Genomic DNA, 56,519 nt, shown 5'->3' with positions numbered 1-56,519 from the left:
CAAGACCGATGCCGTCGAGCCGAGACACTCGCGGTCGAAGAGACCACGGAGAATCATCTGCTCATCAAGCCCAGTTCTCCGCGCAATCCTGATCGCGATTTTTGATAAGGTGCAGCCGCACTGTTTGGCCAGCGCAGAAATTCACCGTCGGTTAAGTGGGTCCTGGCTGTCCCGGACGCGGACAGCCGAGCGTCCGTGCGAAGCGTCGCGAGATTTTTGAACAAAAGCGCGAGCTCTCTACCTTACCGAGGGCTTCAGGCGGAAAGCGTTCAAGAGGGCCGTAGCGGCCAAGCAGCCGGGCAGCCGAGACCAGGCCGATGCCTTCGAGACCCGGATAGCCATCGGCGGCATCACCGACGAGCGCGAGGAAATCTGGAATGAGGGCCGGCTCAACTCCGAACTTCTCGCGTACACCCGCGCCATCGCGAATTTTCTGGGTCCTGCGGTCTACCTGGACCACGTGGTCACCGCGGACACACTGCGCGAGATCCTTGTCCGGCGTCCAGATGCACGCCTTCTGCACGCGCTCATCGGCAGCCGCGCTGTGCGCCGCGGAGGCCAGCGCGTCGTCGGCTTCGAGCTCCATCATCGGCCAGACCGCCACTCCCATCGCCGCCAAGGCTTCCTCGAGGGGGTGAAACTGCGCGAGCAACGCCGGCTCGATGCCATCCCCGGTCTTGTAGCCGGGCCAGAGCTGATTTCTAAAGATTCGACTACATGATCGGTAGCCACCCCAACGTGTGTGGCGCCATTCTCGATCATCTCCAGCACTGTGTTCAGCACGCCGACGACGGCGCCAAACGGCTTGTCATGGCCGTTGTTGAACCGGCGTTGGCCGTAGAAGTGGCGAAACAGTTCGTATGTGCCGTCCACTAAATGTACGATCATTGCAATCCTCGAGGAAAAGCATCCGGCCCGGTCTGCAAAGCTAGACGACAGTTGGCCTTCTCCAAACCTTCAAGTAGGTGCGCTCCGCGAAGAACGAGAAGATCAGCTACCTGCCGCGCAAGCTCAGCGAAGAGGGCAGCGGCCCGTTCGGGACCTCTGCTACTATGCACCTTGGGGCAAACTTGCGATCTTCTACGCCGGCTACCACTGGTCCAGGGATTGATTAGGCTCGGTCGCATCGACGGCGGCTTCGATCCTCTGCTGGTGGGAGGCGAATTCCGCTCCGCATCGAACTCCTCTCCTGATCCCATACTGACGACAGGACAACAACAATGCTTGGAAGCTTGGAACAGTTCTTTATGGTCCTGGCGACATCCGCTGCGATGAAGTCGCCGACCCGAAGGTTCTTCATCCGACTGACCCATCATCCAGCTCTCGGCGACCTGCATTTGCGGCTCGGACCTGTGGCCGTATAGGGGGATCCAGAATGTCGAAGCCCCATGCACATGGGTCAAGAATACTGCGGCATCGTCATGGAGGTCGGCAGCGAAATCAGGACGGTTCGTCCCGGCCAGTTCGCTGGCGGAGAGTTGGCTTTCGAGTTTGCTGAGGCCGAGTGAGACGGCGCAAGCCACCTTGATGTTCTGAGTTCGCTCTGCACTGGGGTCATACACCTTGATATGGTCTTATGTCCTAGGACAGAGGACACACCGCATGAATGGGATGAAAAGTCAGGATATCGTGATGCTTCTGAAGCTCGTGAGCTTGCAGGAGCAGGAGGGGCAAGTTGGCTCCGGGGAGCTTCATTGGAGCTTCTCGGGCGAGGCCCCGTACTCAGTTCGCGGCCTGGAATCGCTACCCGGGATCAGCAAAACGAGATCGACGCTTCGATCAAGCGAACCCTCTCGTCGGGACTCGCCATCAAAGATCGAGATACGGGCCGAGCCAATCCCCCTCGCCGCAATCTACACAATTTTCTCGTCCACGGACTGAAATTTGTGTTCCCCGCAAGGCGGGCGGCATCACGCGCGGCATGCCGACGGCCTTTGCCGCGCCAATGCTAAAAGGACTGCTGATGAGCGGCGGTGAGTACATCCACATCTGGCCGTTTGCGGAAGGCCGGGATATGGGCCAATCGATCGAGCCCTTGTTCAAGAGCGTGCCTGAAGCTGTTCCGAAAGATGAGCGGCTGGACGAATATCTTGCGCTTGTCGATGCGATCCGGCTCGGAAACCAGCGGGAGGTGGGCCTTGCCGGTGAGCGGCTTTCTGAAAGGCTTCTGAAGAAATGACTACCATCAGAGGCGAGCTGCTCCACATGCTACAGATAGTAGCCGAGGCGCTGGGAAGCGACTTTCGGGAGCGTCTGATATTTGTGGGCGGATGCACGACCGCTCTTTTCATTACCGACGAAGTCACGCTTGGGGATGTCAGGGCGACGGACGATGTCGATCTCATTGTCGATCTACTCCGCAAAGCGCGGTGTTGGTCGGAGATAATAGAACCTTATACCGCAATCCAACTTAGCTAGTTGTAATGTCCCCTCCTCTTTTGCCGCAGCCAGGAATGCCCTGCAGGCCTCCTCCGGCTCCATCTGACGCTGCCCCCAGTTTCTATCCATTTTTGAGTTCCTCAGCCCTCCAGGAACGCCAGAAGCGCCGCATTCACCGCGTTGCTCTCTTCGCGTTGAACCCAATGCGTCCCCTCCTCGAAAGTCTGCAGGCGGCCATCGTCGCAAAGGGCGAGACTGCGCTTGGCCAGCCCGGATTCCAGAGCCTGGTCCTGCATCCCCCACATAACAAGAGTGGGCGTCGTGATCCGCTCCTTCAGGCTCGGGCGAAAGCGCAAGGCGCGATACCAGTTGAGCATGCTGGTCAGCGCCCCCGGCCGCTCCCAAGCCTGCCGATATTCTGCAATCTCCTCTTCTTCGAAGGCGCCTTCCCGGCTGGATGTCCTGAGTGCTCGTGCGAGCAAGGCGGAGCGCCGCGCACCCAAAACGGCTTCGGGCAGCAATGGGATCTGGAAGAAAACCACGTAACTGCTCCGCAGAAACTGCGTCGGAGATCGCAGGGCATGGGTAAACACCACGTCGGGATGGGGCGCATTCAGGATGACGAGCTTGTCCAGGCGATGAGGCAACTTTGCCCCGGCGGCCCAAGCGACGATGCCGCCCCAGTCATGGCCGGCGAGGTGAAACCTTCCGATGCCGAGCGCGTCGGCCAAGGCGAAGACATCGCCGAGGAGCTTGGGGAGCGTGTACTCGCGGATGCCCCCTGGCTTGTCGCTGGTGTTGTAGCCCCTCTGGTCGGGAACGATGACCCGATATCCGGCGGAAGCGAGCGTACCGATCTGCCGTCTCCAGCCGATCCAGAAGTCCGGGAAGCCGTGCAGGAGCATGACCGGCTTACCCCCGGCAGGCCCGGCCTGAACGACATGAAACCGAATGCTTCCGGCGTTGACGAACTGATGTTCAGGCGCGAGCGAGATCATGGCTGGTAACGCGAGTGTCCTAAAACTGATCCAGCGCAATGAGGATTATCAGGCTGTCGTCCCGACAACATGCACGCTCAGCCGTCGCATCCCAGCAGATGGGCATGGGAGCCGAAGGTCCAAGTGGGGATGCCGCGAGTGTTTCTGCAGCCGGGGTGTTATTTGCAAGCGCAGGTCTGCACCTGCATCCTTTGGCGCTACTATACGTTTCCCTGCGACGAAGGTGCTCCGGACCGGCGGCCATGTCGAAGAAAACAACCGAGGACGCTTACGAAGGTAAAGTGCAACTTGAGCGGCCGCCCGACCCGGAGGGCCGGGGACGCAATGCCGAATGGCCGTCAGAGATTCCTGGCCGCGGCTGGAAGGACGTGCTGTGGCGGGTGTTCGCTGAGCTCACCGAGGACCGTGTTATGCTTATCGCGGCCGGGGCCGCATTCTATCTGCTTCTTGCCTTCTTTCCAGCGCTTGCCGCCTTCGTGTCCATCTACGGTCTCGTCGCCGATCCTCAGACCATCGCTGAGCACGTTGCGTTCCTTGGCGGCGTACTGCCCTCGGGAGGTCTGGATATTATCAGATCTCAGCTTGCGTCCTTAGCCGCTCAGAAGACTGGCGCGCTCAGCTTCGGCTTCATCTTCGGCCTTGCCGTCACACTGTGGAGCGCCAGTAACGGCATAAAGACGCTATTCGAAGCCATGAACATCGCCTACGAGGAGAGTGAAAAGCGCGGCTTCATCCACCTGAATCTCCTGGCCTTGGGCTTCACACTTGGCGCCATCCTCATTGGCATCGGCTTTATCGTCGCGGTGGGGATTGTGCCGGCCGTGCTTGCACTGCTGAACCTCGGCGGCTGGATCGAAGCCCTTGTGCGGATCCTTCGATGGCCGATGATGCTCATCATGGCTGGCGTTGGGACCACGCTGATTTACCGCTACGGGCCCAGCCGTGAAAGGGCAAAGTGGAAATGGGCGACATGGGGCGCCTTCCTCGCGGCTGTGGTCTGGATCGCAGTCTCGATAGGATTCTCCTACTATCTTGAAAACTTCGCCAACTACAACGCGACGTATGGAGCCCTTGGGGCAGTGATCGGCTTGATGATGTGGACTTGGATTTCTGTGATTATCCTGGTTGTAGGTGCGGAGCTGAATTCCGAGATGGAGCATCAGACAGCGATGGACACCACCACAGGTGCGCAGCAGCCGATGGGTTCGCGAGGTGCCACGGTCGCCGACACGCTGGGCGGATCGGCCGATGACGCCGACCAGCAGTCGCGTTTTGACGAGCGCAATGCGTAGCGCGCAGCTCACTTTGCATGCCATGGTCAAGCGGCTGTAACCACGCCGCGGAGCGTGGCCCAGAACGGCTCAAGCCGCGGGCCCGGCTTGCCGAGGTGACAGGCGATCTCACCATCCAGAAGCAACGCAAAAGCGCCGTCGCCGATGCCGAACCCCTCGCCAGCCTCGACGAGGTCGTTGTTCTGCTGAAGCGTCAGAGCCACCGACTTGAAGGCGAGATCGCCTCGCTACGCGACGACGACCCGCTGTGGGCCTGTCTCGATTAGATCTTCCGTCCGGTCAACGGTGTCGCCCGCGTACTCCTGATGGCCGAGTTGTCCGAGATTGGCACCCTTTCCAATAAAGCCATCGCCAAACTCGTAGGCTTGGCGCCGATCGCCAGTGACAGCGGGAGGCGCAGCGGTCGAAGACCGGTGCGCGGCGGCCGTGAAGGTCCGCGCAGCCTCTCCTCGTCGCGCTCACCGTCGCCAGATATGGTCCCCACCTCGGCGCCTTCCATCAGAGTTGAAGCAGGCAGGGAAGGGACAGATGGGTGATTCGCATTGCGCTCGCCCGCAAGCAACTCGTCATTCCCAATGCAAACGCACCCGATCCGCGCACCGAGTTCGAAAATGCAACTTGGACACCCTAGCCAGTCGCTCATTGGGAACCAACGGGCCTTACCTCCGTTTGCTCCTCGAATGGAGGAAACCATGAACAACCGGAATTCTGAACGGCGTCCCCCAACTGCGGTAAGGACTGGTGACGGTACCTCGGAAGACATAGGAGCAACCGTAAGGGGCGTCTTATCCAAAGCGTCGGACATAGCACAAGGGGCAGCGGGAACCGCCAAACGGGCGGCCGCTGGTGGCGCGTCCACCGTGACCAATCAGGTGAAGGAGATGTTGGACCGTCAGGTCGGCAGCGGCGCCGAGGTGATGGGCCAACTGGCGAGTTCGACCAAACGTGCGGCCGAGGACCTCGACACAAATGCACCGATCGTCGCTGGGGTCGTGCGCACCTTCGCCAATAGGCTTGATGGATACGCAGACGACCTGCGAGACAGATCCGTCGATCAACTGGTTCTTGCAGCGTCCGATTTGGCCAGGCGCAAGCCGGGTTTGGTGTTTGGGCTGGCCGCCGTAGCGGGTTTTTTGACATTCCGCACGCTGAAGAGCGCGCCTCCCGCTTCAGAATCCATCAAGGAAAGGCGGCCGGGAGCGAACTGATCTGATGGCACAGGAACAACTGAAGAATTCGCCTCTCCCTCAAGCACTGTCGGCAGTGTTGGCGGACGCCGCGGACCTCTTTCAAAAAGAGTTGCGCCTGGCGCATGCGGAGCTGTCCGCCAACGTCTCAACGAAGCTCCAAGCAGGTGTGTGGATGTCTGCTGCTGGCGCGCTGGGAGTGGTCGCCGCTCTGCTTCTAATGCAAGCCCTCGTACTTGGAATCTCGAGCTTAGGGATAGCCCTGCACTGGTCGTGTCTCATAGTCGCGACCGCAACGGCGGCTGCCGCTGTTTTCGCCTACTATAGGGGCCGCGCTGATGCGCAAAAAGAACTTCTGCCGACACACTCTATAAGCCAAATAAAGCAGGATATTGCGACAACCAAGGAGCAATTAACATGAGCCGCAATTCACAGGTCCAGGATTTTGGAACGAAAGAATGGCTTCTCAGCTCCGCTAGGAACAATCCCGAAGGCCTTCTGCTCGTCGCAGCAGGGTGCGCGCTGCTAATGCGCAGCCGCGGTTCAAGTGCCGGGCATCGCGAGCAATCCCGTGGAACCAACGGGCGCCAAAATGCTCCGCACGCACGCACCGCCAGCGGCGGGGCGTCAAAAGCGCAGGAACAGGCTAGCGAGACAGCTGAGGCCATGCGCGACAATTTAGCCGGCATTGGGGAGAAGGTGAGTGAAACCGCAAGTCACTACGCATCATCCGCCGCGTCATACGCAGAACAGGCCGGTCGCTCCGTATCCGAGAAGTCAGGGCGCGTGGTGCAGCAAGCCCAATCAACGTTGCAAGACACGATTGGCCGCATGGTGGAAGAACAGCCATTGGCTTTTGTTCTGGCCGGCTTCGCAGCCGGTGCCGCCATAGCTGCTGCTTTGCCGGCCAGCGATGTCGAGAGGCGCACGCTCGGCCCAGCAGGAGAGCGATTGACGGATGCTGCTGAAAAAGCTGGGGAACGCTTGAAGTCCTCGACATCAAAGGCGGGCGAACGGCTCAAAAGCGCCGCCGAGGAACATGGGCTGAATTCGGACGGCCTGAAGGAGGTCGCAAGGGACGTTGCGGGCGCCTTTGGAAGCGCCTTGTCAGAAGAGCAATCAAGTGAACCCGTGCAGCCGCCTTCGCCAAGCCCAAGTGGATCGAGCGGTTCATCCACTCCGGCCGCCAAGCTGCAACCGGGCAGCGCCACCCCTTCGGAAGGAATAACGGCCAAATCGCAGCGGTCGGGCAACGCTCGGTCGAGCAAACCTGCCCGCCCCGGTGGCAAGAGAGATTTATGATGGCCGATCCGCAACTTGAGCATCTTGAATACGAAGTTGAGGCTGCCCGGGCTAAGCTCGCCGAGGACTTGTCGACACTTCGGTCGCCAAACACGCTCTCCGAATTTACCGATGATTTGAAACACGAAGCGCTTGAGGCAAAGGATGCCCTGGTGGAGAAAGCAAGAGCCTCAATGCAATCGGTGGCGCAGGCGATTATTGACGATCTCAAGGCCAAGGCGGCTGCCAATCCGAGCGCTGCTTTGGCGATTGGGGCCGGTTTGGGGTGGCGTTTCCTCCGCCGTCCGCCGATCGCAACCGCACTTGTCGGAGCGGGATTGTTCAGCTTATTGCGGACCAATTCGGCCCGGCCACCCGGCGAGCAGCAGGTGGATCACCTATCGTACGCCAAGGAGCGCCTGAAGGAGCAATCTAGTGATTTGGCGGAAAGCGTCAGTGATTTCGCTCTTGAAACGGCTGGTAAAATAAAACGCCAAGCTGCCGAGTTGACCGGCGTGGCCAAGGAAACTGTAAAAGAGAAGACAGAACGTCTAGCTGCGGGTATCCGCCATAGCGGCGTTGGGCCGCACGAGGGCGAGACTGCCGCGAGAGCATCCGCACCCTTCGATGAAGCTTCGTTAGCTGTTCAAGACGCATCGGGCAATGAGCATACCGAGGACAAACTCCTTCTGGCGGCGGCAGGTTTGGCAGTCGCCGCGGCTGTCGGCTTTGCCTATCAACGACGTGTGAATGAGCAGATGGACACCGACCGAACTGGAAGAGCGTAGACAGAGGTCATTGCAGAGAAACAGTCGTCCTGAAGGCAAAGTATGATGCCGCGCTGACATTTATCGAGTCCCGACGAGTTCAGCCATCGGATTGCATATTCTGGAACCACGGACGGCGCGATGACGATGCGCACGGCGGAGAAGATCGGACACAGCGGTCAACCCCTTCGAGCATGATGATCGTCGGCCGGTCGGTCACGGCCTTCAGCGAAACCGCCAGCGACCGGCTGAAGCGGAATTCACCCCGAAAACCGTGCAAGTGCTGCCGACCCCATAACGTGAGCGCAACGGCGCGCTCTGTCCGCTGTCAGGACGAACTTTCTCCGATCCGGCTTGGCGCTGCCGGTGCCCGCGCACGCAACTGCTCAGTCATCTAGAGCGTTCTCGGGCATTCCGCTATCGCGACCTCGTTTGGAACGTTTTAACACGCCCACTCGAGCTTTATTTCGCCGAGCGCTGCGCTAGCCCTTCCGATCTGGCTATTGCCAATGCGTATTTGACCAGGCTTGCGCAGGCGAACGCTTCGACTCTCTAAGTGACGACGCCGCAATATTAGCATCGCTCGTCGTTGCAATTTCTCGAAATGCGCAGCTCGACGACCGCCTGCTAGGCGTGTTCGTTGCCCAGCGTTCACGAAGGGGGACGCGCTAGCGGACGAATCCCGATCACCCAGTTTACGGATACTACGTTCCTACCCGATCACCGCTTGGCGCTGTCGCTGTCCGCTTCGGCCCGCGCAAGGAACTGCTCGGTCGTGGAGGGAAGACGGGATTTCAGCCAATCCGCCATCGCGACTTCCTCTCGCAGATTCTCTTCGCAAGCCCGAAGTACCTCGCTTTCGCCGAGCGATCGAGCAGCGGCAATCAGGATCGTGTAGGAGGCGATTTCCATGTGCTCGAACGTGTAGCTCGCGAGCGATCCTTTCATCACCTCGTCTCCAGCGAAGACGCCGCTCAGCGATTGCGCCATCGCCGTCAGCTTACCGCCAGCATCCTTCATCGTGGATGAACCCTCGTCCATCTGATCGAGACAAGTCTTGAGCCGGGCAGCCTGTTGCTTGGTCTCGTCGAGGTGCTGTCGGATTCGGTCGCTCAGTTCGGGATAATTCTCGATACGACTCAACTGCCCGTTCAACATCGTTTCGGCCTGCTCTTCCATGGCATGGGCATCTCTAAGCCATTGGACAAACCATTCGCGGCTTTCTGACATCTCGAATCTCCTTTGCGATCTAAGGAAACTTTCAGAAGAGGACATTGTTCCGGAGTAGAGCCCGCCGAACGGGCCTTGACCGTCGCAGAGATCAGCGCCGTGGCGGGTCTCAATTCACCTCGCGAAAAATCCTGCAGCGATGCGTGGAAAAGGCGAAGATCGGGAAGATCGGCGCAAGGAAAACGGCCCGTGGACGCTCGCCGCTGCGCCGCTCCATCACAAAGTCCAACTGGCACTGGCCGCTTCCTGGCCATCCGACGCGGCGACATATTGAAGGTCCCGCATGGCATACTGCGACCGCTGCATGTCGTTCCTGGCAAGTAAGAACGGCAAGCAGATGAAGCTACCAGCGCTCGGCGAAGCTGAAGTGGATTCTCGACGAGGCGCTGATCGCGGCCGCTGGCGCTCCGCATTGAGCCTTGTGCCTCACCGCGCCACCGCAGTCACAAGGAACGCGACGGCCTCTCCGCTCGTTGATTGCTTTTCGACTCGAGCCGCCGTCATGAGGTTCTAATATACGCCGGCCATCCTAAGGCTGACCTACGACCAGAGTTACAAAAGTTGAACTTCATCGGGGAACACTCCTTCTGTCTGCCTGTTCAATTTGCCAGGCGCATCCCGCGCATTCAGACAGGAGAAAGAAGATGAAACGCATCCTTTTGGCTTCGGCCGTGCTGGCGGTGTCGGCCGGGCTTTCCTTTGCCCAGACGACCAGCGGAATTTCGAGCGGAACCTCGACGAGCGGAACCTCGACCACGACGACCATGCCCAGCACGACGGATCAGGGCACCGGCACGACGAGCAGCGGGACCAACATGTCCGGCGATCAAGGCACCGACACGACCACCACCAGCGGCACCACAAATCCGAACTCGGCCAGAGACTGCGCGCCCGGCCAGCAGACTGGCAGCGCTCAGCAGGCGGCGCCAGGTCAGCAGGACACGGCAGCCAACACCGCCGCGCCAGGCCAGGTCAAAAAGACCGACGAAGGTTGCTGATTGGCACATCGGCTCAGGTTGGAATCACCAGCGTGTGGCTGGCTGATCTCCCCCGACCACCGCCTGAACTCAACTCGGCTGGCGAGCAAGTTGCCGCCAGCCGAGCGTCAGTTGAGGAACCTTGTGCTTGCTTGTGCTTTCAGTGGGCAGGCCTGGCTTCTGTTTGCTTTCGGTCAGATACATATCCGCCTGCTCGCGCATCATGCCTGAAGGGAGCTGCGGTCGCGCTCAGAGGAGAGCCGCGCTGTATTGCCGATAGCGCTAGAGCGAAGAAGCCCTACGGCAACCGGCAGTTGGACTGACACCAAGTTGGCTCCGAGAGCGTTGGGAACAGCCTGGCACGGCACGTTGCTCAGTTTGGACCTTCGCAAAGGATGCATGGATGGCGAAAGACGTTTCTCGCGAGGAAGAGCAACGCGGCACCGGAAAGGTCCTCATCTGGGGCGCCGCGATCGCCCTTGTTCTCTTTGTTGCCCTGTTGGCCATATTCGTTCTGGGGTAGTCCTGACTGCTGCAGCAGGATCTAACTTGGGTGCACGACGTTCTGAGCCTAGAGAGCTGCAGAGCCTACTTGGATCTTGAGCACCGTGGGGTTGAATGCAAGTCCGTGTGGTGCAAGTGACTGCTAGGCTTTCACGGTTTTGGTGTCCTCTTCGGTTTAGATGCCGCGGGCCGACGTCACAGCAAGTGCGGCCTTCAGGCGCTGCTCCCGAAGCCGCGGTCTTTGCGTCTCGTGCCGCACGCTCAATGTCGGTCAATCCTCGTGCAGCATCCGAGGCGCGCTCGTCTCTGGCTTGTCTTTCTTTCTCGGTAGGCAAATTCCTACACTCCGATGTGCCAGCACAGTCGGCTGTCGCACCCAACCACGGTCGCCATATCGTATTCCAACAGAAAAAACCCGCCTCGACTGCCGCTGAGCGCGCGCATCCCCGCCTCTGGAACGCTTCAAATACTTTGCCGTTGTTAAAGGCACCTGCAGGAGCCAGGCATGAGAGTATTCCAACGAATTTTGCCGCTCGCCGTGTTCGCCTTACAGCTTTTTGCCGTGCAGTCATTTGCTCAGACCGAGCAGCAAGATCTGCCGGGGCAAGGCGCATCATCGACAACCGAAGATGCCCAGGATGTCGGCGTCGACGTTTCGCTTGGCAGGCACGAAGTGAAACAGCAGATCGCAAGGGAGCTTGGAATCTCCGAGGTGGAAGTGCCTCTGGCAGTTCATGTGCCTATCGAGCTCGCCAAGCGGGTCTGCGAGAAAGAGGTATTCGACGCACGCGCCAATGTGAACCGAAGCTGCACCGCGACGAAATACATCCCGGAAATTGCCGAAGCAGCACGAAATCGTCCGCAAACCTCTGCCGTTCCGGAGCAATAGGCGAAGACGAATACTATGGGATACAGAAGGGGTGCTTGGCTACTCTGGTCGATCGACAAAGCGCCCCCCGAAAGTGTGGAGCTTGCGCGTAAGTTTTCCGGCAGCGTCGATACCGCTTGGCTTCCCCAGAGGATGAATCAGTTTGGGGCCGTATGCTTCGACAAAAGGCGCACACCAGATTGCGAAGGCAACCTTCGACCAGTAGAGGCGGACACTGCTTGTTAGCAGCATCTTGATGATCGCCAGACTGACGAGCTTCTCTGGTCAGCCTAGTAGCTTTTGAGACTCCCCGCCCTTTTAGGTATACTTTCCCCTGACTGTCGACAATTGTTAGGGCGTCCTCAGCTGTGAGCGACCATCGCCCTTCCGCCCCGATCGGGAGACAGCGCAGATGGAAACCTCGTTCAAGAACGAACTGTTGCGGCGCCTGAGCGCACCGGATCTGACGTTGCTGCAGCCTCACCTCGAAGCCCGTCACTTGGGACTGAGGACGCACCTGGAGCAGACCTCGGTCCCGATTGACACCGTCGATTTCTTCGAGAGCGGTCTCGGGTTAATGGTGGCGAAGCTTCGGGCTGAGGTCGAGGCCGAGGTTGGCCTTATTGGCTTTGACGGTATGACCGGGGCAGCCCTGGTCATGGGTGAGGACCGGTCCCCACACGATTGCTTTGTTCAATTGAAGGCTGAAGCTATTGCTATAGACGCGCGTTGGCGGATCGTTCTTATGGGCAGCCCGAGGCGGAATACATCCTACTGATCGGGACGCCCCCGTTGCTCATGATGTCACCCGTGCTGCCCTCTCTCCCGTCGCTGACCACATTCGGGAGGTGGCGATTGGCACCTGTCAGGACGTTCTGGCAAGGGTTGTCCAACGGTATGAAACCGCAGTGTCGATCCAGGACAGGATCGTTGAACATTGCAAGGAGGTCGGATTAACACCGCAAGCAGATGAAGCTTTTTTGCAGGCCTTGTGGTTGTCGCTGGCGAAGGCCAGGACGGCCTTGGAGCGTGAGGTCCCCCCGGCACCGCTGCACCTGGCCGGCCGCTCTAGTCCTGGACAATTGCCGACCTCGTCGCTGGTCAGCATGCCAGAATGTCGATGGCGGAAGCCATGAGGACCCCGATTGAATGTTCTCATTCGTTTGTGATCGGGGGTGCAAGTCAATCCGGCTCCAGCGCATGTTGGCCTCAGGAACAAACCGCCGTCGCATCCGTTCAGCATCGCGAAGGACGACACGGCTGTCCACGGCCTTTCCGGTACTGCAAAGGAGACATGACATGCTCGGTCCGCAGAGGGGTTTTCGAAGACCATCTGAGGCTTCGCGCCGCTGGCGACATCGAGGAGGATCTTAGGTGCAACTATGCTGTGGACGTGGTCCTCTTGACCTCGAATTCGAATTTAGAGGCCATGATGCCGTCCGCCTGTCGTCCAAACGCCTGCGCGAGCAGCTGCCTCAAGGTGAGTTCAACTACATCGGAAAACAGGTCCGCGGCCCCTATACACTGCTGATCTGGTCGGCAACTTCGTCCAGGTTCGACGCCATTGGGGGCCCGAGAAGAGATCGGGAACCTTGATCAGGTGCGGGCAAAGGTCCGTTGCGAAAAATGCGGCCGCAAGGACTCGATGACAGCGGAAACCCTTCAGGCAGACGATCCTCATTCCGGAACTTCCGCAATGGAGCGCAGCCGAGATGCTCAAGCCGCTGCTGGCGCGGCGGACTGAAATCAGCGGTCAACCCGACCGTCGCTCGCTGTTGGCTGCCGGTGTGCCGTCGCCGAAGGAACAACAAGAGACTGGTCCAGTTAGAGCCATGCATGCGTCGATAGAAATGAAAGAGGAGATGACAATGGCGACGAAAAAAAGCTCTCAGGGCAGCTCCAAGGGCTTGGAAGACCTTTTCTATGATGGTCTGAAAGACATCTACTACGCCGAACGCAAGATTCTGACGGCGCTCCGGAAAATGGCAAAGGGCGCGGAGTCCGAAGAGTTGAAGGCGGCGTTCGAAAAACATCGTGACGAGACGGAAGGTCAGATCGAGCGTCTGCAGCAAGTTTTCGACGCCTTTGGCAAGAGAGCCCAAGGGAAAACGTGCCCGGCGATCGACGGCATCATCGAAGAAGGACAGGAGATTTTGGAGGAATTCGAGGAGGCTCCGGCATTGGACGCGGGTCTCGTGGCTGCAGCCCAGTCCGTCGAACATTATGAAATAGCGCGCTACGGGACTCTTGTCACATGGGCCGGGTTACTTGGCTTGAAAGACGCCGTCCCGCTACTCGAACAGACGCTCAAGGAAGAAAAAGCAACCGATGAGGCGCTCACCCGACTAGGCGAAACAGGCGTCAACGAACGGGCGATGCAACAGGCCGCATAACTTCGGATCGAATCGACGCGACCGCGGCCCCCGGCAGACGGGATTGGAGCTTGGTTGTATTCGCCAATCCAGGCACACGTGTACACCGCAGCCGCCGAGCCGTCGACGTGGTGGTGGCCGACCGGTTTCGACTAGGCCACCGGAACTGACAATGGGGGACTGCGAATGCGATTACTTGCCCACGCCTTGGGCGACAGGATGTTGGTATGAACGAGGATACCGCCCGTCGGCCCACGGCAGGCTCTTCCGGGTTCGACAGCTTTTTCATGGCTGGTTTCGAGTGTTCCTCCCACAGGCGCGCCGACGGGGCCCGTCTTGATCTGATCCGCGCGACCTCACATGACATCCATGCACATGCCGACTATCGCCGTTGTGCCGAGCTTGGGCTTCGCACGATCCGCGACGGCTTGCGCTGGCACCTGATTGAAACAGCGCCCGGAGTTTTCGACTGGTCGAGTTGGACGTCGGCGATCGAAGCAGCCCAGGCGGCCGGGGTGCAGATTATCTGGGATATCTTCCACTATGGCTCGCCAGACCATATCGACCAAGGTGGCCCGGGGTTTATCAAGGCCTACGTCCGTTTCGCCGCGGAAGCTGTTCGGGTTCATCGCTCCGTTACCGGGCTGGCTCCCCTGGTGTGCCCGATCAACGAGATTTCGTTTTTTGCATGGGCTGTGGAGGTCGGCTATTTCCCCCGCGTCGGGCCGAACAAGCGTGGATGGTTCAAACGACACCTTGTCAGGGCAGCGGTCGCCGGCGTGAGGGCCATGCGGGAGGCCGAACCCGGCTGCAGGTTCATCTGGGCCGAACCGCTGATCCATATTGCTCCTCGTGACCGTACTCACCCCGAGCGGCGGCGCGCCGAAAATGCTCGCCAGGGCCAATTCGAGGCGTATGACATGCTGATCGGGCGCGTGGAACCGGAGTTGGGCGGCAGCGAGGACGTTGTGGACGTCATCGGCCTCAACTTCTATCCGCACAACCAATGGTACTTGAATGGCCCAACGATACCGATGGGGCATCACGAATACCGTGCACTTTCGGAATTGCTGGTCGAGGTCGCCGAACGATACAAGAAGCCGATGTTCATCGCCGAGACCGGCGCCGAAGGTTCAGGCCGGCCAGCCTGGCTTCACTACGTTTGCGACGAAGTGCGCGATGCGACGAGCCTCGGTGCACCTGTTCAGGGTATATGCCTGTACCCGGTGACGGCCTACCCAGGTTGGGACAATTCGCGCCACGCCGAAGTCGGCTTGTTCTCCACCATTCATGCGGACGGCTCGCGCACTGTTCGCAAGCCACTTGCGGACGAGTTGGAGCGCCAGCGCCAATCGTTCTTGGCGTTTGAGGAACAACAAGCAAGCGCGCTATAGCCTCGCTGATACGAACAGTGCGCGCTTTTCAGCTGCATCAACAGCACAGCATATCTAGAGCTGTTCGCCGAGAAGCAACATCGTTGGTCTCTTTGGCCGTGGGTCGCCCGACGCCGGTCAGGCCGGCGCATCATTCACTCGGCCGCCTCGCGCTGCGTCGGCGTGACGAGCATCCCGTTTGCTGGCAGGCGTGTCTGAATGCGCCCGAACGTAGCCAATGCCTGGCCGACCACCTGATCCATATTGTAATAGCGATATGTTGCAAGACGTCCGACGAACCAGACCTCCGGGCACGCCGCGGCCAAAGCTTCGTATCGTTTGTACAAAGCCTCGTTTTCGGCCCGCGGCACCGGGTAATAAGGATCTCCGACGTCGGTGGGGTATTCGTAGGTGAGGCTGGTCTTCGGACTCTGCTGACCGGTCAGATGCTTGTACTCGGTGATCCGTGTGTATTTTTCCGTCTGCGGATAGTTGACGACGGCGACCGGTTGAAACTGCTCGCAATCAAGTGTCGTGTGCTCAAAGCGCAGCGAACGGTAGGGCAAGCGACCAAGCTTCCAGTCGAAATACTCGTCGATCGGACCGGTGTAGATCATCTGCTGGAAGGGGATCTTGTCGCGAATTTCGCGGTAGTCGGTCTGCAGCATGATCTTGATCTTGGGACTATCCAGCAGGCGCTGAAACATGCGCGTATACCCGCCTGCCGGCATGTTCTGGAAGCTGTCGCCAAAATACCGATCGTCGCGATCGGTCCGGGTCGGGACTCGCGCCGTCACTGACTTGCTCAACTGGGAAGGGTCGACACCCCACTGCTTCCTGGTGTAGCCGCGGAAGAATTTCTCGTAGAGCTCTCTGCCTACTGTGCTCACCACGACGTCCTCGGCGGTGCGGACTTCTTTGACCGTTTCGCGTCGGAAAGCGAAGAAGTCCTGCAGCTGCTCGGACGTCAATTCAAGGCCGTAGAGGCGGTTTATGGTGTCGAGATTAATCGGTATCGGCAGCAGCTTTCCATCGACAAGCGACAGCACGCGATGTTCGTAAGGCCGCCATTGCGTGAATTGCGACAGATAGTCGACGATCGATTGGGCGTTGGTGTGAAAGATGTGAGGCCCGTAACGGTGAATTAGTATTCCCGCCTCGTCGTAGCAGTCATAGGCATTGCCGCCGACGTGATTTCGTCGGTCTATGATCAGGACGCTTTCCTGCCGTTGCGATGCGATACGCTCGGCCAGCACACTGCCGGCGAAACCGGCCCCTACGATCAACCAGTCGAACACGCTCACGCCCTCCTCAGGAATGGGACGACGCTCTTCATCGCATGGGCGCGCTCGATGTGGGCAGCCATCGCGCTCCAGGTCTTCTCCCAGGACATGTCGGCGAGGTAGGCGTCGGCCTTCTTCACCAGGAAATCGCGGGGGTGGGCCAGGATCGAGCGAAGCTTGGCCTCGATGTCCTCCGCCTCGACAATCTCGACAAGGCCTTCGACGCCGTAGGTACGCACAACGTCGACGATCGCCGTGGACAACACCGGCAGTCCTGCCGCAAGAAACTCGGGAGTCTTGGTCGGGCTGATGTAGCGGGTCGCTTCGTTGAGCGCGAACGGCATCCAGCCGGCACTCCAATGCCTGAGATAGTTCGGCAGGTCTGCATAGGACTTGCCGCCCAGCCAATGCAGGTTGCCTGCCGTGGGAAGGCTCGCCCGATCGATCTTGACGACAGGGCCGAGCATGACAAAATGCACGTCTGGCATTGCCGCAGCCGCATGCGCGATAAGTTCAAGGTCGAGCCGTTCGTCGATGACCCCGAAGTACCCCACCCTCGGGTGAGGTATGTCGGCCTGATCGAATGGGTCTTCACCTGGCGCCCTAGCCTGATGGAAATGGGTAACGTCGATGCTGCTCGGGAAGGGAAAGATCGCCCGATGCAAGCTGCGCTTGGCCTCGTAGAGGCTCTGCCCGCCCGTGAAGACGACATCGGCACGTTGCAACAGCGCCTTTTCCAACTGCGTCAACTCTGCGGGAGCGTCTTTGAACGCGGAGAGTTCATCCATGCAGTCGTAGACGCAGACGTCACAGGCGAGATGATCGCTGAAGCGTAGCGCCATGGGCGTGTAATACCAGGTCGTCAATCGGTCATGCGGCGTGGAGGCGAGGATCTGATCGACGAACCTGCGCTGGATTGCGTCCGCCCTGGTCGCGGAAGTACCAACTGGGATCAGCGGGGTCACTATTCTGATCTTGGGGGTAATATTGTGCACCCGCATCGAAGGGTGGCGCCTCTCATCGAAGATCGGCTCTTCGAAGTAAATTAGCTGTTGCTGCTTTGACGCCAGGGTCAGAATGTGTTGTGGTCTCTGATATACGAAGTTCCATCGGAGGTGTGAAAAGCAAATTAAAATAGACGGTTGTACAGGGTTTTTTGGTGTTTTGGCCCGGCCCGCCGCCATTTCCATGTAGATTATCCTTCGATATAGTTACAAAATGCCTCGACTAACAAAAGTCAATCGAGGCAGCTTTGACATGAAGTTCGCAGCCTTCTATATAACTTCCATCCCGATAAGTTGTTCCATAGCTCCAAACTGTCTCGGGCGAGACCAGCCGTCCGCTCCACTTGCGACGGCTCGACAGAGAAGGGGCGAGCCGGCCGCCCCCATTCGATCCACATGATGAAGCCCCTCGCGTCAGGTCGGGCTCCCCAAATGTGGCCCTTTGCCACAGAGCGGTTCAAATCCTTCAATCGTTCAACAACCGTTCATCAGCGGAGCTATAAATACGCTTGGAATCGATTCATCTGAGTCGCGCCGGTGGTTCATTTGAATGGAGCCCGAGACGAATCGAGGGATGGCTGGCGAATGAAGATCGACTTTGAAACCAACGTCTTTCCATTGTTTCACCCGCAGGTTGTGGATGATCTGAAGGACCCTTGTCCGGTGTTCGATGGCACGCTCTGGCACGTCTTCGGCTCCAGCGGCACCGTCACAACCGAGAGCTGGAAAATCCTCCACGCCACAGCGCCGGATCTTTATGGACCCTGGACAGAGCACGAGGCGATCGTTTTGCCGGTAACCGGATCGGGCATTGCGGCGCCCGGCGTCATTCATGAGTGCGGCGTCTTCCACATGTTTATCCAGACCGAATTCATGAAGTCCGGCGGACGTTGCGAGCACGCGGTCTCCAATGACGGCTTTCATTGGGTGGTGCTCAATCCGGCGATATTGTCGCTGCCCGACACCGATGAGGACGGCATCTACGATCCCCACCCCGCAATCGTCGGAGGCAAGCGCTATATCGTCTATTCAGGCATGCCCAAATTCACCAGGGTGCCCCAGCCTGATGTCTATCTGGCGCGCAGCCAATCCGATTCCTGGTTCGGGCCATGGAAACGTCTCGGCAAGATACTCGATCATCTCGACGTGCCGCATCACAATGCGCGCGAACACCCGGATTACGAATGGGGGATCGAAGGCGCGCAGCTCGTCGAGCTGCCGGACGGTCGTGTGCTTCTTAACGCCACCTGCTTCCTCCCCGAAGGTCCGCGCGGCAGCCGGCAGCGCGTCTTCTTCGCCATCGCCAATGACGTCAAGGGTCCCTACGTTTCCGTTGGCCCCGTTCTCGACCCTGGTGAGCCCGGCGAGAATGGCCATTCGACCGTAATGATCGAAGGCCGGCAATTGACTTTGTTCTACCAGAGCAGGCGTGAGGCTACGAACCATCGCTGGCGGTTCGGGTTGGCTAAGTGTGACCTGGATCGGCATATACTTTCGAGAGTTGCCTAGATGGTAAGTTCCGGCATTTGCCGGAACGGAGGATAATCTGGCTGTTGGTTGGTGGGACGGATCCCTTTGTACTGGTGATTGAGGGTAGCAGGGGATTCGCAGCCAGTGGGCAAAGCTTGCGACGAGGGATCTATACACGTCAGGCAAGCCGGTCGCCTCATGGACGGCGGTGCCAGCTGCAAGCCTAGCCTAGCAATGAACTGTAACTGAGCGCAGCAACGCGGCCAGTCGATTCACGCGGTTTTGATCCTGAGCACAATGTCCTGATCGTAATTTCCAAAGCCCTTGCCGAAAATATTGATCCCGCCGGGGCGCTTGGCATCGTCCTTGACGCCGATACGGACGCGGATTGAATGATGGCTCTTCAGATCGAGTGCGGCGAGGCCGGTTTCGGAAATCCTGAGGCCGTCGACATAGGTGCCGTCATTGGCAATTCGCCAGTTCTTCAGCTTACCGTATTGCGAGCCCTTGAGCTTCCACCAGGAGGGCGTGAAGACGCCGCGCTTGTCGCCGAAATCCCCCGGCGACGTCCAGGTGCCGACATCGACGCCATTGATCGTCAGCGTGATGTCCGAGGGCCAATCGGCGCTGGTGCCCGGCACTTCCGAAGACAGTTCTATCGCAACTTCGAGTCCGGTGATCTCGGCATTGGCGAGCTTGGCATTGTTGGGGAACTGGTATTCGACAAAACCGCGCGTGAACCATAGCAGACCGGCTTTCATGCGGTCCGGATCGAGGAAAGTGTTCGGCACATCGAGCAGACCGATGATGCCGTCCGGCGAACAAAGGCCGCAGGGCGCGGTAACCTCGAAGCCGGTATAAAGCCCGATCGGCATCGACACTTCGATCGCGTCGTTCTTGACCGCACGATATTCGCTCTTGAACACGACGAGCACTTTTTCGGCGGTCGGATAGCAGATTTTCCGGTTGCCTTTCTTCGCTCTCTCGGTGCGGATCAGCCCCGCATCCTCCAGCACCTGGATGTTGGTCGAGACGGTCGACTGCGGAAGCGACAGCACGGCGGCGATTTCGTTGACATTCATCGGCCCCTTCTCATGCAGCAGTTTCAGCATCGAGATCCGCGCCGAGGAGGCAAGCCCCTTGAGCACGGCAATGCCTTCCTCAGGTTCGATCACCAGAAAATTGCGATTCATGAAATCGGCAGTCTATGCTCGTGACAGAGGTTATGGCTTCGCTCATTGCAACGGCGCTGACCGAAACGCCGAGCCGTTGATTTGGTTACATTAAGCCCTCGACCGTCAGTATGCATCGCAAGCCGTACCCGCAAGGATGGTGCGACATGTCTACATTTGTTCTCCGACCGCCAGCTCCTTGTACTGCGGGGGTGCTTGTCAGTCCGTGGCCTCGATTTGCAGACGACTAGGTAGATGCTGGCAGCCACAAAGAGAGGCAGAAGCCGAACACGGAATTGGGGCCGTTCCCCTGGCCAAATCCCCAAGATACGGGACCTCGACGTCGATGTTAGCCGAACCGGCGCGGATGGATGCACAGGATGCGGTTCGCTGAAGTGCGTGCCGCCGTGAAGTAAATCATCGGATTCGCCACCCGATAGAGTCGGGACGGCGTTCTACCTATTGCTTTTGAGCATGATCTTTTCCGAAAATCACGATTCCACTTCTTCGGGATCCCGCCAGTGCCGGCCTACTTCATGCTGGCCGCGGCAGCGACCCTGTCCACCATGGCGAGAACAGCTAGCGGTGCGGTGTGGTGGACCATGTGGCCGGCCTGCGGGATGATATCGACAAAGGAACCAGGAATCTCCGATTGTAGTCTAAGAGCCTCGGCTTTCGCATCGAACAACCGGTCGCCGGCCCCGGCAATAATGCCGGCAGGCTCAACAGGGTGAAGCGGCCGCCGGCCAGCGCGTCGGCCAGCATCAATCCCGATTCGGCCGCGATCGACCGCAGCTGTGAGGCCGCTGGCGATGTCCTTTGCCGACGAAGCAAACCCTGCAGAGACGATGCCGGGGCGAACTACTTGCCCATGGCGAGCGGCCAGGTGAGCAGCACAAGCAGCGGCAGCAAAATGTGGGGGAAAACACCACCGGCGACAGGCAAGGCCGGCAGCCCGCCAGTGCAAGGCCCAGGCGCGGCGGCAAGAACGGACCGATGAAGACTCCCGATCGAATCGTCGTCCGATCGAGCTCATCGACTCGCCCGCCTGCCATCGAACCCAAATCTCAGGCGCTGAGCGGCCGAGTAGTAGATGCGACTTCGCTGCTTCATGGCTCACACTCCATCTTTCAGAAGAGCGTGTGTTGCTGCGATCAGTTGAATCCGCCACCCAAACCGAACGCGGCTGCTAGGCAGGCCGAAGCTTGTGCAAGTACAGCTGTGCGTCACAAGGCAAGTGAACTAAGAAGCTGCACGAACCGCGGGTGATCGCGAATGGCGTCGAAATGACTTCGTGACGGATTCGTTCCAATACGTTCTGACTCACGCTTCCTCCGACGGCTCTTTCCAGGTACCGCACCGCTTCCTCCACTTCCCCGAGCACGGAATGCATGCAAGCGGCGTTGTACTGCGTCACGAAGTCGTCCGGATCGATCGCCAGCGCTCTGGCCAGCCAGGAACGCGCCTTCTTCCGCTCACCGATATACGCGAGCGAGGGCGCCGCGATGCAGCGGTGCCGCATTTTCAGGATGGCGGCCAGTTGAGCGTTCGGCGCGCTCGAAACAGACCCTTGGTTCGCGAGCGGATGAAGGCGATCGCGCAGGAGCGTCCCCGCGTGTAGAGTTGCCACCCTGGATCTCGCCTTGGCCGGCTGCATTCCTGGCTGTGTCCCCTAGGATACATTGTCGAGCAGGGTCGACTTATCCAAGCCATGTGTCGGCTCAGGCGGCCATTCACCATTCGGCGTCATCTCGTTGACTGTCTCGGGTAGATCCCGCGCAATCCTTCTGATTAGCTCCTCGCGCGAAAGACCCGTCTGCATCGAAATGGACGTGAGTGTACCTTCGTCCATTGCCGCTTGGACGTCCCTTGGCTCAATCGGTTGGTTTGGCCCGCTGCCAACCCACGAGTCGACCTTCGATCCTGCCCCCACCTCCCTGAACCGGTCGAGGATCTCACCAAGGTCAGCCCTCGACACGCCATTCGTTATCTGAGCCAGAATTCTGCGTTGCGGGTCGTTTGGGTTAAGATACCCCGCTCCCGGAATCAATTCACAGAGCTTGTCGCGATTTTGGTATGCCAGAACGCCAAGCATCGCGATCGCCAATCTTCCCAGATTTGCCATTTGATCTCCTCCACGGTTTTGGCCGATGAGCGAATCGAAGCCAAGTCTTGGCGGATGACGACCCGTGTGGGCTCGAACAACTTCTTGCCGGTCGGCTCGCCGGCGGAGAGCACGCGTCCTTCGGGTTCTCGTTTTCATCTGACGTCTTCTCCTGACGCAGAATTTCGGGGCGCTTGGCCCGCAGTCGCCCTACGCCGATCGAACGCCCTAACCCGGCGCCTTCCGGGTTTGTTCCGCTTGTCAGAGTTTGTCGGCGACGATGGAGAGCGCGACCCGACGGGTAACTCTACGGGCTCGAGATAGAGTCTGCCCAACTTGACCATACTTCAGAACGACGGCGGCTCGGTTAGCCTCAGCTACCTTGGACTGCCGCCGGCTCGCGCACGAATTTCAATTTCGGCGGGACGGCGAACACCCTGAACCGCTCAGCCAGGCTGTCAAGAGCTTGACGCATGCCCACTCCCGCGGCAGCCGCACCGTGTCCACTGATGACCATGTGCGGGTTCAGGGCAGCCAAGTGCTTCACGGATCTTTCCGCCGCATCCCAGTCCGGCGTGAAGTAGCGCGGCGGACCGTGCATCTCAAGATCCTGAACGGCGACCTCATAGACTGACTCCTGACCGGTGGTGATGAAAGCGTCCCCTACGATCAGCGAGCGGTCCTCCTCGCGCCAGAGCGAGATATGCCCAGGAGCGTGCCCGGGTGTGTGTAGCCATCGCCATCCGGGCATTCCGGGGATCGATCCGTCGGCAGGTAGGAGTTCCAAACGGTTGCCAAGATCAATTGGCCCCCGTGGAAAAAGCGGCGAAAGCAGCGCCATCAGTCCACCCCCGACCCAGGGATCCGGTGGCGGATAGGATGCGGTTCCGTCCAAATAGGGGCGCTCGAGTGGATGCGCGAAGACAGGCACGTCCCACCTATTCGCGAGGTCTAGAACCGTTCCCACATGGTCGAAATGGCCGTGGGTCAGGATGATCGCGGCCGGCCGTGCGTTCGTGCCAAACCGCTTTTCCGCGACCGCAAGAATGCTGCCGCGGGACGTCGGCAACCCGGTATCGATCAGCATCCAGTTCCGATCTCCGCTGCCCGGTGCGCCGAAGAACACGACATTGACGATTGCTAGGCGCAAATAGCCCAAGTCCGGTGCGATGCTCCAAGCGCCGTCGCCACGATCCTCGCGCCTGGCGTGGTCGATCTCGGAAAGTCGAATCTGAACGGTCATGTGATCCCGTGCCTCTCTTGTTGCTGAGCAGCCGCTCGAGTCGATCGGCGGCGGTGGTATATCGCCCCGAACTTGGCACGGCCCTCCTTGTTCCTCCTTCGCCACCCAGCTCCGGACAGTCCACCACAGGAACAAAGGCTCGACCAAATCGGTTCGGCATTACCCGGTCACGCCAGGACGAGCTGGACTGAGCAACGAAGATGGCGCGCGCCCCATTGGATGCGGTATTTCGCCAACGCGGTTCCCGGTCCTAACAAGGCGGCCGAGTTCGAAGCCGACTGCTGAAAGAAGACTTCGAATGAGCGAAGTGGGGCGTATGGACGAGCACCAGGTGGAGGCTCCGGTTCCGCAAGCTTCGCCTATGACTGGTCAAGTTGGGCGCCAATGGTCGAGGCGGCCCGATCGGCAGGTGTCCAGGTTATCTGGGACATCTTCCATTACGGATCTCCAGACCATGTCGATCAGGGATCGCTGCATTTCATCGATGCCTATGCCTCGTTCGCGGCAGAAGCCGTGAGGGTACAGCGTTCGATCGCGGGAACACCGCCTCTGTGTGTCCCATCAACTAGATCTCCTTTTTCGCATGGGCTGTTGAGGTCGGCTATTTCCCGCGTGGGGCCGAACAAACGTGCTGGTTCAAGCGGCATCTCGTGAAGGCTGCCATCGCGGGTGTTCGTGCAATGCGGGAGATCGACCCCGCCTGCAGATTTGTCTGGGCCGAGCCCCTTATCCAAATCGCTCCTCGTGACCGGACCCGCAGCGAACGGGGTCGGGCCGAAAACGCCCGTCAGGGGCAGTTCGAAGCTTACGACATGTTGCTGGGCCGCGTCGAACCTGAGTTGGGCGGGAGCGAAGATGTTGTCGATTGTCGTGGGCCTGAATTTCTAGCCGCACAATCAATGGGAAATAAACGGGCCGACGATATCGATGGGACACCATGAGTACCGCGCTTTGTCGGAAATGTTGCTCGAGGTTGCTCATCGGTACGGTAAGCCGATGTTCATTGCCGAGACCGGCTCAGAGGGATCCGGCGGGCCGGCTTGGCTCCACTATGTATGCCGCGACGAGGTGCGTGCCGCTATGGGTGTCGGAGCATCGATTCGAGGGTATTTGCCTGTACCCGATAACGGCCTACCCGGGCTGGGACAATTCGCGTCATGCAGAGGTGGGGTTATTTTCGGCCATCCACCCGAATGGCACACGCCGCCTCCGTCAGCCCGTCGCGGACGAACTGGTGCATCAGCAAGATCTGTTCACGGCAAACCGGACGCGCTGATTGTGTTGCGACACACCGCAAGGGCGAGCACCGAAGACCAGGGCAAATTACGGTGTATTCCTCAGCCAAAATCGGCGCCACGCGATGCCAAGTGGCATGGGTGCGAGGAAGTGCAGCATCAGGAAGCGGTGGCCCCTTCCACCAACCCGCACTCTGAGCGTCGCTTCCGGAAGTTTGAACTGCTCCAGCGAGAAACCTTCAAACATGCAACTCCCTCCATTCGCAACATTTGCCAAACGTGTAAACGGAGAGGCAGTTCAATGTCGGCTTCCGCGGGATCTGAACTTGCCTTGTATTCCGCGAAGAGGTCGTGAGCCGAACGGCGGCTTTAACTGGTCTCTCGGCAATAACCGGACGGACAGCAAACGGCCCCCAAAAAGCCGCCAGGCGGCAACGCGCCTGATATCGCACCTTGTGATCAACTCTGCCGCTTCCTGTTAGCCGAAGTTGCAAGCGGCCCCGCTAACAATCGTGGTTGCGCTTTCAGGGCATCGTGGTTCAGACCGCTGGCGGATTAGAACTCATGTTGGCTTTGCGATCGGCTCATCGCTTGCCGACAATCGGTGACCTATATAAAGGGGCATGTCCACGCGCCGAAAAATCAATGCAACAGCGAAGCTGATTGGAGAGTGGCCTTTAACCCCGGCTGCAACGTTTGGATCGTCGGTCAGAGCGAGGGGTATTTTTCTCGAAATACGCGCCCGCCTTCCAACGGAGTTCAGGAAATTGCTCAATATCGAGTCCCGCGTGCTTACCCTGCGCCTGTCTGAGGGCGCCGAGAACGATGTGCAGGTGGTATTCGGGATCGTATCAAAAGCACTGCAGAATATCGAAGACTTGCCCGTAATCCCTCGTGAAATCGAGGACATTCTGACGATCTCGACGGCCGAACGGCACCGCTGGTTGAAAGATGGTCGCTTGCAGAGCGCCGGGACGAAAACGGTGAAACTCCGCGGGCGGGAAAGGAACATCACCTTTCACGTGTACGACCCGCAGCACGTGGAGGATGTTCTTGACCGCGACCTGGTTACGGTCTGGCGCGAACAGGACGCAGCGACAGCTGCAGACAATAGGCGGCGAGCCGCGGGCAAGGCCGCTATGAAACGTGCTCAAAGAAGCGGCCGCGGAACTGCAGCTTCAGCTGGCCATGGCCCCGATGAGAACTCGCACTCCAGTTTGCGCGGCTGGGGAGATTTTGAGAATGACGGACTCCTGCGCGGATAGGCCGGGCGCACAGGCAGGTTAACACGTTTGCCTGCGCCGTGCGAGATGCGCAAGGAGGGCCGTCAAACGCATCGCGTTCAGGACCCGCTTCGCAGGGACACCGCCCTTGCGCGCCATCTCGACACCCCAATGCATGTGATCGAGCTCGCGGATCGAATGAGCGTCCGGATTGATGCTGAATATGCAGCCCTGATCGAGTGCCTTTTGATGCCAGCGCCAGTCGAGGTCGAGTCGCCACGGATGTGCGTTGATTTCGACAGCGACGCCGTGTTTCGCACACGCTTTGAGGACTTTGTCGACGTCGAGATCATAACCGGGCCGGCGCAACAGCTGGCGACCGGTCATGTGCCCGATGATTGTCGTCCGAGGATTTCCGATCGCCTCAATGATACGCTCCGTCTGTTCCTTCTTGGGCAACTTGAAGCGGCTGTGCACGCTCGCGACGACGAAATCGAACTGCTCCAAGATATGATTCGGGTAATCGAGCGAGCCATCTGCCAGGATGTCCGCCTCGATGCCCTTCAGTATGCGAAATTTTCCATTGTATGCCTTGTTCAGCCGGTCAGCTTCGCGGTGCTGTTCAGCAATCTCCTGCAACGAAAGGCCGCCTGCGTAATGAGCGGACTGCGAATGATCGGCGACACCATAGTATTCGAAACCGCGCTTGCGCGTGGCTTCAGCCATTGCCTCAAGCGTTTCGGTGCCATCGGATGCGGTCGTGTGAGAATGCAGGATGCCATGCAGATCTTCATCCCGAATGAGGGCGGGTAGCTTGTGCTTTGCCGCTCGCTCAATCTCGTCCCTGCCTTCGCGCAATTCAGGCTCGATAAACTGCAAGTCTAGAGCTTGGTAGATTTCTTCTTCTGTCGCTGACGCGATCAGCTTTCTCCCGCGATGAAGCCCGTCGGCGTTTAGGGTGAATCCCTTGTCGGCCGCGAACCTCTTCAGTTGCTCAAGGTGGTCTGCCGAACCGGTTGCTTCGAGCAAGCTCGCGCCAAAGTTGCTGTCCGTGACAACAAGCCTGAGGGTCGTATCCTCGATACCAGTCGACTTTAAGCCCTGCGCTACCAGAACGAAGTCGGAAACGAGCTCGCAACCGCGCCGGAAGTCGCCTGCAATTTCGACGCGCGAAAACTCTGGATGCTCTTGCTTCACCGATATGACCGCATGTTCCAGAAGAGCGGCGGCCTTGTGCAGGTGAAGTTGCGTTTCGCCGCTTCGCACGATGGCCAGGTTCTGTAGGAGCTTTGTCTGGAGCGCGGCGCCGAGGCCTTTGACTGGGCGTATGCGGTCTTCTCGTGCTGCGGCCTCGAGCTCCGCCAGCGAGTTCACGCCGAGCGCCTGATGAAGCTTCAGTATCTTATCAGGACGAAGCCCGGGTATGGCAAACAGCTCCATCACGCCCGCTGGAACATCCTCGCGCAGCTTTTCAAGGCTTGGGTGCGTGCCGGTTTGGTAAAGCTTGGTCACGATGTCTGCGATCGCGTCACCGATCCCCGGGATCTTGGTGAGGGCGCCGGCGGCGATGATCCGATCAAGCGGCTGCGACAGCGCCATCAGACTGTCTGCCGCGCGCAAGTATGCCTTTGTGCGATAGGGATTGTCGCCGCGCATAGACGCCCGTTGCGCGTATTCCCTCAAAAGACTGGCGACGGTCCTCGGATCGCTTTTTGCCATGGCTTCAGCCAAACGAGACCGATCTCCGCAGGTTCCAATGAGGCAAGGCCGTGAGCGCCGCGTTGCCGTTTGAATCCCGGCTTTACTGCCTCTTCCCGCGTCGGACGCTACAGATTGGGCAAGGATTGGTCAGCGCGACCCCATCCCGCCAGAGTTTTGGAGGCTGCGCGTTTCTTTAATTCAAGAGCATCGCCCACGTGGAAATGAGAGGGCGCGTCTATTGTCTTCATCTCCGCCCACGTGATCGGTGCCGCGACAGGAGCGCCCGGACGTGATCTCGCGCTGTAAGGCATGATCGCGGTCGCCCCGCGCTGATTGCGTAGATAGTCCACAAAGATGCGACCCTTGCGGCGCGCCTTTGACAACACGGCCGTGAAATGGGCCGGATCGCTCCGGGCGACCGCCTGCGCCAGGCGAGACGCGAAGTCCTTAACCTGTGGCCACTCGGCGCCAGGGGTGAGCGGCGCGATGACGTGCACTCCTTTGCCTCCCGTCAGCATCGGGAAAGTCGTAAGTCCCAGCGATTTAAGGATAGCGCGGAACTGAAAGGCAGCGGCGCGGACGGCCTCAAAATCGAGGCCTTCATCGGGGTCGAGGTCGAACACGAGGCGGTCGGCCTTTTCGACATCCTCGATCCGAGCCCCCCATCCGTGCAGCTCGATCGTTCCCATCTGGACGCAAGTCATCAGTCCGTCGGCATCGTCGACATAGAGATATGGTTCCTCGTGCCCGTCTTTCTCTGTGATGCCGACGTGGTGGACTTTGTCGCCAAAGCTGCCGGCGTCGTGTTTCTGGAAGAAGCACTTCTTCGCGCGGCCCTGTGGGCATCGAACCAGACTGATCGGCCGGCTGCCAACCCAAGGAAGCATGATCGCCGCGACCGCTGCGTAATGGTCGGCGAGCTGTCCCTTGGTGATGTTGGATTCCGGATAGATGACGCGGTCACGGTTACTTATCGCGATGGTGGTTGTCGCAGACGCGGCGAGATCGGCTGCATGACGTTCCGTCTCGAGCACGACCGCCTCCGGCTTCTTGTCTTCGCGGAGACCAAGATAGCTCGGATGTCGTAATGTCCCTTCATTTGTCATTTCGGTGAAGGCAATCTCAGCGACCAGTTTCGGACGGAGCCAGTGTGCGCCGCGCACTTCGGCGCGTGGTGCGTCGACGGTGGCGGCCTTCTGCTCGAGCGGCGCCATGATCTTCAAGAGACGAAGAAGTTCAGCGGTATCGAAGCCGGTGCCGACTTTCCCGGCGTAACGCAGCTTGCCGCCGTCATGAACGCCAAGGATCAAGGACCGAAACGCGCGGACCTTGTCGGACGGCGTCCAGCCGACAATCACAAATTCTTGCCGCCTGATGCATTTGATCTTCAGCCAGCTTGCGCCGCGGGCCGCCACATAACTCGAATCCGCGAGCTTTGAGATGACGCCCTCAAGGCCGGCTGCGCAGAAGCGATCGAGCAGCTCTTCTCCGCGGCCGAGGATATGGTCGGAGTAACGAAGGACCGGATTTTTCGCAGGCAAGATCGCCTCCAGCTTCGCCTTGCGCTCAACAAGAGGAAGCCTTGTCAGATCTTCGCTGTCGAGCTGCAGCAGATCGAACGCATAAAAGTCAATAGTCGCCGGGGCACCCTTCAATGCATTCTGAAGCGCCTGGAAGTTAGATCTTCCTTCGACATCGACAACCACGGCTTCGCCGTCAATCAGGGCGGAGCGCACCTTGAGCTTGCGAGCCTCGGAGAGGATCGAGGGAAAACGGCTAGACCAGTCCAGACCAGATCGTGTGTAGGCTCGCGCCTCGCCACCGCCGACGGCAACGAGAATACGATAGCCGTCGTATTTCATCTCATGGATCCAACGAACGCCGGCAGGGACCGTGTCCACGAGCGTTGCGAGTTGGACCGGCCGGAAAGCGGGCGGCGCTAAAGTGACCTCGTCAGGAGCGGGCGACTTCGCTTGACTAGCGCTCGACGCATTGATTGCCTTACGCGACGTTGGCTTGACCACTCTGACCTAAACCATATTCAGAGACGAAATAGCGTTATTCGCGTCCAACGCGCGACTCCTTCTTTAGTTTCGCTGCAGGTCGTATTGAGCTTTTCGCGATCATTGCCGACCCGCTTGATTAGCGCCTCGGCCTGAGGCCGTACTTCCTGCCTCCGGCCCTTCCATCCTCCGATTTGCGCGCACAGCTCACTGGCAATAATCAAGAGCAGGAACGTGCTCTCAAATGCCGCCCCAGCAATATCCGCTTTCTGCCATCGGCTTTAGAAACCCGACATTCCGGTTCCGGTCCCCTGTGGGTACGGTTTGATCTTCTCGTCGAACCCCATGTTACGATTGATGATTACTCGACGGGCCCCATTGACGCCAAGTACCTCGCCCAGAGCAGCTCCGATGCCAGTTTCAAGAAGTGCAAAATGGCCCATAAATGCGCCGACCAGAGTGAATGCTCTCGTATCCGGGTCTATTTCGAGCAGCGCGGACTTGGTCAGCATTAGACAGCCTAACGGGTCCTTCCCAACATAGCCATGGGCACCGGCCTGCTACTCACGCAGCCCCCTCTCCTCCTTGGCAGCAGCCTCGAAAGCCTGACGGACCTCTTCCGGAGTCACACGGTCCTGAAAGGGGTCGGCGCACAGTTGCACAGCCTTCCTCCACTTAGGTCCCATCTTGGTCCACTTCATGAGTTCCTCGGCGGCACCCTCGACGTTGTTGCACCCGTAGGTGACCCCAGGTCGGTCGGTCTTGACGTACACCGGAGGGGAGAACCAATGGGTTGCCACGACAACTCCTACTCAGGGGAGAGATACATCTTGGCCTCCTTAGCGGCAGCCTCAAAGGCCTTTCGTATTATGTGGGGGTCAATCGAATCGCCCTCCAAGGCTGACAGGCAGAGGGTCACCGCCTTATGCCAGCGAGGCCCTCGCCGGGTCCACATCTTGAGCTGCTCAAGGGCTTCCTTCGCATTGTTGCAGCCATGCCTGACACCGGTTTCAGTCTTCACGAACACCGGAGGGACGAACCAGATGGGCGCCATGATACCTCCTACTCAGGGGAGAGATACACGTTGGCCTCCTTGGCAGCCGCCTCAAAGGCTTCACGGACCTCATGGGGGGAGGCTCTGCCCTCGAACGCATCGACGCAGGATTGGACCGCCTTGGTCCACTTGGGGCCGTTTGTGTCCCACGCCATGAGTTCCTCGGCGGCTCCCTCGACGTGGCTGACCCCATTGCGAATGCCCGGACGTTTCGTCTTCACGTAGACCGGTGGAGAGAACCAGAGAGGACCCATAAGGGGGAACTTAGAGCGGCAAGAGCCCGCCGACCAACCCCGCTTTAGCCGCAGCTAAGGAACGATGTAGGCCCTCGCGGGTTTAGAGGTGGCAGCGGGATTCTTCGTGGATGTGCAGCCGCTGTGGGGGGTCCGTCGCCTCTCCCTCACCGGCGGCGGGCTCCTTTCGCGAAGGCGGTGTTGGTAATAGACACCTAGAACCTTATACCGCATCCAATTTAGCTAGTTCTCATTGGGGGAGTAATGTCCCCTCCTCTTTTGCAGCAGCCAGGAATGCCTTGCGGGCCTCCTCAGCTTCCATCTCGTCGAAAATCACGGCCATGCAAACGCGCACCGCGAGGTCCCACCAAGGGCCACGCTTGGTCCACTTCATCAACTCCTCGCCGGCTGCCTCGGCGTTGTTGACATTGTGGATGATCCCGGGACGCTCGGTCTTGACGGGGATCGGAGGGTTGAACCAGTGGAGAGCCATGAATGGACCCCAGGCGGCTAGCGGGTTACGGCTCAGCGATGAGGACGATTACCGTTTGTTAGGCATGTCTGAGTCCGTGACGGGATGTTTCCAAAGGTTCATCGACGGTTATCTAAGCGGTCGGTACGAAGCCGGTATGCATCATCTTCCGGTGGGTGTCGCCCTGGTCATTTCGCTTGTTGTCGGTCTACTCGTTGCGACGATCGCGTAAAAGGACCAGTCGGAAATCTGCGGCATCCGATGGTTATTTGTCCTCGGCGAGAGCGTTAATGTGAGGACTGTCACGCCAAGGCCGGAATATTGAGAATGAATGACAGCATACGGGCGCGCGCCCATTGCGAGGTCACCGAAGTCGGCCGACAGCTACTCCCGGGCGTCGAAAGCCACGCAGAGGCCCATGGCAGTTGCTGCCTCGACGATTGCCTCGGTTAGTTCTTCGTCGGAGGCCACCAAATAAGGCGCAGTCTCCCGAGCTTCGCGTAATGCCGCTTTGATCGAGACCGTGTCGCGACGGTCCGCCCTGTTGAGGAGGCGGTTATTCGCGAAGATCGAACCCGACGAACAGGCCAAAGGCTGGGGCAACATTGACAATAAGCTCCACCATCTCGCAGTCAGTTTCCGCCAGATGTGGCCGGTCTCGGCGCACCGCTGCAATAGTCTCTTTGACGGAGATGATTTGGCCGCGACGGGCTTGTAGGATCAGCTCGTGAACAAGGTGTTTGGCAGTCACTTTGTCGGGTCGGCAGTTCGTCCAAACGTTCATACAAGGCCTCCCACCTCAGCGAGAACCCAAGAGAACATTCATGATCCTCTGTCGAGAAAAATCAAGAAGAATGTTTGATAACTTCTGCGTGGGAATCAGGGGGACAAGCCACGAAGCGAGCCTCTATACTCTTTGAGCTGACGCTCAGCCAGCCGGCTAGGGAGCTTCTTCCGTCGGGCCCTGTTTGGCCCGATCAATAGCCGCAAGTAATGACTGTAGGGTTGGCGGCAGTTCTGGTTCGACCTCCAGATTTAAGAACGTTTGTACGTGATGACGATAGCCTTCGGAACGGATCAGTTTCCGAAACGCTTCGGAGACAGACTGATGGTCTGCTTTGTTGCTCGTTGTCATGTTCGGGAAGTCCGTCCCAATCAGCCGCAACTCGCCCGCAACGAATGGGTTCCATCAGGAGGTCGGAATATTTGGTAGAAATTTCTGAGCGGGAGATCGGATAACTGGCTCGCGCGAAGACCCCCCGTGCCCCCTTCGTTTGCCGCAGCATTAACCTCGCTCTTTGAACTGAAATTCGTGTCTATCTAGCGTCGGCGTTGCACATCGTGAACGTTGGAATGCTTCTGTCCAATGTTTGCTCACGCTGTGATGCCAACGGGCAGGCTCTTGCGGCAGGGTGCCGCAAGGCGAATGAAACGCCGGCCCAGTTCAACCCGCGCGACGTCCTTCAAAGCTGGGGGGATCGATCTTCACCAAGCGGTCTGCGGCCTCGACCGCAGTTCGTATCCTGCTGCACAGCGCGAGATTTTCCGCCAGCATTTCTTCAGTGCGTTGAAGCGCGAGCTCGGTCCGGTGGATGCGCTGCCTGGCATTGGCAACTTCCGATGTCAAAAGATCGGCCGCCATCCCGTGGCCGTGGGGTTCCATAGTGTCCATGGGTTTCTAATACATGGGGGGCGATATCGTTCCCTGATGTCGGGCGAAACGGCGGGCCGCAGAAAAGCGCGACGGGCCGAATGACCAATGCGCGCCGTGTCAAAACAGCGCCGGCAACAGGCGAACGGCTTCGGCCGCTCTAGATCCCACGGGCAGAGGCGATCACGGTCCAGAGGGCCATTGATCTGTTCAGGTACGACTACAACGTAAGCGAAGACACACTCAGGCGGCTGGTGATCAAGCACCGTCTTCACAACCAGACAATGCCCGGTGCTCCGTGGAGAATAAGCGCTCCCGGTTTGGCTATGGCGCTCGCCGGCGATGATGACGCGCTTGCGCGGTTGAGGCGGGACGATCGCGAGCATCCGGACGTAACCCGGTATTTCAAGCGGCTCGGCATCCCGCGACCCTGACCTGTTATCAAAAGTTATGGTCGCGGCGACTGTCTAGAATAGACATTAAGTAGATGTCGCGGCCCGACAGGGCTCCACACAAGAGCGAACCGTTGCTGCCTTGCGCATCGCCCTCTAGGCCGCCGGCGTCGAGTTCATCCCGGAGAACGGCAGCCGCGCCGGCGTGAGGCTCCGCAAACCTTAGGCCGTAGACTCGTTACTGCGCAGCCACACACCTGCTTTTCGCCATCGGACGAAGCGGTTGCAACAGGTGGTGCACGGGCCATAGCGCTGAGGCAGGTCGCGCCATGGAGCACCGGAGCGCAGCACCCAGAAGATGCCGTTCAGCACGCGCCGATCATCAACACGTGGCACACCTCTTGGCTTGTTGGGTAGACGCTTTATTCCATTGCTGACCATTGTCCAAAAGCGCTGTTAACCAAATTTTCTCACCCGCCAATGCTTATTCGCGCGACTGAAGGGGTGAGGTGATCGATGTGTGATTCAAACATAAGCGCGTTTCCGCTGCATCGGCGGCGGAAGTTGGTCGAAGGGATCGCCCGGGTCCTGGAATCCAAGAACGGGAAGGACGCGAACGCCTTCTGGCGCAACACCGCCAAGGCAATTCTCGTTCAACTGTCCGAATCAGGAATTGCACCCGGGGTCGCCGAACAGGAAGTTGGAACGCTTCTTCATGCTGTCTTGGGCGATATCGCCACCCGCAGTGCTGCGAAACTTGCACAATAGCATCGGCTCACGATGAAGGATTGCCGCATAGAGACGCCCCGGGCTCCACAAGCGTAGCACCACTGCATCCGTCAAACGCAGGTTTCTCACTGCGGATGAAAAGATAGGCGCGTTCGTCGAAATCATGCGCGCGAATGTGCTCTCGGGCGAGATACGGCTCCGCCTCGCCTGTCCGGCAGTCATCGACCAAATCGAGGTAGGCGATGCGGAAACCCGCATTCACGGAAGGCCGACGGACCTTTTCCACGAGCTGAACCCGCAAAACCAATGAGCCGCCGTTGAGTTCCAGACTGCCTTTTTATGCGACTTTCGAAGCACGAAGCATGAACATCGAGTATGGTTCGCGTCATTCTCGCACTGAGATGCCTATAAGGGTCCGAGGTCTTTCCGCCCGGTTCTGTCTTGATGACACCGCTGTGTGTAAAAGGAGAACCTGGTATCACTTGCGCGGCCTGAATGTTCATCTAGTGGTAGGATACGGCGCAAGGGGCAACGGCGGCTAATGTCTATCCGTGTAAATATCGCTAACCAGGTACGGCAGACCACCGTACTGCAGTGGCGCCCATTGCTGCCATTGTTCGAAGCAGTCATGAACTCGTTTCAGGCAATCAAGGAAGCGAAACTGCCGACGGGTACGCCCGGACGCATGACGGTCGAGGTCGTTCGCGACGGCCGTCAACTCGACCTGGAAGTTCCGCCGATCAGCGGGTTCAAAGTCATTGATAACGGCATCGGTCTCGACGATGCCAACTACGACTTAATACTGCGTTCTCGCCACACAAACTGAGCCGAGGCGGCAAGGGCTTGGGTCGCTTCACCTGGCTCAAGGCCTTTGCATTTGCGCGCATCGAAAGCACGTTCAAGGATGACGACGGCGCATTGCTCACTCGAGCTTTCACCTTTGACGAGAACTACGATGTAGACGACCTGCGCGGCCTCCCCAAATCTGTCACGCGACATGCGACAGGCACAACAATCGAGCTTGTGGAACTAAGGCCGGAATATCACGGGCAGTGCCCCCGCACCTCGGAAGTGCTTATCCAGAAACTCATCGAACACTTCATCGTTGTACTGATGGACGAGGAGTGTCCGGCGGTTCAGGTTAACGACCTTGGGCTCAAGCATAACCTCAAAGCAATTTTTGAAAGAGACTATAAGGCCACGGCTTCGGCTTATCCCTTCGAAGTCGGTGGATACTCATTCACTTTACATGGTTTCCGACTTCCCACCTCACGGGCGACCAAGCACAAGCTTGTCTACGCTGCGGATCAACGGTCAGTCCTCAGCGACCGCCTAGCAGACCATCTTCCAAATCTGACATCCCGGCTTGAGGACTACGACGGCAAGGCGTTTTTCTACCTTGGCATCGTCCAGAGCCCTTACCTCACCGAACACGTCAACACCAATCGTACCGATTTCGAGTTCGGCAATCCTGATGATGCCGAGCTTGAACTTCCCCTCTCGGATCACAAGCTCATTCCAAAAACGGATATACGCGCTTCGGCACTAGCGTTCGTGGAGGACGATCTGAAGGATGTCATCGAGACCATCAACTCTGTCAAGCTCGATAGGATTCGTCGGTACGTGCAAGAAGAGGCGCCACAATATCGGATGCTTCTCAAGCACGCCGGCAGCTTCTTAAACAAGATCACTCCGACACCGTCTCGGTCTGAGATGGAAGGCATACTCCACCGGGAACTGTTCTTGCGGGAGACTGAACTCAAGAAAGACAGCACTCGCATCATTCGCGAGGCGAGCAAGATCACCGATTACGAGTCATACCACAAGGAGTTCACCGAATTCCTGGACCGGTACAATGAGCTTGGAGTGTCAGCCTTAGCCCAGTACGTTCAGCACAGACGGATCATCCTTGATTTCCTCGAACGCGCAGTCAAGTTGCCTGAGGACAAGAAGAACTACCCGCTCGAAAAGGTCGTGCATCAGCTCGTATTTCCAATGCAGCATAGCTCTGAAGATATCCCCTCCAGCGAGCAGAATCTCTGGATGATCGACGAGCGCCTCACATTCCATTCGTTCATTTCGTCCGATAAGCGAAACAACGCGCTGTCAGTCGTAGATTCGAAGGATAAGCAGAGAGGCGACATCGTCATCTTTGATGAAAAAATTATTTTCAGCGGTGAGCGGCCCGACGACGAGCATCCGCTGAACTCAATCATTGTGATTGAGTTCAAGCAACCGGGGCGCAACAAGTATGCGGGTGATGAGAACCCCGTTCTTCAGGCCGCAAAAGTGATCAACGCGATCCGCGGCGGTAAGTACCTACATAAGGGTCGAGCGATCCCAATCGCGAACGCAGATATTCCGGCCACGATTTTCGTGGTGGCAGACTTAACGCCAAAACTCAGGCAAGTTCTCACTGACTTCAATGCCACAATGACGCCGGACAAGCAGGGATTCTACGGCTATCACGCCAATCACAGGGTCTACTACGAGGTTATGGACTACACGAAGATGCTCAGCGACGCCAAAAAGCGTAATCGTATTTGCTTCGACAAGCTCAATCTAGTCGATAATCGATAGAGCCATGACGGGTTCAATCGCCCGTTCTGACGATGCATCTTCAGCCGGCACATCGGCTTCAGTCGAGTTCACGCGCGAAGCTGCCAATGGGTACCGAAATGTCCTATGTTCATGTGCAATAGCTGACAAAATTGGCCAGCGTGCACGCCGTAATTGTCAGCTCAAAACCACGTCGATAAAGCCCTTTCCTTCCCTAATCCGCTCGAAGTCAGTGCGTAATGGCTGAGCTTTATCCAGCCATTCCCTCTCATAGGTCTCAAAGTCCGCGGGATCCTTCGGTTTGAAGTGTTCGAGATCAGGCTTGTAAATTCGGGTATCGCCAACCCGCCGAGCAATTTCCGTCATTAACAGGCCGCGCGGAATCGTGCGGTATTTCCCTCGTTCGGTCGACACGACCGCTGTCGCTTTCGACTGCTGGCCGGCCGCCGGTACCGGCAGGATTGCATCCAGGATCGCAGTCGCTTCGCTGGGCTTTCCTTTGCCCATGTCCCAGGGTGTGCTGTTTTCACTGCCATGATGGCCGATCTTGAGGAAGTCGACTGTTTTGCCGAGCAGATCTCGGCGCTCGTTCCACATCACGTTCCATGAGCCATTCATCTTGCCCTCTTTGAAGTCGCCGTGCCATTCGGCGTCCCCGATAAACAGCAGGCGCTTCTTGTTCCATTCGATCAGCAGAACGATGCTGGAATTGTTTTTCAAAGTGCCATCCAGTTCCGCGAATGCCAAAGCGTTCGACTGCATGCGGGCACGAAGGGCGCGAAAAGAGGCCGGGCTGATATTGCGGGGCAAAGGCGGCTCTTGCGCTTTTGCAGTGGCATCAAACTCTTTTTCCGCGTCGAACGCGGCCGCTCCCAGCACGCCCTTCAATGTTCGCTGAGCGGTCGCGCCGAGATAATAACGATCGAAATCAGCCTCCGGGCCAAGGATGTTGATTTTCGCTTTATGGAGTTCAATGCCATGTGTTTCGTTGGTTTCGCCGGCATGCACATAGGTCGGCTCTCCGCCATCGAGCAGCGTCTTGCGCAAGGTCTGCATGGCGCCTTTGTTGTCAATCTGGAAAACTGACAAGAGCTCGCTTGCGCGAGGGCTCAGACTCGGCCCAAGCGCGGCAAGCCCCCGCATGGCCTGCTCAGCGACCCCTCTAATTTTTCGGGTCTTTCCCGCCTGCGGATGTTTGGGATCCATGGCGCAGTTCATCCAAACCGCGCCGACCTTCATGTTCTCGAATAGCTTGGGATCGAAGCCCGCTATGTGATCCTTGTGCTCGTGCGTGACAACGACAAGATCGAGCCGCTTTTTTCCGTCCTGTGCGTCTGGCAACTCGCTCTCGAGCTGTTTCATCGCTGCGGCAAGAAGCTTCCCTTCGCTCCAGGTGCCGCAGTCGATCAGCATATGGAATGCATCTTCCTTCTTGTCGGTTTTGCCGGGGATGCGAACATAGATGCAGTCGCCCAGACCGACATCATAAAGGCGGATCAGGAGCTCATTTGCCATCTAAGCGCTCCCAGGCTGGAATCATCGGCATCGTAAACATGAAAGTGCGGCGAGAGCTCAAACCGAACTGAGCCGTCAACTTCGCGCGCGATCAGTGGCGGTGTAAGGCTTCCAACAAGACCTTCGGGGCCGGCAAGTTCTTCACCAACCATCCCCTCCTCGATGCGTCTGGCAAGTGCATCGAGATACTCCTGCCTGCGCTGCTTGCCAGCCTCGAGTTCAGCCAAGGCCACCTGCTCGGTGCCAAAGAGTTTTTTGCGCGATTTTATCTTCTCCATCGCCACGCTTGCGATGGCAAAGGGTTCGCTGCCTGGCTTGCGCGCCCAATAAAGCAGGCTGCCATTGACGTCGAAGACCATCGTCCCGCCACAGAGCAGGCTGGTCGTCTTGCCACTAAAGGAGCCAAACTGCCTGCCCGCTAACGCCAAGTTCTCGCGCCACAGATATTGGAGGATGATCTGTTTGGGCTGGAAGAGGCCTGGACCGACCATCTTCTCGGAGGTGAAGACCTCATCGACCATGATGTCGACATGGTCGGGAATGAAGAGCTTGTCGCGGTTGTCATCGAGATAGCGATAGGCCGCTGCACGCGAACTCCCGATAAGCTCCGGGTCGTGCGAAATTGTTCCTGGCATCCGATCGTACAAGGGCGCGCGCACCAGTAGGTCGGTTCTCTCCTCTGCGGTCATGATCTCGCGGTGGACGAAAATGTCCGCGATCATCTCGCGATAGTTGGTGGGATCAGTTGGGTTTGCGATCGCGAGGTTGCGCAAGACAGCGCGCGCGTAGTCGTTGAACGTAACCTCGACTGGCGGCAAAAGATCAAGCGCCTGGATGGCAATTATCTGCATCTGAGCGACCGCATATTGTAGCGATTGAGCCGGAGTGTGTGTCTCCCCGTCGCTGCGCTCTCGTTTGAGATATTGCTCGGTCAAGGCAACGAAGATGTCGAACATCGCTCCGGTCATCACCTCCGAGAGCGCGTGAGGTTCGATCTCATCCTTGTATTCGCCCAGAAAATGCTCGTTACCCGCACTACGAAGGTATGGTTGTCCTGACACGGCGTTGCCGAACTCTGTGGCGACAGATGCGATGAGTTCGTCACCGGATTTCGTCTTCAAGTGGCCCTTGGTCCTGGCCGCAAGCTCCTTACGGAACGAATTGTTCCGCAAGTCCCCCAGGAATTCGTGAAAGGCACCTGTCTGTGGTGAGACCGCTTCCAGAAGATAAGGCCGAATGCCATCCAGCAGTGCATGACCAAACTCGTGATTGACGATATCGCTGGACAAGCAGGTGTGAATACGCTGACCGTTGTCGTCGTCAAAATAGTAGAACTGGAGCGATTTGCTCTGGCGATCATAATAGGCATTTGCGCCGTAACCGGCATTTGGCGTGACCAGAAGCCGATTGCCTTCGAACGCCCAAGAGATGCGCCGGCCGAGGCCGCTTGGGCTCTCGAAGAAATCAAGTGTGCTTTGCAGAATTGCCCAAGTGCTGACCTGGCGGAAGTGAGCGGTTTCTTTTAACGCTCGATCGATCCTACGCCCCTTCGGATCGAGAAAAACCTTCTCGCCGACGCTCCATTTGGCCGGTTCTTCCAACGTATTTCTGGTGCTGTCGTAATCGACAATAGCGAACCTCGCACTTGTGGGGCCGTCGCCAATGCGTGGCTCCCAAGGCACATAAAAATCGTCATCGATTTCCAGGCCGGGATTATTCTTCGCGACAAGGGGGTCCTTGTAATATGTGTCGAAGCGGACCTTGAGGCCGAGCTTCTTCTGCGTCACCCCATCCAGGAACCGTCGAGAGGCGTAGACGTCTCGCGTCTCAGCAGGTGACAGGGCCACCGCGACAGCCTTTTCACCCTTCTTAACGGGACTGCTCTTTTTCGCCATCTGCATCCCCCTGCAATCGTGAACTTGGAGACGTTACGACTCTCTACCCTAACTGCCGGCTTCTTTTGCCAGGCGATCTTTCATAAGGTCACCATAAGGCTCAACATCGAACGCCGTTGGAAAATTCTCTGGCTTATATCCCAAGATGGCTGCCTTCCGATCCAGAACCGACTGATGAACAAACGGCCGCGGCTCCTGTTTCTCGATCATGCGAGGCTCGGCCTGCGGAAGATAGAAACCGAGGGCGGATTTTCGCTTCCATTCACGCAATTTGACCGATTTTGGAATCCACTCGAGCGGCTTCCAGCCCCACGTCACTGAATCGTGCACGGCCCCAAGTGGATTCGGGCCCACGAAGTTCATCTTCCCCTCGCCCTCCCCTGTTCCGAAGACGAGGCGCTCCCGCATCCGAGAGTTGATCTGCAGTCCAAACGCCGTGGCTTCATCAATCATCCAGTCGAGCGGAAACTTAGAGATAGCGCCGTCCTCTTCAGGATAGCCACCACCAACATCCGAATGACACCCGGCGAACCAGACTTGCCTGATATCTTGCTCTTTTGCTGGCGCAGTTTTGTCGAAAGGATCTTCGACAAACGGCTGTGGTTCGACCCACCGGTTCAGCCGGAACATGCGACGATGCTCATCGATCGCAATCGCGTGGCGAAAGACCTCGACGCTCGGGTTGGTCCTTGTATGTGGCAGTGTCTGGAGCTGGGGCAGAAGTCGGTCCCTTCGCGGCACGATGACCGACGCAACCGTATCCCAGACACCAAGAAATTTGATACGAGCGTCTCGGGCTCCAGAGACTTTGGAGAAGTGCCAGGCGACGTTTAGGTCGTTCTCGTCGCTGGCCTGCTTATAGGAGCTTACAGCATATCGAACGATGTTAAGCTGATCCGGCTGCAGCAGGCCGATCATGTGGATCAGGCCCCCAACGGCGCGGACTGTGTAGGCACCGCGGCTGAAGCCAAAGAGGAAAATTGCGTCCCCTTCGACGTAGTGCCGGCAGATGAATGCGTAGGCGCCCGCGATTTCAGCGTCGAGCCCATATCCCGTGGCCAGTTCAAACACCGATTTGGTGTTTTGCCGCCAACGGGCCCATGCGTTGCTGGCGCCGATCGTGCCTACGCCAGCGTCGTAATAGACGCGCTGTTCCTCATTCTTCTTCAGGATGCGGAACAGTTTCAAAACGTTCGAGAGATTGCGCTCGATCTGGTTGCCCGTACCGTCGCAGCAGACGACAATGTTTTTCCCCACCTTGTTTTACGCTCCCGCACTGATGTATCTAGACTAAACTGGACGACTTCGAACTTCTTTCATCTAGCACGGTTTTTCGAGTCGGGCCCTCCCCGAAGCAGTCTAAACTCCGTTTGGGGCTCGCATTTCCTGCGAATACAGGCCTCAGGTCGGAAGCATATCGCGAATAGAAGTGCGATAATTGTTGCGCTCCTTTAGAATTCTGTAATCCGAATCACTGCGTGCAAGTTATTTCCTGGACAGCAACACCGGCATGAACATCCAAAAGGCGATCTCTAGCCTCCTCAATCCATCGAAGTTAGGCGCGCATGTCGCCTGCGCCGTCGCGCACGACGCGCCATGCGAGGGCGACGGGCCACGGACTGCACTACTTCATGTGCGTTTCAACGAAGACGAGCCGCAGATCGATGCCCTTGCGGAGTTTCTGTGGGGCCAGTGCATGTACTATGCCCTGCCGCGAAAGCGGCGGCTCGAGTACACGGCGGCGATCGAGAAGGATTTCACATTGATCGCCCGGGTGCATCAGGCCGTGCGGGACGTCTTCATCACCTTCAACGCCACCAGCCCGTCGCGCGCTAGCGAACTGGGCGAGGTGCTCGCCTATTGCGTCGTTCAGCATCATCTTTCAGCGGCACAGGTCGCGGCAAAGATGGCGCTCAAAACCTCCGCTAATATGCCGGTCCACGGCCTAGACGGGATCCACGCAACTTTTGAAGGCGACGCCCTGACAATCTTTTTCCTGGAATCGAAGCTCGCCGGGAGCGCCAACGCCGGCCTTAAGGACTATGCCAAATCCGCCGCGGGATTTCTCGCCAACCGGAAACAGTACCTTCGCGAATATGAGTTAGTATCGGACCTTGGGCATTTGGACTCTCTGGAGGGCGCGGCCCGAGAAGCGGCGCTCGATTTCTTCGACATCGTCGGCAAACCCGATCTACCGAGACGCGAACGTTCTGTCGGAGTGATCTGCTATTCCGAACGCCGGTTCAATGCCAAATTGCCCGTCTCCGATGGTCCCGTGGACGCGCACGAGGAGCATTTCGCGGGCCTCTACCGAACAGATCACAAACGGCATCGCAGCGCGGCGAATAAGCATATCAAGGCGTCAGGAGCTGACACCGCGAAGACCCTTTTGTTCCTTGTGGCGGTTCCGGACGTCAATGTGCTTCGCAAAGCCTTTTACCGGGCGATGGGAGTGGAGCCTCCTCACGAAGATATTCCAGCCGCGTCTGAAGATGAGGAGGAGAACGCACCCGGGTCGGCGGAGGATCTCGACGTCGTCGCGCCGGTCGAGAGCACCGACGCATGACCTTCGCCCTGGACCTTTCCCGTCGGCTTGAGACCCACCAGGCCTTCCGATCCGACTTCGACCGTCTTCAGGCGGAAGCCGCCTTTGCCACACTTCCCCACACGATAGAGTCGCGCCGTGGCGGGATGGATCGGCAGGATGTACTACGCCTGATGTACTGCGCCGGGGTGTTCGCCCAGACCGACGACGAGACCCTGCGGGCGCTTGCCCAGGCGATCTCGTTGGGCGCCCTTCTTATCGGTCGCGACGACATTCCAGTGGACGCCAGCCTTCGCCTTTTGACCGATCTAGGCAATTTCCCCGCCCTAACGTACGCGGAAGCCCGGCATGAGCCAGTCGCCACAATTCGGCAGGCCCTACGGGCGGCGATCTCACGCGAGGTAAATGGCATCGACGTCGGCAGCGAGCGAATTGCCCTTACCGATTTCCAGAAACGTGCTTGGGATCGGCTTGGCCAGGATACGGCGCTGGCTATTTCCGCGCCGACATCGGCCGGTAAGTCCTTTCTAGTCATCGAGCACCTTTGCAGGACCGCAGAACGGTCCGCCATCTTCCGGGCGGTCTATGTCGCGCCCACACGTGCGCTTCTCTGGGAAGTCTATGCCTCGATCCAGCGCCGGCTAAACGATGAAGTCGGCATTCGCGTTTCGACGGTGCCAACGATCGACCCTGCGGCCCCCGAGCGTCAAATATTCGTTCTGACCCAGGAAAGATTGCAAGTTCTGCTGGCGGTCTCAACTATAGATTTCGACTTGGTGATCGTCGATGAGGCGCAGAATTTTTCGGACGGCGCCCGGGGAATGATCCTGCAGGAATGCCTCGAACAGGCAATTGCCCGACGGGCTGACACTCGTCTGGTCCTGTTGGCGCCGGGTGCGGAAGGTTTCGAAACCGTCGCCGATTCCATCGGCCTGAAGGGACTGAAAGCATCTGTTTCGCTTCTGCCGTCCGTCATACAGAACCGCATCCTCGTGAGCCGGGCGGCCGAGCCGAGGACCCTCAGTCTGCGACTCCTAACCGCTCTTGGCTCGACATCGTTAGGCGTGGTTCAGAGCCATCGAGGGTTTGACCACCCCGCCAGCCGTCTCGCAGCGGTCGCGCTGGAGCTCGGACGCACAGGCGGTTCTCTGGTGTATGCGACGGGACCCAAGGACGCCGAAACAGTCGCACTACAGCTACACCAAGATTGCCGAGATAGCGGCGATAAGGTGCTCGAAGATTTGGCGCAGTTCATTGAAAAGCACATCCATCCCCGATATGCTCTCTCGCCGCCTTGGTCCGGCGTGGCGTAGCCTTTCACTACGGTAAGATGCCCACGCTGCTGCGGGAGTCTATTGAGAGTGCCTTCAAGTCCGGCGCGCTGAAATTCCTTGCTTGTACCACGACCCTTTTTCAAGGCGTAAACCTTCCCGCCCGCAACGTTTTCATCGACACGCCTACGCGGGGGACTAACTCGCGGCTGGATCCGGCAGCTCTATGGAATTTTGCGGGACGCGCAGGTCGGATGAAGGCCGACATCGTTGGAAATGTTTTTCTCGTTGACTACGACGAGTGGCCGGATAAGCCGATGAACAGCTTCGTCGGCTACCGGATCGAACCTGCATTCGGAAAGGCCGCCGCCGACCATGGATCCGCCATACTACAAGCTCTGGCCGGCGAACTGCCAAGGATGGTACCTGGCGATGAGGTGGCGGGGAAGGTTCGCGCCGCTGCGGGCCTGCTCATAGCAAGAGCCGCCAGAGGCGACGTGGCTCTTTTTGCGTCACGATCCCTGTCCTCGTTCGCGGCAAAAGATCGCGACGCCCTAGTCGTCGCGGCCCAAGCTGCGAGCGATGGGATCGGCCTGCCCGCGACGCTGCTGTCCACAAACTGGACCGTAGATCCTTTCGGGTTGAAACGCCTGTTCAATGAATTGGTCAGCAAGATCGTAGCCGGCGAAATCGACGGATTGATCCCAGTCAACCCGCACGACTATCTACCGGCGCGTAAAGCGTATGAGTCGATTTTCATGCGTGCACAGAGGCTGGTGAATCTGTCCGCCAGCAGGTTCCCCGCATTGGTCGCTGGCGTCGCGGTCAAATGGATGCAGGGCACGCCCTACCCCGTTCTTCTTGCCGACGCTATCCGGCGCGAAGAGCGAACCCTTGCGAAAAAGATCAAGGCCTATGAGGATGAAATTGCATCGAATGCGAAGTCACGCAAACGTCGGCCGAAACCGATCGACATCAATGATGTGATCCGTAAGGAGTTCGACCTCATTGAGGACGTCATCCGCTTCCGGTATGTGCAACTCGGAAAAGCCTACATTGATGTCCTGGCCTTGGCATTGCGGCACTGCGGATTCGAAGCGCGGATCAAAGAAATCTTTGACTTCTCACTGGCGCTTGAGCTCGGTGTATGTACGAGGTCTGGTTGGTCTTTCATGGAACTTGGACTTTCGCGGATCGCTGCCGCTGCGCTTGAGCCTCATTTCCCAAACTCCGATTTGAGCGTCCAGCACGCGCGGGACTGGTTGCGCAAACTAGACGTGACTCAACTCCAAATCAGTTCGGTGATCGTCGACGAGATGCTCAGCTTGGGGCTGATAGAATTGGAGAATTTCGCTTAGGCAGCCTTATTTGGCCAAAGGCCTTGTCAGCCCCTCATCCAACTTGGCTGGCGGTCTCATTGCAGAGGCCAGAAACGGGCGTATCGGAATTCGACGCTTACCGCCACCGGGGCCTGTCTGGGCCACCCGTCAAGAAGTGCCGGGGCAAGCGCGTCAAGCATGGCGGTATGCTCGGATACGTACTTGATGGCAACTTCGCTTCGGCATTCGCTGCGATCACGGCTGCAATCGGAACGCGTCTCGCGGACCTAGACATGGATGCGCCGGGCGAGATGAAGCAATCTTCCAATCGGCCGTATGACAGCAATTGCCGAGAGACCTATCACAGGAGACGTGAACTGCGCCCGTTGATCTTACACCACCAAGTCGTTCCAGTCGGACGGTAGAGAAGCGCCACGCTCCGACCTCGCCGTTGCGGCCGTCAGAAGCCGAAGTGTTCGCTCGATCTCCGATCGCCGGGTGGCACGTGAGCTAACTGATCTGGTCAGCCGTCGCGGGAAGCCGGACATGATCGAAAAGGGAACTGTTTGGATCAAGCTGGCAATACCTCTGCAAATTCCCCACCGCAGAACCCGACATGGGCTGCAAGTGCTCGGAGCAGAACGGGCCGCCAGTGATTGAGGTGAAACTCTCGGCTCTCCACATCTGCCTGTGCAAGAAGATAGCTGCGGACACCCTCAGCGCCAGCACTATCAAACAGGATTCTAACTGCGGTCGCCTGACTGGTCAGATAGATATTGATCTCCCGCGCATAGCGTTCGTTGAGTTTCAGGCGCTGCAAGACAAATGAGAGGCGCGAGCTAACTAGCGCTTCGATTGGAGCGGCTGGATCAATGTCAAACGTAGCAACCAGGCCGCCCCCTTCAATTGTGACGCCGGCTCGCAAGAATGACGTATCCGGAACCGCTTCGAAATAGGGGTGAAAGAACTGCTGGGCAGGCTCTAGGGCAGCCGATTTGCTCTTCGACTGATTACACTCTTGGCAAAGGGGCACCAAATTGCGAGGATAAACAGCCAACGGATGGTAATCTGACCGCGGAAGATGGTGATCCAGTTGGCGCGGCGGTGCAATTCCACATATCGGGCACAGCTCAATTCCTGCCATTAGCGACGCTCGAACCGACGCTAACTTGCCACCCGCTTGGGTGAAGTCATACCCGCTATAGATCGCGTCGCGAAACTGCTGAAGAAGCGCGCCGCCCTTTAGGATTTCCGCGGGGCCCCCCAAACCCGCGTCATAAGCGTCGTAGATGGCAATCACGCTGTCGATCTCAGCTTGGGTCGCAGCATAGCCTTTCGCAATACCGGCGTGAACGTAGGTCTCGATAGCGCGCACGAGGTAGGCTTGCGCCTCCTCGCGAGAAGGACATGGCAGGGTTCTCACTGGCGAGCCTTCCGGGCGAGGCCCGCAAGCACGTATGCGAGCGCCTGCCCGCTAAGGCCCGGCCGAAAATGCTGGTTCACGTCCTCGATTGTATTGTGTGCCTGAATGAGTAGATCAAGAATCCCATGAAAGTCTGTCGCGGCAGAAGTCAGACCGAAGGTATCGTGGGTTAAGGTTCCCACGTTCTCGCCGAATGTCTCTCGTGGCGGGATAAAGACCTCAAATTCCGATCCGATCCGCCTTATGACCCTCACGTGCAGTGCCAACGTCTCCTGGAGGATCACCGGTGAATGCGTTGCCACGATTGCGAACGCGTTCTTTTCTTCCAGTACCAATCTCAAGGCGTGCATGACCGCTGCAATGAGCGGGGGATGAAGGTGTGTCTCAGGCTCGTCGAAGAGCACGAGGGATTTTCTCGTCGTATGTGCCACCAGCGAGGCGATCGCATGCATCGTGATTTTGTGGCCTGTGCTCCATCCGAGAAAGCTTGAACGGGGATTGGCACCAAGCAGAGCCTGTCGATCCGTCCCGGCAACATCGGCAAACGAGGCGTCGGCGAGCACCAGCGCAAGAGCAGCATCGAACAGCGCATCATCTCCATGCTCCGCGATCTGCCCGATTAGGCGAACAAACTCGTCAGCGAGCTGCTCGAGCGACTTCAGTTTCGTACTCGATCGTCGATCCTCGATGTCCAGGACAGTTCTTTCATCCACGTCCGTCGGCTTGGCCCGTGCGGATGACAATTGCTCTCGCACTTCGGCAACGACGTCGCGAAGGCCGGCGTAGACGTAGCGACCGCCTCCCCTCTCCATGTCCGATGCGATCTGCTCGAGCTCAGTCTCATACAACCCGGGCACGGAGAAGTTCTCGAACGCGCTGTACGAAACCGCGATAATGCGCATGAAGCCAATTGACGGTGGATCGAACACGCCGACGGCGGTCAACTGAGGCCACGTTCTGTCCGATGGCGACGCAAACGCGACCCGTGCGATGCGCGATAGGAAGGTGCTCTTGCCCGATCCGTTGCGTCCAATCAGCACCATCACTCGCCGTGGGAGCAAGACCTTGCGCTTGCTGGGGCCAAGTTCGCGTGTCGGGCCGAAATAAAACAGTGGGCTCGGCGCATCGAAATAGAGCTGGATCGGCGCCGCCCATCCGGCCGGATGGAATGTGAACGACAGATGGAGGTCTGGAACCTCGCTGGCATTGCGAGAGTGAATCTGTCTAGCATCGGAAAGGAAGCCCTCGGGTTCCGGATTGTCGCGGAACAGAGATATTCGCCAGCCTTCCTCCTGGCTGAATAGCGGCTCTAGTTGCGAGTTGGCAACGACGTCGTTCAACGAGCCCAGAATCTCATCTCGGTCCTCCCCAGCAATCTCATTGAGCCGCTGGTAATAGTCGAGTGAGCTGCCAACAGAGCCGAAGTCAGGCGGAAGGCGGTCGAATGGTTCGGTGATCAGGATGCCGTCTTGCGTGGTTTGGCCTCGCCGTAGAATCTTGACCGGCCCGATCAAAGTAGGAGGGCTTCCCTCGACCTGATAGTAGAGGTGATACAGCGTCATGAAGGAAAAATCGTTCCATCTGTCCTGCTGCAGCGCGAACTTTGTTGCAAAACTCTGCACGCCCTGGCGGCTCGGGGGCAAGACGCTAATGGCCATGGGCAGCCTCACTTGCGGGCGGTCCGCCGTGCTGGCTTAGCTGGCTCCCCCTATCCAGGAAGCCATCAAGGAGTTGTTCGCGGTTCACCATCGGATCCGACGATACGGCGCCAATAAGCCCGCACACCACCTTGCGAGCGAGTTCTCTGGCACTTCGTCTATCGTTCCCGGATATGTCCGCCATCGGCCTCCCGTGTAGGAAATCGCTCCTAAGCCCGAAAAGCTTGGAATAGGCGTTCCCAAACGAACCATCGTTGAGCAGTCCGGAAATGCGAAGCGTGGCCCGGCGCGTCGCGCCGGGATTCTTTCCTTCGATCTTTTTTCGGGCGCGTGGGTCATGGTCCAAAGGCAAGCCGAGCGCCGCCTCGATCGTTGAAATATGGGCAAGAAACTCGTCGATGGCTTCTGATTGAAATCCACGGACAAAGAAGTGCGCAACAGGACGGTCGAACAACGTCGTCCGGCGCGCCGCTACAATGTCACTCCACGCGTCGTCGGTCAGCCAGGTAATTGCGCTGTCGCTGTCATCATTTAGCGGATAGGCGACCGGCGCTTCATATTCATGCTCGTCGCCATTGACATCGAACTGCCATGCAGGCTCCCAGCTCAGGCTGTCTGGAGAAGGTGGCGGAACCCGACGAGCAAACACGTCAGAGTCGACGGTGTAGACCCAAGGAACTCTAAAACCACGCCATTCCATGTCCTTGTATTCAGCGATCTGCTCCCAGGGGATTGTGAGGAGTCCAAAAAGCGCAGCTTCGACAGATGAAGGGAGGCTAGTTTTGTGCGGTTCGATTCGTCCAAAATCCTGGCTAAGATTCACGAACAGGCCGGGCAGTGTTCTCCCGTCGGGACCCATGTCGTCGTGGGAAACCTTCTCGTCGACGACGAGCCAATTGAACTCGGAGAAGCGTTTGCTATCGAACGACCAGTTCTGGTTCGCCCGATGAAGACGCAAAACGTCGAAAAGCTCCTCAAGCTCCGTCGCCGAAAAGCACCGCACCTGATTTGGACCGAAGGAGATCGTCGGAAGGCGCGATGCCAGATCGAGCGGGCACAGGTGCAGTCGCCTCGATGCCGTGCTCCGGATGGCTTTGTCGAGGCCATCCGATATTTCGGCCGCACTCGCTGCCAACCCAGAACCCTGGCCACCGACGAGACAGGCCAAGCCGAGCTGCCGCAATGCTGAGGCAAGCGAAAGTCGCAGCATGGAGCCAGATCTAATCTGGGGGTATCGAGTTTGACATAACTCCGCAAAACGCAGAAACGCCGGAGTGTTCTGCAGGTGATTAACGTCAGTCGCCGGCGCCCGACCCAGCTGTTCCAGTTCGTGGAGAATATCGACAGGAGGGCCGACCGTGACGTTCATGATGTCTGCGGTCCCGGCGGAGCTCGATAGAGAATGATCCGTCCGGTCGGCAGAATCTGGGTAAGGAAATCAAAATCGCGGACGTTGCCGGTCAGCACGCCCGCCCCCAACTGACGCGCCTGCAGGAATACGAGGGCGTCATTTACGAAGCGGCGCTCGTGCCCCTCCCCCTTGGGCAGATTGCTCAGCCGGCAGAGCAAGCCAGCCAACACACCGGCCTGTCCCCACATCGCTGCATCCGGGTCATGAAGACGGTGGTCCGGAATGTCCTCCACCGTGGCTTTGATTGTCTCGAGGACAGCTTTTGTGGAGGCATGCTTTGGGTCGAGCCGGCCAAAGGCGTGGGTCAGCTCAGAAAGGCAGACCGCGGAATGGTGGCATCGGCGATAGGTAAGCAGCGTATCGACTTCAACCGGTGCTCGTCCTTGCAGGACATCCAGATAGACGCACGTATCCAGAAACACTGGTCCCCCGATCGCGGGTTCGTTTGCAACCCATGGGAGATCATCATCGGCCCTACGCTCCAGCGTTCCGGTGTACTTTTGCGGCTTGAGCGATCGGAGGGCCTCGGAAAGATCAAAACCCAAGATCTATGTCCGCCGGGATGCTGCCCTTGCGTCCGACCAAGCCGGCGCCAAAGTCATCTTCGAGAGCCAGGCGCGACAGCGCCAATTCCAACAGCTCCGTGTCCGAGGTGACATGAGCGCGCTTCTTGGCCGCCTCGATCAACTCCGAAGGCACTCGCCCCGAAAGACGGGTATTCTTCGCCGCGCCGAGCAGTCCGGCGGCTTTCGCTTGCTCGAGTACAAGCTTATTGCGGGTCGATGCGACCTTTGCTTCGCTTTCTGAAGCGGTCCGTGTTTGCGCGGCCATCGGAACCTCCTGTGTTCAACAGAATATAGATTGCGTTGAACGCATAAGCAAGGCTTAGTAGCCGCTGGCCTTCGGGACGTAGGCACCTGAAGCACACTTACCATAGTGATCGATTGGGGGATCGATGGATTCTATGCAAGCCGAAATTGCACGCTTCCTTGCGGAAAAAGCGGTGCGGCAAACGCGTGCGACATATCAGCAGGTGGGGGACGCCGTCGGTTGGAACCATCCGACAGGTCGCGGTCTGGGCAAGAATCTGGAGGTCGTCCTGCACGCTTTGCATGATCGCGGACTGCCGCCGCTCACGACGATTCTAGTCAAGCGCGGCGAGAGGCATCCGGAGCCTGACGCCATGGCGTATATCCGCGGAGCCTTGGGCGACATCGACATCGATGCCGCACAACGTGAGGTCTTCGCCTTCGACTGGCGATCGATTCCAGACCTGGCTCCTGACGTCGACAGACTTCCGAGCGGCCGTGATATTTGGCTGACCTCTTTTTGGGGGTTTGACCCCGCGAGTTGGGGCTGCATCGGCTTTGCCGACGAGGCCAAGCGCAACCGCTATCTGAGATTATCCACTCCCAATGCATTGGTGGCGATCTACGTCACCAAGGGCAAGGGGCCCGAGGAGATGCGGGGCAAGGTCGTGGGCCTCCTCGAGGTTTCCCACAACGCCGGCCATGCCAGTCAGTTCATCGCCGGCGACCGCTGGGCCGAGAAGGAAATGGACCCTGCCTCGAGAGGCAAATGGCTGTTCGCCGTGCAGGCAACCCGCGCATGGCGGATCGTCCAGGAGGATTGGAAACCTGTCGAGCAGTTGTTTCCAGCCGCGTATGCGAGCGCGCACGCCGAATACATCGGATCTAGTGGTGTCCAGGTTGACCCAGTTGAAGCCGAGCATCTCATGCAACTCGATGTCTATGAGGTGCCCGTCTATGGCCAAGGGAGCCGCGTCAACGGCACAATCCAGACGCTCGAGTCCGCTTTGTCGCCAAGTCGCGCGATCCCACCCGCGACCGAACCGTACTGGGTTGGCGAAACCGATGGCCCCAAGCATCTCTACATATTGGAGCTCAGCGGCGATACATCGGCCTATCTCGGGCGTTCACCCGCCGACGTTGATGGCCGCGCCATCATTAAGGTCGGTTTCTCCCGCAGCCCCGCGGCCCGTCGCGACCAGATCCAAAGTGCATACCCACAGGGGCAATTCAAGTGGGTGATAAAGTACCCTCATCCCGTCCCAGATGCCGCACCGTATTCTAACGCCAAGACGGCGATCGTAGGCGAGGATGCAATGAAGCGGCGCCTCGTGACCGAGGGGGCTGAGGTGCTGGGTGGAGAGTTCTTTCTTGCCGAAGACTGGCTCGTCCACAACACGTGGAGAGCTGGCAAATTTGCGGCAGAAAAGGCCATGGAGAGCTGACTAAGCTTCAAGTGTTGGCTTTGCCCCCCAGAAATCAGCGCTGAAATTGTTCAGGTGGTCACCGTCACCGAGCCTGACCTCAAACTCACCGGGGATACCCCCCCTGTCATGACCCGCCCGAAATAGTCGCGCACTGACCAATGAGCCAGCTGCTCGAGGTGCTCCCATTCGCGTAGCAGGTCGGTCTCGCGGTCCTCCGCAAGCTTCCCTGGCGCTCGGCTTGCCCTTAGACTTGGGCTGAGCGATCGTATGATAGTCGAAACGGGGCTGGACCTTGTGTTTGAAGATGATGGAACCGGAAGTCCACTCATCCTCGATCGTTCGGCGCCACTTGTAGCTGACACGAACCTGCATGTCCTGGGTCAGACGAAACGGAGCAATCGTCGGATCGTAGATGAAGAACAACTGGCTTTCGCGTTCCTCGACCTCCAAGCGCTGCTTCATCTGACCGAATGCAAAAGTCAGATCACTGCCGGCTTTACGAATAGAATGTAGAATTCCTTCCCGCTTCTTCGCAGATTTCGCGATCCTGTATGCCGCAAGCGCTTGATCGAAGTATCGGAGCTTGGTGGCCACGTATTCTCCGCAGTTGTAGAGCGGTAGATTGCTGAGTTTTCCGAGTTGCTCTGACCTGATGGCCTGGTCAACCAGGTCGTGAAGCGCCCCGCTGTCGATGGCTCCAATAGCCTGTTTCTCGCGGTCACTGAGATTCATCAAGCCCATCTTGTCTCCCCTCAAACACAAAATCCCGCAGCGTTCATCGGACTCGAGCTATCTGGCAGCACGGTGGAGAGACGACGATCAAACCGTTGCCGCGTCAGCTAGTGAGATCGCGTTTGCAGCGTGTTCGTCCTCGGCCCGAAGACGCTGATGGGATGTTTCCTGCGTTTCCACAAAGAAGCTCTTTCCAGAAATGCCGGCGCGATCGAAGAATGCCTGATTCCGCTCTCTGGCGTCACTGAGGAGTGTGTCCCACCCGATGAGCTCGATCGACCCTTTAAAACCCGAACGGGGCTGGTAGTAGCGCCCTCTCCCGTCGGCAGTGCGGTCCCACGAATAGGTCCAGTCGTCCATTTTGCCCACGATGTCGGCAACTATGAAGCAATAGAAAACCGTGTCCTCCTTCAGCTTTATGGGGCGCCCCTTGACGTCAAGCTTCCCCCCTTCAAGCAGCCGGCGCACATAGCGCTCGACCTGATGCTGGGGGTTCTCGTCCGCGGCATAGCTGGTTCGTCCCGGGCGCTTGAACTCAACGAGCAGCACGCGCGAGGGATCCTCGGTCTGGCGCAGGCCGTGTACGTGATCGAAAATCAGAACATCCGGCCGCTCGTCGCTGGCGACTGCATCAGAGAGATTCTGGAATTCCTCATCCGAGCTGAAATACTGGGCGAAGGTCAATCGCTCATCGATGATCCAGAGGTCGTGCGACGCCGCCGGCACTACCTTTCTGGCGCCATCGGCTAGGGTGTTGACCCGCAGAGGACAGATGAACGAGTGCAAAATGTCTTCGCGCTGATAGCTGCTGTCACGCGTATCGTCGCGGACCTTCTCCAGCAGGATCTCGATGAAATCGAGCACGACCTTTCGGCGACGATGTACTCGGTGAGACGACAAAAGGCCCAACACCGTTTCAACCATCGAGCGCCCGCTTTCGTCGCTCTCGTGGAATTTTGCCCAGCGCGGCCAGCCGCTGGACCGCAAGGACCGGCATATCGCCACGGTGATGGCTGGCGTTCGCAACACCCACGCCTCCCCTCCCCGGCAGAAGGAAGCGATCCTGCCCGAGGATCTGATCGCCATGCTCGAGACCCTCGACCGCGGCACGCTGCGTGGTCTGCGCGACCGCGCCATGCTGCTTTTGGGTTTCGCCGGCGGCCTTCGCCGATCCGAAATCGTCGGCCTCGACATTGGTCGCGACCAGACCGAGGATTCTTCTGGCTGGATTGAGTTTTTTCCTGACAAGGGCGTGCTGGTGACCCTGCGCGGCAAAACCGGTTGGCGCGAGGTCGAGGTCGGCCGCGGCTCCTCCGACGCCAACTGCCCGGTGGTCGCGCTGCAAACCTGGCTGAAGCTGGCGCGGATCGGCCATGGCCCTTTGTTCCGAAGGGTAATAGGGCAAGACAAAAGAGTCGGCGCCGATCGGCTTAACGACCAGGAGGTCGCACGCCTGGTCAAGCGCACGGCGCTCGCAGCCGGCGTGCGTGGCGATCTGTCGGAGGGCGAACGCGGTCAAAAGTTTGCTGGCCATTCGCTGCGCGCCGGCCTCGCGTCCTCGGCCGAGGTCGACGAACGCTATGTGCAAAAGCAGCTCGGTCACGCCTCGGCCGAGATGACGCGAAAGTATCAGCGCCGGCGCGATCGTTTCCGCGTCAATCTCACCAAGGCGTCCGGGCTCTGAAAAGCCCCCCTCCCTGCCCCGTTTTGTCCGCTGGGATGAGACGGTCAGATCTCAGGCGATAACAATACCTCATCGAGCACAGCGAGCGCTGTATCCAGACTATCGGCGGCCGACGCTTCGTAGTCAGGCATGATCATCAACTGCGTTATGGCACGGCCCACAAGAGGGCATCGCGATAAAAGTACGCCAAACAACGCTAAGGGAGAACAAACGGTGATCTGATTTCGTTCGACGCTCGTTTTCGAGAGCCGTTCTGGGTCGTTCGCAATCAACTGTGTAGGCCAGCGGAGCGAGCAAGGAGCGCCAGATCCGGACAGGGCTGAGTGGGGTGTTTTTCCGGAAGGTGGGGCCATGCCCTAAGGGACACGAGATGTAGTGGACTCGTCGATCCGCGCGGTTTCGATTCGCGCACCCCGGGCACAACGCTGGGATAAGTCCCATCAGATGCTCTCCGGTGGCCGTCATCTGTTTAGCTGACATTGGGCCGAGGGCTTCCAGCACGAGCCACATGGCGGGGGTATCGGCCGTGACCATGGTGCGCCGCCCCTGCCGTCAATGCCAGCCGCCGTCACCGAGTCGCGAAGATGAAATTCAAGGTGACAAACTGGCCGGAATACGAGGCGGGCCTTCGGCGGCGCGGCAGTCTGACGCTGTGGTTGACAGAAGAAGCCTTGGCCAGGTGGCATGCGCCGCGAAGAACGACCCGCAGCGGCCAGCCCCGCTATTCCGATCTCGCCATCGAGGCGGTCTTGACACTGGGATGCGTCTTCGGGCTTCGTCTGCGCCAGAGCGAGGGATTGGCGACCTCGCTGCTCGATCTGATGGGGCTTGATCTACCGGTTCCCGATCACACGACGCTAAGCCGCCGGGCGCAGATATGGGAACCATCGGCCAAGCGGCAGCGGCATCCCGAGGACGGTCCGCTGCATGTGCTGATCGATAGCACCGGATTTGAAAGTCTACGGCGCCGGCCAATGGCTGGAAGACAAGCACGGTGCCAGATCACGCCGGACCTGGCGCAAGCTGCATTTGGTTCTCAATGCCGACAGCGGCGAGATCATCGCCCATTGTCTGACCGACCAGGACGGCGACGATCCCTCGCAGGTGAAGCCGCTGCTCGACCGGATCGATGCAGAGATCGACCAATTCACGGCCGACGGAGCATATGATAGCGGTCCCACCTACTGCGCGGTGCTGCAACACAGCGTCACCGCAAGGATAGTCATCCCGCCACGTTCAACGGCCGTGGAGAGTGATGACACCGGACCACCCGGTCAAAGGGACGGTCACATCACGGCGATCGCCAATGATGGAAGGCTGAATTGGCAGGCGTCCACCGGCTATGGCAAGCGCGCCCTGATCGAGACCGCCGTCGGGCGCTACAAGGGGCTGATCGGACGTCGCCTGCGAGCCCGCTCCTTTTCGGCTCAGCAGACCGAGGTCGCCATCGGCTGCGCCGTTCTCAACCGCATGACGGCGTGCGCACGCCCGGAGTCCGTTCGCAGCCCGGCAAGGCCGACATAGCAGGCGGCATCAAAGAGCTGATTGTGCCTAATGCCACATTTGTGCACCAACGCCTTGTGGCGCGGGCAGCCGCAGGCACAGGCTACGCGGAAAATGAAAAGCGGGGCCAACCCATTCGCTTGCACACAGCCTGCGTTTTGCCAGCTCCTCAACCGCAACGTGCTGTCAATCTTCGTCTTGCCATGTCTTGAACGCCGAACTGTTCACGCCATTGGCGCCGCTTTGTCATCCCGTGCCCCGAAATGAGGCCGTCGTTCGAACGATATGCGCAGTTGCTTATCCGCCAGAAACCGGCGAGCCAGATCGGTGTCGCGCTTACCCACGCGTGACACCCAGTCCGAAAACAGGCGAACCGCGCGCCGGTTCATATGCCGCGAAGGACAGACCAGCCAGTATCCCGGAAACTCGATGACCTCGAACTCTATCGAGACCGGAACCAGAGAACCCGACACCAGGTCCTCGAATGCGATGGATGTGCTTTCCAGGACCACACCTGCACCGTCCTTCGCCAGTTGAACCGACATTGACGAACGGTCGAAACGATAGGGAT

General features: G+C 58.6%; 51 protein-coding genes and 5 pseudogenes. 25 read left to right on the top strand and 31 right to left on the bottom strand.

From position 1 onward, the window contains the following. Positions 1-151: 151 nt before the first annotated feature. A complete protein-coding gene (locus tag NKJ84_RS22775; protein ID WP_352508345.1) occupies positions 152-709 on the bottom strand; it encodes a 5'-3' exonuclease in 558 nt (185 codons plus the stop codon). Positions 710-862: 153 nt separating this feature from the next. On the opposite strand from NKJ84_RS22775, the gene NKJ84_RS22770 reads away from it, so the two are divergent. The 3 genes and pseudogenes from NKJ84_RS22770 (at position 863) to NKJ84_RS22760 (ending at position 2,179) form a co-directional block, all read left to right on the top strand. Continuing rightward, a complete protein-coding gene (locus NKJ84_RS22770) occupies positions 863-1,111 on the top strand; it encodes a cyclophilin-like fold protein (protein ID WP_352508335.1) in 249 nt (82 codons plus the stop codon). A 150-nt stretch (positions 1,112-1,261) separates the two neighbouring features. Continuing rightward, positions 1,262-1,475 (top strand): annotated as a pseudogene (locus NKJ84_RS22765) (alcohol dehydrogenase catalytic domain-containing protein); the annotation flags it as partial. 446 nt (positions 1,476-1,921) lie between these two features. Continuing rightward, positions 1,922-2,179 (top strand): hypothetical protein, encoded by a 258-nt coding sequence (locus tag NKJ84_RS22760; RefSeq protein ID WP_352508334.1) that lies wholly within the window; start codon positions 1,922-1,924, stop codon positions 2,177-2,179. 340 nt (positions 2,180-2,519) lie between these two features. On the opposite strand, the gene NKJ84_RS22755 is transcribed toward NKJ84_RS22760, so the two are convergent. After that, positions 2,520-3,377: an alpha/beta fold hydrolase gene (locus NKJ84_RS22755; RefSeq protein WP_352508333.1), complete on the bottom strand. Its 858-nt coding sequence runs from the start codon at positions 3,375-3,377 to the stop codon at positions 2,520-2,522. Positions 3,378-3,481: 104 nt separating this feature from the next. Between NKJ84_RS22755 and NKJ84_RS22750 the strand changes: the two genes are divergently transcribed. The 6 genes and pseudogenes from NKJ84_RS22750 to NKJ84_RS22720 all read left to right on the top strand — a co-directional run bounded on the left by NKJ84_RS22750 (position 3,482) and on the right by NKJ84_RS22720 (position 7,925). Further along, entirely contained in the window at positions 3,482-4,669 is a 1,188-nt protein-coding gene (locus NKJ84_RS22750; protein WP_352508332.1) for a YihY/virulence factor BrkB family protein, read from the top strand. A 62-nt stretch (positions 4,670-4,731) separates the two neighbouring features. Further along, a pseudogene (locus NKJ84_RS33295) lies at positions 4,732-5,300 on the top strand (transposase); the annotation flags it as partial. Between the two features lie 229 nt (positions 5,301-5,529). After that, a complete protein-coding gene (locus tag NKJ84_RS22735) occupies positions 5,530-5,877 on the top strand; it encodes a hypothetical protein (protein ID WP_352508329.1) in 348 nt (115 codons plus the stop codon). Between the two features lie 4 nt (positions 5,878-5,881). Further along, positions 5,882-6,277: a phage holin family protein gene (locus NKJ84_RS22730; protein ID WP_352508328.1), complete on the top strand. Its 396-nt coding sequence runs from the start codon at positions 5,882-5,884 to the stop codon at positions 6,275-6,277. After that, on the top strand, positions 6,274-7,158 hold the full coding sequence (locus NKJ84_RS22725) for a hypothetical protein (RefSeq protein WP_352508327.1): 885 nt from the start codon (positions 6,274-6,276) through the stop codon (positions 7,156-7,158). The genes NKJ84_RS22730 and NKJ84_RS22725 overlap by 4 nt, the downstream gene beginning before the upstream one ends. Further along, positions 7,155-7,925: a hypothetical protein gene (locus NKJ84_RS22720; protein ID WP_352508326.1), complete on the top strand. Its 771-nt coding sequence runs from the start codon at positions 7,155-7,157 to the stop codon at positions 7,923-7,925. Before NKJ84_RS22725 ends, NKJ84_RS22720 begins: the two co-directional genes overlap by 4 nt. Before the next feature lie 699 nt (positions 7,926-8,624). Here NKJ84_RS22720 and NKJ84_RS22715 read toward each other — a convergent pair. After that, a complete protein-coding gene (locus NKJ84_RS22715) occupies positions 8,625-9,134 on the bottom strand; it encodes a ferritin-like domain-containing protein (RefSeq protein WP_352508344.1) in 510 nt (169 codons plus the stop codon). 644 nt (positions 9,135-9,778) lie between these two features. On the opposite strand from NKJ84_RS22715, the gene NKJ84_RS22710 reads away from it, so the two are divergent. Continuing rightward, on the top strand, positions 9,779-10,132 hold the full coding sequence (locus tag NKJ84_RS22710; RefSeq protein WP_352508325.1) for a hypothetical protein: 354 nt from the start codon (positions 9,779-9,781) through the stop codon (positions 10,130-10,132). 69 nt (positions 10,133-10,201) lie between these two features. On the opposite strand, the gene NKJ84_RS22705 is transcribed toward NKJ84_RS22710, so the two are convergent. Then, the gene (locus NKJ84_RS22705) at positions 10,202-10,336 is read right to left on the bottom strand and encodes a hypothetical protein (protein ID WP_352508324.1); all 135 of its coding nucleotides are present in this window, start codon (positions 10,334-10,336) and stop codon (positions 10,202-10,204) included. Between the two features lie 784 nt (positions 10,337-11,120). Between NKJ84_RS22705 and NKJ84_RS22700 the strand changes: the two genes are divergently transcribed. From NKJ84_RS22700 to NKJ84_RS22685, 4 genes are all read left to right on the top strand, one after another. Beyond that, positions 11,121-11,504 (top strand): hypothetical protein, encoded by a 384-nt coding sequence (locus tag NKJ84_RS22700; RefSeq protein WP_156937370.1) that lies wholly within the window; start codon positions 11,121-11,123, stop codon positions 11,502-11,504. Between the two features lie 391 nt (positions 11,505-11,895). Further along, complete coding sequence (locus NKJ84_RS22695) at positions 11,896-12,261, top strand: hypothetical protein (RefSeq protein WP_352508323.1); 366 nt, start codon at positions 11,896-11,898, stop codon at positions 12,259-12,261. Between the two features lie 1,090 nt (positions 12,262-13,351). Next, complete coding sequence (locus NKJ84_RS22690; RefSeq protein WP_023677856.1) at positions 13,352-13,876, top strand: YciE/YciF ferroxidase family protein; 525 nt, start codon at positions 13,352-13,354, stop codon at positions 13,874-13,876. Positions 13,877-14,082: 206 nt separating this feature from the next. Continuing rightward, positions 14,083-15,249 (top strand): glycoside hydrolase family 1 protein, encoded by a 1,167-nt coding sequence (locus tag NKJ84_RS22685; protein ID WP_352508322.1) that lies wholly within the window; start codon positions 14,083-14,085, stop codon positions 15,247-15,249. Positions 15,250-15,383: 134 nt separating this feature from the next. Here NKJ84_RS22685 and glf read toward each other — a convergent pair whose 3' ends face one another. Both glf and NKJ84_RS22675 read right to left on the bottom strand, forming a co-directional pair. Then, the gene (gene glf, locus NKJ84_RS22680) at positions 15,384-16,526 is read right to left on the bottom strand and encodes a UDP-galactopyranose mutase (protein ID WP_352508343.1); all 1,143 of its coding nucleotides are present in this window, start codon (positions 16,524-16,526) and stop codon (positions 15,384-15,386) included. A 2-nt stretch (positions 16,527-16,528) separates the two neighbouring features. Next, on the bottom strand, positions 16,529-17,701 hold the full coding sequence (locus NKJ84_RS22675; protein ID WP_352467856.1) for a glycosyltransferase family protein: 1,173 nt from the start codon (positions 17,699-17,701) through the stop codon (positions 16,529-16,531). A gap of 399 nt (positions 17,702-18,100) precedes the next feature. Between NKJ84_RS22675 and NKJ84_RS22670 the strand changes: the two genes are divergently transcribed. Then, the gene (locus NKJ84_RS22670; RefSeq protein WP_352508321.1) at positions 18,101-19,024 is read left to right on the top strand and encodes a glycoside hydrolase family protein; all 924 of its coding nucleotides are present in this window, start codon (positions 18,101-18,103) and stop codon (positions 19,022-19,024) included. Between the two features lie 233 nt (positions 19,025-19,257). On the opposite strand, the gene NKJ84_RS22665 is transcribed toward NKJ84_RS22670, so the two are convergent. The 5 genes from NKJ84_RS22665 to NKJ84_RS22645 form a co-directional block, all read right to left on the bottom strand. Then, the gene (locus tag NKJ84_RS22665) at positions 19,258-20,178 is read right to left on the bottom strand and encodes an ArsR/SmtB family transcription factor (RefSeq protein ID WP_352467858.1); all 921 of its coding nucleotides are present in this window, start codon (positions 20,176-20,178) and stop codon (positions 19,258-19,260) included. 1,168 nt (positions 20,179-21,346) lie between these two features. Further along, a complete protein-coding gene (locus NKJ84_RS22660; RefSeq protein ID WP_352508320.1) occupies positions 21,347-21,814 on the bottom strand; it encodes a tetratricopeptide repeat protein in 468 nt (155 codons plus the stop codon). A 15-nt stretch (positions 21,815-21,829) separates the two neighbouring features. Next, on the bottom strand, positions 21,830-22,282 hold the full coding sequence (locus tag NKJ84_RS22655; protein WP_352503351.1) for a YidB family protein: 453 nt from the start codon (positions 22,280-22,282) through the stop codon (positions 21,830-21,832). A 352-nt stretch (positions 22,283-22,634) separates the two neighbouring features. After that, positions 22,635-23,504, bottom strand: a complete 870-nt coding sequence (locus NKJ84_RS22650) for an MBL fold metallo-hydrolase (protein ID WP_352492316.1) — start codon at positions 23,502-23,504, stop codon at positions 22,635-22,637. A 1,323-nt stretch (positions 23,505-24,827) separates the two neighbouring features. After that, positions 24,828-24,986, bottom strand: coding sequence for a hypothetical protein (locus NKJ84_RS22645; RefSeq protein ID WP_352508318.1), 159 nt, complete (start codon positions 24,984-24,986; stop codon positions 24,828-24,830). 376 nt (positions 24,987-25,362) lie between these two features. Between NKJ84_RS22645 and NKJ84_RS22640 the strand changes: the two genes are divergently transcribed. Further along, positions 25,363-26,004, top strand: coding sequence for a hypothetical protein (locus tag NKJ84_RS22640; protein ID WP_352508317.1), 642 nt, complete (start codon positions 25,363-25,365; stop codon positions 26,002-26,004). Between the two features lie 18 nt (positions 26,005-26,022). Here the strand turns inward: NKJ84_RS22640 and NKJ84_RS22635 are convergent, their stop codons facing one another. The 10 genes and pseudogenes from NKJ84_RS22635 to NKJ84_RS22590 form a co-directional block, all read right to left on the bottom strand. After that, positions 26,023-27,681, bottom strand: coding sequence for a DNA polymerase/3'-5' exonuclease PolX (locus NKJ84_RS22635; RefSeq protein ID WP_352508342.1), 1,659 nt, complete (start codon positions 27,679-27,681; stop codon positions 26,023-26,025). Positions 27,682-27,788: 107 nt separating this feature from the next. Beyond that, entirely contained in the window at positions 27,789-29,687 is a 1,899-nt protein-coding gene (ligD, locus tag NKJ84_RS22630) for a DNA ligase D (RefSeq protein ID WP_352508315.1), read from the bottom strand. A 260-nt stretch (positions 29,688-29,947) separates the two neighbouring features. Then, positions 29,948-30,178 (bottom strand): hypothetical protein, encoded by a 231-nt coding sequence (locus tag NKJ84_RS22625; RefSeq protein ID WP_352508314.1) that lies wholly within the window; start codon positions 30,176-30,178, stop codon positions 29,948-29,950. A 48-nt stretch (positions 30,179-30,226) separates the two neighbouring features. Next, a complete protein-coding gene (locus tag NKJ84_RS22620) occupies positions 30,227-30,466 on the bottom strand; it encodes a DUF982 domain-containing protein (RefSeq protein ID WP_352508313.1) in 240 nt (79 codons plus the stop codon). An 8-nt stretch (positions 30,467-30,474) separates the two neighbouring features. Further along, positions 30,475-30,720, bottom strand: a complete 246-nt coding sequence (locus NKJ84_RS22615; protein ID WP_352508312.1) for a DUF982 domain-containing protein — start codon at positions 30,718-30,720, stop codon at positions 30,475-30,477. Between the two features lie 8 nt (positions 30,721-30,728). Next, the gene (locus tag NKJ84_RS22610) at positions 30,729-30,974 is read right to left on the bottom strand and encodes a DUF982 domain-containing protein (protein ID WP_352479083.1); all 246 of its coding nucleotides are present in this window, start codon (positions 30,972-30,974) and stop codon (positions 30,729-30,731) included. 229 nt (positions 30,975-31,203) lie between these two features. After that, the gene (locus NKJ84_RS22605; protein WP_352508311.1) at positions 31,204-31,446 is read right to left on the bottom strand and encodes a DUF982 domain-containing protein; all 243 of its coding nucleotides are present in this window, start codon (positions 31,444-31,446) and stop codon (positions 31,204-31,206) included. A 535-nt stretch (positions 31,447-31,981) separates the two neighbouring features. Beyond that, positions 31,982-32,209, bottom strand: coding sequence for a hypothetical protein (locus NKJ84_RS22600; protein ID WP_352508310.1), 228 nt, complete (start codon positions 32,207-32,209; stop codon positions 31,982-31,984). A 660-nt stretch (positions 32,210-32,869) separates the two neighbouring features. Next, the gene (locus NKJ84_RS22595) at positions 32,870-33,067 is read right to left on the bottom strand and encodes a hypothetical protein (RefSeq protein WP_023722969.1); all 198 of its coding nucleotides are present in this window, start codon (positions 33,065-33,067) and stop codon (positions 32,870-32,872) included. 644 nt (positions 33,068-33,711) lie between these two features. Beyond that, positions 33,712-33,909: pseudogene (locus tag NKJ84_RS22590) on the bottom strand (transposase); the annotation flags it as partial. Positions 33,910-33,984: 75 nt separating this feature from the next. Here NKJ84_RS22590 and NKJ84_RS22585 point away from each other — a divergent pair. From NKJ84_RS22585 to NKJ84_RS22575, 3 genes are all read left to right on the top strand, one after another. Further along, positions 33,985-34,236 carry a DUF6074 family protein gene (locus NKJ84_RS22585; RefSeq protein ID WP_352457909.1) on the top strand — a complete coding sequence of 84 codons (252 nt, stop codon included), beginning with the start codon at positions 33,985-33,987 and terminating at the stop codon, positions 34,234-34,236. Positions 34,237-34,738: 502 nt separating this feature from the next. Beyond that, entirely contained in the window at positions 34,739-35,023 is a 285-nt protein-coding gene (locus tag NKJ84_RS22580) for a hypothetical protein (protein ID WP_352508309.1), read from the top strand. Between the two features lie 17 nt (positions 35,024-35,040). Then, complete coding sequence (locus NKJ84_RS22575) at positions 35,041-36,777, top strand: hypothetical protein (RefSeq protein ID WP_352508308.1); 1,737 nt, start codon at positions 35,041-35,043, stop codon at positions 36,775-36,777. Positions 36,778-36,933: 156 nt separating this feature from the next. On the opposite strand, the gene NKJ84_RS22570 is transcribed toward NKJ84_RS22575, so the two are convergent. From NKJ84_RS22570 to NKJ84_RS22560, 3 genes are read right to left on the bottom strand one after another with little or no spacing between them, the layout of a single operon-like run. After that, positions 36,934-38,271 (bottom strand): ComEC/Rec2 family competence protein, encoded by a 1,338-nt coding sequence (locus NKJ84_RS22570; RefSeq protein ID WP_352508307.1) that lies wholly within the window; start codon positions 38,269-38,271, stop codon positions 36,934-36,936. Next, positions 38,253-40,166 (bottom strand): gluzincin family metallopeptidase, encoded by a 1,914-nt coding sequence (locus NKJ84_RS22565; protein WP_352508306.1) that lies wholly within the window; start codon positions 40,164-40,166, stop codon positions 38,253-38,255. Before NKJ84_RS22565 ends, NKJ84_RS22570 begins: the two co-directional genes overlap by 19 nt. A gap of 48 nt (positions 40,167-40,214) precedes the next feature. After that, on the bottom strand, positions 40,215-41,423 hold the full coding sequence (locus tag NKJ84_RS22560; RefSeq protein WP_352508305.1) for a T6SS phospholipase effector Tle1-like catalytic domain-containing protein: 1,209 nt from the start codon (positions 41,421-41,423) through the stop codon (positions 40,215-40,217). Between the two features lie 253 nt (positions 41,424-41,676). Here NKJ84_RS22560 and NKJ84_RS22555 point away from each other — a divergent pair, with 253 nt between their 5' ends. The 3 genes from NKJ84_RS22555 to NKJ84_RS22545 are packed head-to-tail and all read left to right on the top strand — an operon-like array spanning position 41,677 to position 45,340. Continuing rightward, a complete protein-coding gene (locus tag NKJ84_RS22555; protein ID WP_352508304.1) occupies positions 41,677-42,732 on the top strand; it encodes a HamA C-terminal domain-containing protein in 1,056 nt (351 codons plus the stop codon). Next, the gene (locus NKJ84_RS22550) at positions 42,729-44,024 is read left to right on the top strand and encodes a DEAD/DEAH box helicase (RefSeq protein ID WP_352508303.1); all 1,296 of its coding nucleotides are present in this window, start codon (positions 42,729-42,731) and stop codon (positions 44,022-44,024) included. Before NKJ84_RS22555 ends, NKJ84_RS22550 begins: the two co-directional genes overlap by 4 nt. A gap of 17 nt (positions 44,025-44,041) precedes the next feature. After that, on the top strand, positions 44,042-45,340 hold the full coding sequence (locus NKJ84_RS22545; protein WP_352508302.1) for a helicase-related protein: 1,299 nt from the start codon (positions 44,042-44,044) through the stop codon (positions 45,338-45,340). A 532-nt stretch (positions 45,341-45,872) separates the two neighbouring features. Here NKJ84_RS22545 and NKJ84_RS22540 read toward each other — a convergent pair. Genes NKJ84_RS22540 through NKJ84_RS22520 form a run of 5 tightly spaced genes read right to left on the bottom strand, consistent with a single transcriptional unit; the run spans position 45,873 to position 50,624 of the window. Beyond that, positions 45,873-46,724, bottom strand: a complete 852-nt coding sequence (locus NKJ84_RS22540; protein ID WP_352508301.1) for an HNH endonuclease — start codon at positions 46,722-46,724, stop codon at positions 45,873-45,875. Continuing rightward, positions 46,721-48,382, bottom strand: coding sequence for an AAA family ATPase (locus tag NKJ84_RS22535; RefSeq protein ID WP_352508300.1), 1,662 nt, complete (start codon positions 48,380-48,382; stop codon positions 46,721-46,723). The genes NKJ84_RS22540 and NKJ84_RS22535 overlap by 4 nt, the downstream gene beginning before the upstream one ends. Next, on the bottom strand, positions 48,372-49,751 hold the full coding sequence (locus NKJ84_RS22530; protein ID WP_352508299.1) for a hypothetical protein: 1,380 nt from the start codon (positions 49,749-49,751) through the stop codon (positions 48,372-48,374). The genes NKJ84_RS22535 and NKJ84_RS22530 overlap by 11 nt, the downstream gene beginning before the upstream one ends. Next, positions 49,748-50,338 carry a type II toxin-antitoxin system VapC family toxin gene (locus NKJ84_RS22525; protein ID WP_352508298.1) on the bottom strand — a complete coding sequence of 197 codons (591 nt, stop codon included), beginning with the start codon at positions 50,336-50,338 and terminating at the stop codon, positions 49,748-49,750. Before NKJ84_RS22525 ends, NKJ84_RS22530 begins: the two co-directional genes overlap by 4 nt. Further along, positions 50,328-50,624 (bottom strand): hypothetical protein, encoded by a 297-nt coding sequence (locus NKJ84_RS22520; RefSeq protein ID WP_352508297.1) that lies wholly within the window; start codon positions 50,622-50,624, stop codon positions 50,328-50,330. The genes NKJ84_RS22525 and NKJ84_RS22520 overlap by 11 nt, the downstream gene beginning before the upstream one ends. Before the next feature lie 133 nt (positions 50,625-50,757). Here NKJ84_RS22520 and NKJ84_RS22515 point away from each other — a divergent pair, with 133 nt between their 5' ends. Then, positions 50,758-52,047, top strand: a complete 1,290-nt coding sequence (locus NKJ84_RS22515) for a hypothetical protein (protein ID WP_352508296.1) — start codon at positions 50,758-50,760, stop codon at positions 52,045-52,047. Here NKJ84_RS22515 and NKJ84_RS22510 read toward each other — a convergent pair whose 3' ends face one another. Beyond that, entirely contained in the window at positions 52,048-52,770 is a 723-nt protein-coding gene (locus NKJ84_RS22510) for a hypothetical protein (protein ID WP_352508295.1), read from the bottom strand. 886 nt (positions 52,771-53,656) lie between these two features. On the opposite strand from NKJ84_RS22510, the pseudogene NKJ84_RS22505 reads away from it, so the two are divergent. Further along, positions 53,657-54,445, top strand: a pseudogene (locus NKJ84_RS22505) (site-specific integrase); the annotation flags it as partial. A 584-nt stretch (positions 54,446-55,029) separates the two neighbouring features. Next, positions 55,030-55,969 (top strand): annotated as a pseudogene (locus NKJ84_RS22500) (IS5 family transposase). A gap of 203 nt (positions 55,970-56,172) precedes the next feature. On the opposite strand, the gene NKJ84_RS22495 reads toward NKJ84_RS22500, so the two are convergent. Then, on the bottom strand, positions 56,173-56,519 hold a 347-nt coding region (locus NKJ84_RS22495; protein ID WP_352508294.1), incomplete at its 5' end, for a LysR substrate-binding domain-containing protein.

This window comes from Mesorhizobium sp. M0048 (assembly GCF_040323405.1).
Taxonomy (GTDB): domain Bacteria; phylum Pseudomonadota; class Alphaproteobacteria; order Rhizobiales; family Rhizobiaceae; genus Mesorhizobium.
The sequence above is the reverse complement of the archived record's forward strand: the minus strand, read 5'-3'. Positions and strand labels throughout refer to the sequence as shown.

Excerpts from the sequence above, each read along its gene's own strand:
- NKJ84_RS22760 (WP_352508334.1), top strand. The coding sequence starts at position 1,922 with ATGCCGACGGCCTTTGCCGCGCCAATGCTAAAAGGACTGCTGATGAGC.
- NKJ84_RS22755 (WP_352508333.1), bottom strand. The coding sequence starts at position 3,377 with ATGATCTCGCTCGCGCCTGAACATCAGTTCGTCAACGCCGGAAGCATT.
- NKJ84_RS22750 (WP_352508332.1), top strand. The coding sequence starts at position 3,482 with ATGGGAGCCGAAGGTCCAAGTGGGGATGCCGCGAGTGTTTCTGCAGCC.
- NKJ84_RS22730 (WP_352508328.1), top strand. The coding sequence starts at position 5,882 with ATGGCACAGGAACAACTGAAGAATTCGCCTCTCCCTCAAGCACTGTCG.
- NKJ84_RS22725 (WP_352508327.1), top strand. The coding sequence starts at position 6,274 with ATGAGCCGCAATTCACAGGTCCAGGATTTTGGAACGAAAGAATGGCTT.
- NKJ84_RS22720 (WP_352508326.1), top strand. The coding sequence starts at position 7,155 with ATGATGGCCGATCCGCAACTTGAGCATCTTGAATACGAAGTTGAGGCT.
- NKJ84_RS22715 (WP_352508344.1), bottom strand. The coding sequence starts at position 9,134 with ATGTCAGAAAGCCGCGAATGGTTTGTCCAATGGCTTAGAGATGCCCAT.
- NKJ84_RS22710 (WP_352508325.1), top strand. The coding sequence starts at position 9,779 with ATGAAACGCATCCTTTTGGCTTCGGCCGTGCTGGCGGTGTCGGCCGGG.
- NKJ84_RS22705 (WP_352508324.1), bottom strand. The coding sequence starts at position 10,336 with ATGATGCGCGAGCAGGCGGATATGTATCTGACCGAAAGCAAACAGAAG.
- NKJ84_RS22700 (WP_156937370.1), top strand. The coding sequence starts at position 11,121 with ATGAGAGTATTCCAACGAATTTTGCCGCTCGCCGTGTTCGCCTTACAG.
- NKJ84_RS22695 (WP_352508323.1), top strand. The coding sequence starts at position 11,896 with ATGGAAACCTCGTTCAAGAACGAACTGTTGCGGCGCCTGAGCGCACCG.
- NKJ84_RS22690 (WP_023677856.1), top strand. The coding sequence starts at position 13,352 with ATGGCGACGAAAAAAAGCTCTCAGGGCAGCTCCAAGGGCTTGGAAGAC.
- NKJ84_RS22685 (WP_352508322.1), top strand. The coding sequence starts at position 14,083 with ATGAACGAGGATACCGCCCGTCGGCCCACGGCAGGCTCTTCCGGGTTC.
- NKJ84_RS22675 (WP_352467856.1), bottom strand. The coding sequence starts at position 17,701 with ATGGAAATGGCGGCGGGCCGGGCCAAAACACCAAAAAACCCTGTACAA.
- NKJ84_RS22670 (WP_352508321.1), top strand. The coding sequence starts at position 18,101 with ATGAAGATCGACTTTGAAACCAACGTCTTTCCATTGTTTCACCCGCAG.
- NKJ84_RS22665 (WP_352467858.1), bottom strand. The coding sequence starts at position 20,178 with ATGAATCGCAATTTTCTGGTGATCGAACCTGAGGAAGGCATTGCCGTG.
- NKJ84_RS22660 (WP_352508320.1), bottom strand. The coding sequence starts at position 21,814 with ATGCAGCCGGCCAAGGCGAGATCCAGGGTGGCAACTCTACACGCGGGG.
- NKJ84_RS22655 (WP_352503351.1), bottom strand. The coding sequence starts at position 22,282 with ATGGCAAATCTGGGAAGATTGGCGATCGCGATGCTTGGCGTTCTGGCA.
- NKJ84_RS22650 (WP_352492316.1), bottom strand. The coding sequence starts at position 23,504 with ATGACCGTTCAGATTCGACTTTCCGAGATCGACCACGCCAGGCGCGAG.
- NKJ84_RS22645 (WP_352508318.1), bottom strand. The coding sequence starts at position 24,986 with ATGTTTGAAGGTTTCTCGCTGGAGCAGTTCAAACTTCCGGAAGCGACG.
- NKJ84_RS22640 (WP_352508317.1), top strand. The coding sequence starts at position 25,363 with ATGTCCACGCGCCGAAAAATCAATGCAACAGCGAAGCTGATTGGAGAG.
- NKJ84_RS22635 (WP_352508342.1), bottom strand. The coding sequence starts at position 27,681 with ATGGCAAAAAGCGATCCGAGGACCGTCGCCAGTCTTTTGAGGGAATAC.
- NKJ84_RS22625 (WP_352508314.1), bottom strand. The coding sequence starts at position 30,178 with ATGCTGACCAAGTCCGCGCTGCTCGAAATAGACCCGGATACGAGAGCA.
- NKJ84_RS22615 (WP_352508312.1), bottom strand. The coding sequence starts at position 30,720 with ATGGCGCCCATCTGGTTCGTCCCTCCGGTGTTCGTGAAGACTGAAACC.
- NKJ84_RS22610 (WP_352479083.1), bottom strand. The coding sequence starts at position 30,974 with ATGGGTCCTCTCTGGTTCTCTCCACCGGTCTACGTGAAGACGAAACGT.
- NKJ84_RS22605 (WP_352508311.1), bottom strand. The coding sequence starts at position 31,446 with ATGGCTCTCCACTGGTTCAACCCTCCGATCCCCGTCAAGACCGAGCGT.
- NKJ84_RS22600 (WP_352508310.1), bottom strand. The coding sequence starts at position 32,209 with ATGAACGTTTGGACGAACTGCCGACCCGACAAAGTGACTGCCAAACAC.
- NKJ84_RS22595 (WP_023722969.1), bottom strand. The coding sequence starts at position 33,067 with ATGGCGGCCGATCTTTTGACATCGGAAGTTGCCAATGCCAGGCAGCGC.
- NKJ84_RS22585 (WP_352457909.1), top strand. The coding sequence starts at position 33,985 with ATGTGTGATTCAAACATAAGCGCGTTTCCGCTGCATCGGCGGCGGAAG.
- NKJ84_RS22580 (WP_352508309.1), top strand. The coding sequence starts at position 34,739 with ATGTCTATCCGTGTAAATATCGCTAACCAGGTACGGCAGACCACCGTA.
- NKJ84_RS22570 (WP_352508307.1), bottom strand. The coding sequence starts at position 38,271 with ATGGCAAATGAGCTCCTGATCCGCCTTTATGATGTCGGTCTGGGCGAC.
- NKJ84_RS22565 (WP_352508306.1), bottom strand. The coding sequence starts at position 40,166 with ATGGCGAAAAAGAGCAGTCCCGTTAAGAAGGGTGAAAAGGCTGTCGCG.
- NKJ84_RS22555 (WP_352508304.1), top strand. The coding sequence starts at position 41,677 with ATGAACATCCAAAAGGCGATCTCTAGCCTCCTCAATCCATCGAAGTTA.
- NKJ84_RS22550 (WP_352508303.1), top strand. The coding sequence starts at position 42,729 with ATGACCTTCGCCCTGGACCTTTCCCGTCGGCTTGAGACCCACCAGGCC.
- NKJ84_RS22545 (WP_352508302.1), top strand. The coding sequence starts at position 44,042 with ATGCCCACGCTGCTGCGGGAGTCTATTGAGAGTGCCTTCAAGTCCGGC.
- NKJ84_RS22535 (WP_352508300.1), bottom strand. The coding sequence starts at position 48,382 with ATGGCCATTAGCGTCTTGCCCCCGAGCCGCCAGGGCGTGCAGAGTTTT.
- NKJ84_RS22530 (WP_352508299.1), bottom strand. The coding sequence starts at position 49,751 with ATGAACGTCACGGTCGGCCCTCCTGTCGATATTCTCCACGAACTGGAA.
- NKJ84_RS22520 (WP_352508297.1), bottom strand. The coding sequence starts at position 50,624 with ATGGCCGCGCAAACACGGACCGCTTCAGAAAGCGAAGCAAAGGTCGCA.
- NKJ84_RS22515 (WP_352508296.1), top strand. The coding sequence starts at position 50,758 with ATGCAAGCCGAAATTGCACGCTTCCTTGCGGAAAAAGCGGTGCGGCAA.
- NKJ84_RS22510 (WP_352508295.1), bottom strand. The coding sequence starts at position 52,770 with ATGGGCTTGATGAATCTCAGTGACCGCGAGAAACAGGCTATTGGAGCC.